We start from the raw sequence: 57,538 nt of genomic DNA, 5'->3' as shown, positions 1-57,538 counted from the left end.
TCCGGCGGTCACCGTCCGGTCCCGGAGCGGCTGGTCACCGTCGTACGCCGCCCGAGTTCCCCGTCGGCGCCGAACGGACCCCGCGAGGTGCCATCTCGTGGCGGTCAGTGCCCACACCGCCGGATCCGCCCGCGCACGACTGATCCGCGCCCCGCGTGGAACCCGCGTTCCACCTGCAAGACGGCGCCGTCCTCCCGACAAGGAGGGCACGAGGAACGGCACGAAGAACGGCACGAGGAAAGGCACGAGCCATGAGCAGGAACACCCGGGCCATCACCGTCGGTATCGACGGTTCCCGCGCCAGCCTGGACGCCGCCGACTGGGCGGCCCGCGAGGCTCACCGCCGCCGCCTCGCGCTGCGCCTGCTGCAGGCCGGCGCCGGCTCCGCATCGCCTTCGGACGGGGGGCCGTCCCGCGTGACCCTCGACCGGGCCGCCGTCCAACTCGCGTACGCCCACCCGGCCCTGGACATCATGGCCCGCCGCACCGAAACCCCCGCGATCCCGGCGCTGCTCGCCGCCGCCGCGGAGTCGGAGGCGCTGGCTCTCGGCTCCCGCGGCTTCAGCGACTTCGCCGGTTTCCTGGTCGGCTCGGTCGCGCTCGCCGTCGCCTCCCGCGCCGAGCGCCCGGTGGTGCTGGTGCGCGCGGGCGAACTCCCCGAGGACGAACGCGTGCCCGTCGACGAGAGGACACCGCCCGCACAGGCCCCGTACCTGCCGGTGGTCCTCGGCCTGGACCTGGCGCGCCCGGCCGACGGCCTCATCGGCTACGCCTTCGACACGGCCGCCGTCCGCGCGGCATCCCTGCACGTCGTGCACGCCTGGACACTGCCCTCGCCGCCCGGCCACGCCGTCGGCGCGCGCACGCGGGACGACACGGCCGCGCAGGAGGATGCCAACCGCCGCTCCCTGGCGGTGATTCTGCAGCCGTGGCGGCACAAGTTCCCGGAGACGACCGTCCTGGAGGAGGTGGTGTACGGCCTCGCGGGACCCCATCTGCTGAAGGCGTCGGTCGGAGCCGGACTACTGGTCATCGGCCGCCGCGACACGGCCGGACCGGGCCTGGGCCGCGTGGCCCACTTCGTGATCCACCACTGCGCCTGCCCGGTCGCGGTGGTCCCGCACAGCTGAGGCCCCGCGGAGCACAGTCAGGAGCAGCGTCAGCCGAAGCGCTCGATCCGGATACGGTCCACCGGCTGCCCCGCGTCGACGAGGAGCCGCGAGGCATGCTCGGCGAACCCGTTGGACCCGCACACATAGGCCTCCCACCCGCCGTCCGGCCGGTCGGCCAGGAGTTCCGCCACATGCGCGGCCGACAGCCGGCCCACGGGCACGCCGGGCGGCGCGCTGCGCGTGAACACGGGCGTCGTCTCGGCGCCGTACTCCGACGCGTAGATCAACTCCTCGGGCCCGCGCGCCGAGACGAGCAGGCGCAGCGGTACGGACAGTCCGCGCGCCCGGTGGTGGCGGACCATCGACATCAGCGGTACGACACCGGAGCCCGCGCCGAGGAGCAGGGCGGGCCGGTCGCCGGTCCAGGCGAAGAAACCGCTGTTCGGGCCGCGGACTTCGACCTGGTCGCCCGGCTCGGCGACCGTGTGGAACCAGCCCGACACCTCGCCGCCCTCGACATGGTCCAGCGTGAGTTCGATGTGCCCCAAGTCGTCGGGCGGCGACGCGATCGAATAGTGCCGCTGGGCGGTGTAGCCGTCCTCCGCCGTGAGCCGCAGCACCAGGTGCTGGCCGGGCACATGGCCGCGCCAGCCGGGCACGGCGAACCGGAAGGTGGCCGCGCGCGGGGTCTCGCGGCGGATCCCGGTGAGTGTGGCGCGCTGCCAGGTGGTCGCCGTGTCGTTGTTCACGGCGATCCGGCCGGGCACGGCGAACAGGGTCGGGGGCGTGAACGTCCCGGTCACGTGAAGGTCTTCGGTCAGCGGAGTCTCAGTCACCGGAGTAGCGCTGCTCTTCCCAGGGGTTGCCGCGGTGGTGGTAGCCGTTCCGCTCCCAGAAGCCCGGCTCGTCGTGGTCGAGGAGCCTGAGGCCCGCGATCCACTTGGCGCTCTTCCAGAAGTACAGATGCGGCACGAGCAGCCGCGCCGGACCACCGTGTTCCGCGGGCAGCGGCTCGTCGCCGTACTCCCAGATGATCCAGGCGCGCCCGCCGGTCAGATCGGCCAGCGGGAGGTTCGTCGTGTACCCGGTGTGCGCGTACGCGACCGCGTGCGTCGCCTCAGGGGCCGGGCGTACGAGTTCCAGGAACGCGTCCACCGACACGCCTCCGAAGCGCACCCCGAACTTCGACCAGCTCGTCACGCAGTGGATGTCGCCCTCGTACGCCGACGCCGGCAGCGCGTGCGCCTCGTCCCAGGACCAGGTGCGCGGCTCGGCCACCAGCCCGTCGACGGTGAACGTCCAGTCCGCGGGCGCCAGTTCGGGCGTGACCTCGGCGGACAGGACCGGCCAGTCGTCGCCCGCGTCGTACTGACCGGGCGGCAGCCCGGAGTTGGGGACGCGCGGACGTCCGGTGAAGCCTCGGGTGACATGCATCGGGTAGGTGCCTCCAGGCCGTCGATACGCTGTCGGTTCGTCGTCGATACGCCCTCGGCACGTCGTCGGTACGGCGGCCCTTGATCGTCGCGTACGCGTTCCACGGTACCTGGCGCCTGCACGGGGAATGGTTCGGGGAATAGCCGCCCGGCGATCTTCCCTGCATGCTGAGCTGAGCAGCGAAGCCCGGTGGAGAAAGAGGAAGCAGATGCCCAAGGCGTACGTCTTCACGCGGTTCGGCGGTCCGGAGACCGAGGCCCTCGTCGACCAGGACCGGCCGAGCCCCGGTCCCGGCCAACTCCTCGTCGCCGTACGGGCGGCGGGCGTGAACCCCGTCGACTACAAGCAGCGCAACGGCTACGCCCGCCCGGGCCAGACGGCGCGCGAGCTGCCCGCGGTGTTCGGCAACGAGGCCGCCGGAGTGGTCGAGGAGATCGGCGACGGAGTCACCGGCTTCGCGGTGGGCGACGCGGTCTTCGGCAACCCGGTCGCCGGCGGCTACGCCGAGTACACCCTGCTGCCCGTCGCCGTGACCGCGCACAAGCCCGACGCGATCTCCTTCACGGACGCGGCGGCCCTGCCGGTCGCGGGAGCGACGGCGTACGACGGCATCCGTCAGCTCGACCTGCCGGCCGGTTCGACCCTGCTGATCACGGGCGCCGGCGGTGGCGTGGGCGTGGCGGCCACCCAGATCGCGCGCACCTTCGGGGTGAAGGTCATCGGCACGGCCGGCGCGGGCAAGAAGGACTTCGTCGAGTCGCTCGGCGCCGTGCATGTCCCCTCGGGCCCGGACTTCGTGGCCGAAGTACGGGCCGCCGCCCCGGACGGCGTGGACGCGGTCTACGACCTGATCGGCGGCGAGGTCCTCGAAGCCGCGGCCGAACTCCTCACCGACCGCACGAAGTTGATCACCGCGGGCGGCAAGGACATCGTGGGCCGCCTCGGCGGCGCCCCCGTCGCCCGGGCCCGCAACGCCGCGATCCTCGACGAGGTCGCCCACCTCGTGGCCGACGGCAAGCTGGACCCCTTCGTGACGCAGACCTTCCCCCTGACCCGCGCCGCGGAGGCACTGCGGCTGGTGGAGGACGGCCACGCCCGCGGAAAGATCGTCATCGAGGTCAGCGGCTGAGCACTCCGTGGGGAACGGCCGGGGCCACGGGACGCTCCGGCCTCGTGGCGGCAGCCGGGGTCCGTGTAATGTTGCCGTCCGGCTGCGGACCGCCCCAGCCGTGCAGGGACCGAGGAGGTGAGCCCCATTACCGCTGTGTCAGCTCGGGTGCTCTCGCCTCAGGGGTTCACCGCCGCCAGGTGACAGGGAGAGCTCCCTTCGGGTTCCCGAAAGGCTCTCGGCTTCCATGCCCTTCTCCTCCGTCCCTTCCGTTTCGTACGCCGCTGTCGTCGCCGCGCTCCGCTCCGCGGGCTGTGTCTTCGCCGAGGACGAGGCGCGACTGATCCTCTCCACCGCCCGCACCCCGGCCGAACTCACCGTCATGGTGGACCGCCGCTCCGCGGGCCTGCCCCTCGAACACGTCCTGGGCTGGGCCGAGTTCTGCGGTCTGCGCATCGCCGTCGAGCCGGGTGTCTTCGTGCCACGCCGACGTACCGAGTTCCTGGTCCAGCAGGCCGTCGCGTCGGCACCCGAAACCCCCGTCGTCGTGGACCTCTGCTGCGGCTCGGGCGCGGTGGGCGCCGCCCTCGCCGCCGCCCTCCCCGGCGCCGAGCTGCACGCCGCCGACATCGACCCGGCAGCGGTGCGCTGCGCCCGCCGGAACGTCGGCGCACGCGGCCATGTCTACGAGGGCGACCTCTTCGAGCCGCTGCCGCGCACCCTCCGCGGCCGTGTCGACGTCCTGGCCGCCAATGTGCCGTACGTCCCCACCGAAGAGGTCGGTCTCCTGCCCCCGGAGGCCCGCGACCACGAACCCCTCGTGGCGCTCGACGGAGGAGGGGACGGGCTCGACATCCTGCGCCGGGTGACCGCCGAGGCCCCGCAATGGCTGGCCCCCGGCGGCTTCCTCCTGGTCGAGACGAGCGAACGCCAGGCGCCCACGGCAGTCGCGACCTTCGCGGACGGCGGGCTGTTCCCGCGCCTGGCCGTGTCCGAGAAGTTGTACAGCACGGTCGTCATCGGAACGAGGCCCTAGTCACATCGGCCCCTCCATCATTGTGCAACTAGTTGCATAAAGCTCGGGACCTCGTCTACAACAGACGTGACGACACCGCGCACGGAGGGGCCCATGAGCCGTTACCCGCACCTGCTGACCCCGCTCGACCTGGGCTTCACCACCCTGCCCAACCGCGTGCTCATGGGCTCCATGCACGTGGGCCTGGAGGAGGCGGAGCGCGGCTTCGAGCGCATGGCGGAGTTCTACGCGGCCCGGGCCCGCGGGGGAGTGGGGCTCATCGTCACGGGCGGCATCGCGCCCAACGAGGCGGGACGGCCGTACGAGGGCGGCGCCAAGCTCACGACCGGGGCGGAGGCCGAGCAGCACACCGTCATCACCGAGGCCGTGCACCGCGAGGGCGGCAGGATCGCGATGCAGATCCTGCACTTCGGGAGGTACGCCTACCACCAGGACCTCGTCGCGCCCAGCGCCCTCCAGGCCCCGATCAGCCCCCATGTCCCGCACGCGCTCACCGACGACGAGGTCGAGCGGACGATCGACGACTACGCACGGGCCGCGCGCCTGGCCCGGCAGGCGGGCTACGACGGCGTCGAGATCATGGGCTCCGAGGGCTATCTCATCAACGAGTTCATCGCCACGCAGACCAATCACCGCGAGGACCGCTGGGGCGGCTCGTACGAGAACCGCATGCGCTTCCCCGTCGAGATCGTCCGCCGCGTACGCGAGGCGGTCGGCGAGGACTTCGTCATCATCTACCGGCTGTCGATGCTGGACCTGGTGCCCGGCGGATCGACGCTGGACGAGGTGATCACGCTCGCCAAGGCTGTCGAGGCCGCCGGAGCGACGATCATCAACACCGGTATCGGCTGGCACGAGGCGCGGATCCCCACCATCGCGACCTCGGTGCCGCGGGGCGCGTACGCCTGGGTGACCAAGAAGGTCATGGGCGCCGTCGCGATCCCGCTGGTGACGACCAACCGCATCAACACCCCTGAACTCGCCGAGCAGTTGCTCGCCGACGGCTACGCCGACATGGTGTCCCTGGCCCGCCCGATGCTCGCCGACCCCGACTTCGTCAACAAGGCCCGGGACGGGCGCCCCGACGCCATCAACACCTGCATCGGCTGCAACCAGGCCTGCCTCGACCACACCTTCAGCGGCAAGATCACCTCTTGTCTGGTCAACCCGCGTGCCTGCCACGAGACCGAGCTGGTCCTCGCACCGACCCGGCGGCGCAAGCGCGTCGCCGTCGTCGGGGCGGGCCCCGCCGGACTCGCCTGCGCCGTCTCCGCTGCCGAATGCGGCCATGACGTCACGCTCTACGACGCGGAGAGGGAGATCGGCGGCCAACTGAACGTGGCCCGCAGGGTCCCCGGCAAGCAGGAGTTCGACGAGACGCTGCGCTACTTCCGTACGCAGCTCCAACTGCGGGGAGTGGAGGTGCGGTTGGGCACATACGCAACGGCGGACGACCTCGCCGACTACGACGAGACAGTGATCGCCACCGGCGTCAGCCCGCGTACCCCCGACATCCCCGGCGTCGACCACCCGAGCGTCGTCGGCTACCTCGACGTGCTGCGCGACGGTGCCCTGGTCGGCGACCGTGTCGCGATCCTCGGTGCCGGCGGCATCGGCTTCGACGTCGCCGAGTATCTGACCGACAGCGGCGACAAGGCGAGTGAGGACCCGGCCACGTACTTCCGGCAGTGGGGCGTCGACATGGACCACCGGACGCCCGGCGGCCTCGCGGCGCCCGAGCGGCCCGCCCCGCCGCGCTCCGTGCACCTCCTGCAGCGCAAGCCGTCCAAGGTCGGTGCCGGGCTCGGCAAGACCACCGGCTGGATCCACCGCACGGAGCTCAGGCACCGCGGGGTCACCATGATCCCCGGAGTCCGGTACGACCGGATCGACGACGAAGGCCTGCATGTCACCGTCGGCGGGCAGAGCACCGTCCTGCCGGTCGACACGATCGTGCTCTGCACCGGGCAGGAGCCGCGCCGCGACCTGTACGACGAGCTGCGCACCGCCGGTCGCAGCGTCCACCTCATCGGCGGCGCGGACGTGGCCGCCGAACTGGACGCGAAGCGCGCGATCAAGCAGGGCACGGAGCTGGCGGCGGCGCTGTAGCCCAGGGAGCAGCATGGGTCGGCTTTCGGCGGCGTACTTAGGATGAGTTCATGTCACTCCCGCACGCCATCCTCACCGCCCTCCTCGAGAAGCCGTCGTCGGGCCTTGAGCTGACCAGGCGTTTCGACAGGTCGATCGGCTACTTCTGGTCGGCGTCGCATCAGCAGATCTATCGCGAGCTGGGAAAACTGGAGGCCGTCGGCTACATCCGGGCCCTCCCCGCCGAGCAGCCGGCCCGCGGGCAGAAGAAGAGCTACGAAGTCCTGCCCGCGGGCCGCGCCGAACTCACCCGCTGGACCGCCGCCTCCCAGGACCCCAAGCCCCTGCGCGACCCGCTGCTGCTGCGCCTGCGGGCCGCGGCCGTGGTCGGCACCGCGGGCATCGAGGCGGATCTGCGCCGCCATCTCGACCTGCACCGGCGGCAGTTGGCGGAGTACGAGGAGATCCAGCAGCGGGACTTCCCGCCCGGCAGACAGGCGCCCCAGGACCGGCTCCAGCACCTCATCCTGCGCGCAGGGATCGACCTGGAGACCTTCTGGACCCACTGGCTGACGCATGCGCTTCAGGAGTTCGGGCGACTGCCCGCGGAGGACTCGGCTTCCCGGGAGTCAACGGTGTGATCAGAGCCGGTTGGGCTTGGAGCGGCGGCGCAGGACCCAGGCCGTGGCCCCGACGCCCGTCGCCACCAGGACCCCGCCCACCGCGTAGGTGACGGTGCTGTAGTCCTCGGTGGAGCCGCCCGCACCGCCCATGACCCCGCGCGTCGGCGAGGGCGAGGGGGTGCGCGTGGGCGAGGGCGATCGTGGTGGGGAGGTCGTCACGGAGATCGTGGGGCTCGAGCCCGTGGACACGGTGACGGACTGGGTGCCCGCCGTCGTGCCGTTCGCGCAGACCACGATGACGGTGTACGTGCCCGAGCTGACGCCCGACCAGGAGGCGCTCTGGCTGCCCGCGCTCCTGGTCAGCGGCACTTGGCGGCCCTGGGCGAAGTTGGCCTGGCCGCTGGAGAGCAGCGAGGCGTCGCCGCCGGTGGGGCACGCGGTGGTGTTCACCTGGACCGTGGACCCACTGGAGGTCACCGTGATCTGCGTGTTCACAGCGGCAGCGGGCCCAGCGGTGAGGGCCAGCGGCAGCGCGGCGGTGGCCGCCACGGTCAGACCGGCGCGGACGAACATCTGAGTAGTACGCATTGACTGCCCTCCGGCGGCACGGTTGGCGGGACATCCCATGCGCCGCCGAGGGTTGGGAAACGCCCGTGCTGCCCTGGGACGAGCCAACGTGCCCTGCACCGCGCCCGCACGCGGGCCGAGCCCGATCAGGTGACGATTCCTCCGTACGGCGCGCCATGGCGTGTCGCCGGGCTGGCGGCCCGATCCATCCGCATGCCTCCGCCACCACCCGGCCGCCCCCCCGTGGTCACCATCGCCCGACCGTGGCCTGGGCCGTGGCCGTGTCACACCTTTCGGTACGTGTACGCCTCCGCAGCCGCCGCTTCCACCGCCGCGAGGTCCGCTCCGGACGAGGCGGTGACGACCGCGGCCACCGCGCCCTCGACGAAGGGGGCGTCCACGAGGCGGGTGTGGGCGGGGAGTTCGTCGCCTTCGGCGAGGAGGGTCTTCACGGTGAGGACCGCGCTGCCGAGGTCGGTCAGTACCGCGACACCGGCGCCGCGGTCCACGGAGGCGGCCGCGGCGGAGATCAGCTCGGCGCTGGTGCCGAGGCCGCCGCCCTCGACCCCGCCCGCCGGAGCCACCGGCGCGGTCGTGCCGCCGCCTGCGAGCCCTACCGCCAGCTCGGCGACCGAGGCGGCCACCGCGGCGCTGTGCGACACGAGCACGATCCCCACCAGCTTCTCGTCACTCACCGGCCGCCTCCTCGAGGGCCGCGATCAGCAGGGCGGAGGAGGTGGCGCCCGGATCCTGGTGCCCGATGCTCCGCTCGCCCAGATAACTCGCCCTGCCCTTGCGGGCCTGCAAGGGCGTGGTGGCGAGGGCGCCCTCCTCGGCGGCGGCCCGCGCCGCCGCGAAGGACTCGCGGAGCGCGTCGACCGCGGGCACCAGCGCGTCGATCATGGTCTTGTCGCCGGGCGCCGCCCCGCCGAGCTGCATCACCGCGTCCACGCCGGTGCGCAACGCCTCCGTGAGCTGCTCCTCGCTGACCTCGGCCGCGTCCCCGAGCGCCTTCCCGGTACGGCGCAGCAGCGTGCCGTACAACGGACCCGACGCACCGCCCACCGTCGAGATCAACTGGCGTCCGGCGAGCATCAGGACGGCGCCCGGCGTGTCAGGAGCCTCCTTCTCCAGCGTGGCCGTCACGGCCGTGAAACCGCGCTGCAGATTGCTGCCGTGGTCGGCGTCGCCGATCGGCGAGTCGAGGGCGGTGAGCCGCTCCGTCTCGCGGTCGACGGACACGGCGGTCGCCGTCATCCAACGGCGGAAGAAGTCGGCGTCGAGCACAGGATCTCCTCGCATGGTGCTTGTCTGGTAAAGGAGTTGGCCGGTCTCACATGCCCCAGCGCAGGCCCGCCGTTCGCACCGGAGCGTCCCACAGCCGCAGCAGTTCCTCGTCGACCTGGCACAGCGTCACCGAGGCTCCTGCCATGTCGAGCGAGGTGATGTAGTTCCCGACAAGCGTGCGTGCCACGGCGACGCCACGCTCGGTCAGCACGCGCTGCACCTCCGCATTGAAGCCGTACAACTCCAGAAGCGGCGTCGCACCCATGCCGTTGACCAGGACCAGCACCGGGTTCCTGGGGTCGAGGTCCTCCAGGATCGCGTTCACCGAGAAGTCGGCGATCTCCCGCGACGTCATCATCGCGCGCCGCTCCCGGCCGGGCTCGCCGTGGATGCCGACGCCCAACTCCAGCTCGCCGGGCGGGAGATCGAAGGTGGGGCTGCCCTTGGCCGGAGTCGTGCAGGCGCTCAGCGCGACGCCGAAGCTGCGGGAGCTCTCGTTGACCTGACGGGCCAGTGCCTCGACCCGCTCCAGCGGCTGGCCCTCATGGGCGGCGGCGCCCGCGATCTTCTCCACGAACAGCGTCGCGCCGGTGCCGCGCCGCCCCGCCGTGTAGAGGCTGTCGGTCACCGCCACGTCGTCGTTGACGAGCACCTTCGCCACCTGGATGCCCTCGTCCTCGGCGAGCTCCGCGGCCATGTCGAAGTTGAGTACGTCCCCGGTGTAGTTCTTCACGATGAACAGCACCCCGGCCCCGCTGTCCACGGCGGCAGCCGCCCGCACCATCTGGTCCGGCACCGGACTGGTGAACACCTCGCCCGGACAGGCCGCCGACAGCATCCCCGGACCCACGAAACCGCCGTGCAACGGCTCGTGCCCCGAACCACCACCGGAGACGAGCCCCACCTGCCCGGCCACCGGAGCGTCCCGCCGTACGATCACCCGGTTCTCGACATCCACGGTCAGCTCGGGATGCGCGGCAGCCATGCCCCGCAGCGCGTCCGCGACAACCGTCTCCGCGACGTTGATGAGCATCTTCATGGGTACCTCCGAGTGAGATCAGCAACTGAGCATCCGACCTGTGTCCTACCCGGTCGGAGTGGTTGAGCGAGGTCTTCGATCTTGGCGGTCCGTGGGATCGGCGGTCCCAGCAGCTCACTCTCGGAAGTATCGGCGCTGAGGGAGCGATGGTCACGTGTACCGACGTTCTTGGGTGTGTGGCGGTCGCCGACGTGAACGGGGTCGCCCATGTGAACGGCCAAGCCACGTACGGGCGTTGGTGAGCGTCGCGATGGCATAGTGAGGCCTTGGAGGCGGGAGTTGCCGCACGCTGCGGCTCGTCGGGTGCGCGATCGGAGAGGGACGGATGCCGGCTGGACTGATTGCGCTGGCAGTCGGCGGTTTCGGCATCGGTCTGACCGAGTTCCTGATCGCGGGACTGCTGCCGCAGGTGGCGTCGAGTTTCTCGGTGTCCGAGGCGGCTGCGGGTCGGCTGATCTCCGGGTACGCGTTGAGTGTCGCGGTCGGCGCGATCGCGCTGACGGCGGCGACGGCGCGGCTGCCCCGTAAGCAGGTCCTGGTCGGCCTGGTGGCGTTGTTCGTCATCGGCAACCTGCTGTCCGCGATCGCGCCGAACTATGCGGTGATGCTGCTCGGGCGGATCGTCGCGGCGTTGTGCCACGGTTCGTTCTTCGGGATCGGATCGCTGGTCGCGCAGTCTGGTCTCGCCGGAGAAGAAGTCCCGCGCGGTGGCCGTCATGTTCGCCGGACTGACGGTGGCGAATGTACTGGGCGTGCCGTTCGGAGCGCTGGTCGGTGAACGCTGGGGCTGGCGAGCGGCCTTCTGGGCGATCACCGGAATCGGCCTGCTCGCGCTGGCGGGCGTCGCCGCCTTCGTCCCCGCCCGGGTGGGAGAGACGCGGACGCCGACGGCGGTGGGCCACGCGGACCCGATGCCCTCCGAACCCTCCGACGGCTTGCGGGCCCAGGTCCGTGCGTTCCGCTCCTGGCAGGTGTGGCTGACCCTGGCGGCCACCGCGCTCAGCTACGGCGGGATGTTCGGCGCGTTCAGCTACATCGCCTACACGTTCACTGAGGTCGGGGGCTTTCGTTCCTCGGATGTCGCCTGGCTGCTGATGGTGTACGGAGTCGGCCTGGTCGTCGGGAACGTGATCGGCGGGCGGGCCGCCGACCGCGACCGTGACCGCGCCCTGGTCCTCGCCCTGCTCGGACTCACCATCACCCTGGCCATGTTCGGGCTGTTGGCGGGCAGCGCCACGGCGTCGGTGATCCTGGTGTTCCTGATGGGGGTGTTCGGGTTCGCCAGCGTGCCCGGCATGATCACCCGCGTCACCGACTTCGCCCACGGAGCGGCACTGGCCGCCAGCGCCAACGTCTCCGCGTCCAACATCGGCAACGCCCTCGGCGCCTGGCTCGGAGGCCTGGCCATCAGCGCGGGCCTCGGCTACACCGCACCGCTCTACGTCGGCGCCGGTATCGCCCTGACCTCCGTCATCGTCATGGCCGTCGCCGTGAACCTGGTCAGGCAACCGGCCACACGGGAGACCGCCGGCCGCTGAACCGCCCGCCCGCATGTGACGCCACCGGCCACCGTGTGACGTCACCGGGTTTGGCGTGACGGCGTCCGGCTACCCGTACAGCGTGTCAGCGACAGATCAGCAGGAACTCGTCCGTTTCCTCGAGGACCGGTTCGCCTGTGCGCAGGCGTGTACCGAGTGCGCGCGGGTGTGTGCGCTGCGCGCGAGTCTCGCCGATCTCGACGGTCCCGAAGATCAGCAGGAGTTGCGGCGCAAGAGCATCATGTGCGCGGAGGTCTGCGACGCGACCTGCCGCGTGCTGGCCGAACAGACCTGGCAGGACGAGGCGGCGACGCGTGCCCAGGTCGAGTGGTGCCGCGGCGTTTGCCTGGAGACCGCGCACGTCTTCGACCGGAACCCCGGCGCCGAGGAGGGCGCGCTGGCATGCCGGGACTGTGCGCGCGCCTGCACGGAGTTCCTCGCCCTGCTGAGGTGACGGGCCTGCTGGGGTGACGGTCCTGCCGGGATGTCGGCCGCCCTGAGGTGGCGAGCAGCCGCCCAAGCCTCAGCCCGTCAGTCCCCGAGCACCCGACCCACCCGTACGTTCCAGCGTCCGGCCCGCCCGCTGAGCTCCGTCGCGGTCAGCGGTGGTACGTCGATCCGCCAGAACGCCGGCTCGGGAGCACTGAGCGCCCGTACCACCACGGCCCGTACGATCTCCGGCTCCACGACGGCGAGGGTCCGGCCCGAGAACTGCCCTGCCGAATCGAGCCACTTGGCGACCCGGTCGCACAACTCGCGTACGGACTCGCCGCCGTGCGGGGCGCAGGACGGATCCGCCAGCCAGCGCGCGACCGCCTCCGGCTCCTCGGCGCTCACCTGGGCCAGGCTCGCGCCGCGCCAGCGGCCCACGTCCAGTCCCGCCAACTCGGGCTCGTCCGCGGCGTCGAGACCGAGCGCGCCGGCCGTCTCGCGGCAGCGCACGCCGGGGGAGACCAGGGCCTGGTCCGGAGCGGGCAGCGAACCCGCGGCCGCCTCCGCGAGCCGCAGCCCGGCGGCGTCGAGGGGGCATCCGTCGTCGAAACGCGCCTCCCGCAACGCGGCACTGATCGCTGGTGAGATCAACATCACTCGGCTGGTCATCGGCCCACTTTCACGCTCAACACCTGATCAACCCCCTTGCCCATACCGGGAATTGGCGCGTGACCAGGGCAACGGCGCACTCTCCGGCACCCCGTGCGCCCTTGGCCGCCTCCCCGCTTCGCGGTACGGTCACGTCGATATTGACGACGGTTCGACGGAAGCCGGTGAGAATCCGGCACGGTCGCGCCACTGTAAGCCCGTAGCGACCGCCTCCCACCAGGGGCGGTGCAGTCCGGGCAAGTCAGACCCGTGGCCGTCGTCCTGTGCACCACCGAGATGGGACGCGAGTTCCCCAGGAGGTTCTGCCATGGCCCAGTCCGTCGCTCAGCCGACCGTGACCAACCCCGCCGCACCGGCCGCCGTGCCGGCCAAGCTGCCGATCGGCGCGATCGTCCCCTGGGCGGTCTTCTTCGGCATCCTGATGCTGGTCCTGCTCTACTTCGTCGGCGCCGAGCAGGGCGCCACCTCCGTGGTCTCCGGTGAAGGCGTGCACGAGTGGGTGCACGACGCCCGCCACCTCCTCGGCTTCCCCTGCCACTGACGGCGACGAGGAAGCGTACGAGCACATGGACTCAGCAACCGTCAGAAACCTCCTGGTGCGCGGCATGCTCGCGGGACTCGCCGCGGGTCTGCTCGCCCTGGTCGTCGCCTACTTCCTCGGCGAACCACGCGTCGACGAGGCCATCGCCTTCGAGGAGGCCCACGCCCACGAGCACGGCGGCGAGGAACTCGTCAGCCGCACCATGCAGTCCACCGCCGGCCTGAGCACCGGCGTCCTCATCTACGGCGTCGCGTTCGGTGGCATCGCCGCCCTCGCGTACTGCTTCGCACTCGGCAGGATCGGTCGCTTCGGACCGCGCGCGAGCGCGCTGATGCTGTCGACCGCGGGCCTGCTCGCGGTCTACGTCGTCCCGTTCCTCAAGTACCCCGCCAACCCACCCGCCGTCGGCAACCCCGACACCCTCAACCAGCGGACCACGCTGTACTTCCTGATGGTCGTACTCAGCGTGCTGCTGACCGTCGGCACGGTGATCCTCGGCAAGCGCCTCGCACCACGCCTGGGCAACTGGAACGCCACCCTCTCCGCGGGAGCCTTCTTCATCCTCGTCGTCGGCCTGGCCTACGCGCTCCTGCCGTCCTTCAACGACGTCCCGGAAGGCTTCCCCGGCACCCTGCTGTGGCAGTACCGGCTGGCCGCCCTCGCCATCCAGGTGACCTTGTGGACCGCGTACGGCCTGGTCTTCGGGTACCTCGCGGAGCGCGTGCTGGCTCCGCGTACGGCTGCCGCCCAGCGGGGGAGCGCCACACAGGCAACTCCCGTACCACACTGAGCAGTTGAGCCAAGAGATGGGCCCCCGGACAACCGGGGGCCTTTCCTTGCGCCACCCACGTGTCACCCACTCCTGCGTGTTCCCAATTTCTGCAACACGTTCTACGGTGTGCGCCGTCAGGACCGGGCGGCCGGAGCAGCAGGCCAGTGGGAGCCCCGTGGGAGCCAGGAGGCGCCGTGCATCTCGAATACACGCCGGAGCAGCAGGAGTTGCGCACCGAACTGCGCGCCTACTTCACCGAGTTGGTGCCGGAGAACGTCCACGCCCGGTACGCAGACCCGGCGGCGCAGAAGCGGTTCTACCGCGAGACCATCCGCCGGCTCGGCTCCGACGGCTGGCTCGGGGTGGGCTGGCCGGAGGAGTACGGCGGGCGCGGGCTGAGCCCGATGGAGCAGTTCATCTTCTTCGACGAGGCCGCCCAGGCTGGCGTACCCCTGCCGCTGATGGCGCTGAACACGGTCGGGCCGACGATCATGCAGTTCGGCACCGAGGAGCAGAAGGCGTACTTCCTGCCGAAGATCCTCTCCGGCGAGATCGACTTCGCGATCGGCTACAGCGAGCCCGACGCGGGCACGGACCTGGCCGCGCTCAAGACCAGGGCCGTACGGGACGGTGACGAGTACATCGTCAACGGCCAGAAGATCTGGACGACCAACGGCGACACCGCCGACTGGGTGTGGCTGGCCGTCCGTACCGACCCCGACGCCCCACCGCACAAGGGCATCACCATGCTCCTCGTGCCGACCTCCGACCCCGGCTACTCCTGCACCCTCATCAACACCCTCGCCTCGCACGACACCACCGCGAGCTATTACGAGAACATCCGCGTCCCCGTCTCCCGCCGCGTCGGCGAGGAGAACAAGGGCTGGCGGCTGATCACCAACCAGCTCAACCACGAGCGCGTCACACTCGCCGCGCACGGCACCATGGCCATCCGCGCCCTGCACGACGTACAGCGCTGGGCGATGGAGACCAAGCTCGCCGACGGCCGCCGCGTCGTCGACCTCCCCTGGGTACGCCGCCGCCTCGCCCAGACCCACACCAAGCTCGACGCGATGAAGCTCCTCAACTGGCAGATGGTGAACGCCGTCCAGGAGGGCACCCTCACCCCGCAGGACGCCTCCGCCGTGAAGGTGTACGGCTCCGAGGCGCGCCGGGACGCGTACGCCTGGCTCATGGAGATCGTCGCGGCGGCGGGCGTCCTCAAGGAGGGCTCGGCGGGCGCGGTGCTCCACGGCGAGCTGGAGCGCGGCTACCGCTCGGCCGTGATCTTCACCTTCGGCGGCGGGAACAACGAGATCCAGCGCGAGATCATCTCGTGGATCGGTCTGGGGATGCCGCGGGTACGGCGTTAGCCCTGTCAGCTGCCCAGCATCTTGAGGGTCTGGCGGTGCCAGACAAGCGGATTGCGGTCGTCGTCGGACATCATGGCGAGCACGCGCAGCACGATGATGTCGTGATCGCCGGCCGGATAGCTGTGCTCGACGGTGCACTCCAGCCAGACCGGCGCGCCTTCGAGGAACATCGCGCCGGATGCCGCTTCCACCGTGCCGAGGCCGGCGAAACGGCCCGCCTTGCTGCGGGAGGCGAGTTGCCGGGCCTTGTCGCTGTGGCCCTCGCCCAGGACGGAGATCCCGATCGTCTGCGCGCGAGACAGCACCGGCCAGGTCGTCGAGCTGTGCTGGGCGGCGAAGGAGACCATGGGCGGGTTGTAGGAGACACCGACGGCGAACGACGAAACGATCATGACCGTCGGGTCGCCGTTGATGCGCGCCGAGAGCGCTGCGACTCCTGAGGGGAATCCGGAGAATGCCCTCTTCATCTCGTCGGGATCCGAGGTGAAGCCTTCCATTGCCGTCCCTTCCACGGCCGTCATCGTGCGGTCCTCGTCTTCGCGGCGTCGAGCACGATCCGACTCCACCGCTCGGCCCAGCGGGCGAGTGAGTCATCCGTCGTGTAGGTGGAGTCGAGCTGGTAGAGACCCTGCGCGGGGCAGGTCGCACCGAGTTCGACGAGCACTGGTTTGAGGGTGAGTTCGGGGGCGAGTGCGTGCGCGGGGCCCGCACCGAGCATGAGGGGCAGTGCCACCTGGCCCGCGAGGCCGGTCGCCGTGGGGAACTGGTCGAGGAAGACCTTGAGCAGGCCCGTGTACGTGCCCTTGTAGGTGGGCGATGCCGCGATCACGATGTCGGCGGACCGCACCCGCTCGACGGTCGCGGTGACGTCCGGGTCGCCCCAGCCGAGCAGGCCGACCCCGAGTTCGACGACTTCCACGACCTCGCAGTCGAGCCCGAGGGCCGCGGCGAGGCGTTCGGCGGCATCGCGGGTGCGCGAGCCGGCCTTGGGGTTTCCGACGACGGCGACAGCCTTCATCAGGTGACTCCTGTGGGTAGTTGGGGCGCGGCGGCGGACGCCGCGGGAGATCCGGCCCCGGGACGGTCGACTCGGAGGAACACGGACGCCAGGACGCAGAGCAGTCCGACGGCGGCGAGTCCGCCGAGGGTGGCCGCGTAGCCGAATCCGGCCAGTAGAACGGCACAGGCCGCGCTGCCGAGCACGGCACCGAGTTGCTTCATGGCGTTGAACGTGCCGGACGCCGCCCCGACCTCGTCCGGAGCGACCGCGGTCACCGCCGCGATCGAGAGGGGCGACCAGACGAACGAGTTGGCCACTCCGTACACCGCGAAGGCGGCGGTCAGCACGGAGATCGGCGCGTCCGTCGCGACGAGCACCGCCGATGCCCCGATGGACAGGACGAGCGCGAGGGAGCCGATGACGGCGACCGCACGGGGCCCGATGCCGTTGTTCAGCCGGGCTGAGACGGGCGCTCCGAGCAGGCACAGCACGCCCATCGGTACGAGGGTGAGGGCCGCCGCGCCGGGATCGAGCCCGCGCTCCTGCTGGAGATAGAGCATCAGGGGGATCATGGCCGAGCCGGCGCTGAAGGCCGCCGCGGCGGCAGCCCAGGACGCGGTGACGAACCCGCGGCTCTGCAGCAACGCGATCGGCACCAACGCCCGCTGTCCGTCCAGGCGTTGCAGCCATACGACGCCCACGACGACCAGCACGCCTACGGCGGCGAGCAGCCACCGGGGGACGTCCAGCACGTACGCGCTCGCGGCGTCCGTGCCCTGGATGCCGAGGACGAGGGCGCCGACGCCGGTCGCGTTCGCGCAGATCGCCCACACCGGGATGCCGGCCTTCTGGCGGGGGAGGGCGGGTACGAACGCGGCCACGGCGACCATCGCGGCGATGCCGACCGGGACGTTGACCCAGAACACTGCGGGCCAGCCGCCGGCGGCGACGAGCAGGCCGCCGGCCAGCGGCCCGACGGCCACCGCGGCTCCACCGACCGCGCCCCAGGTGCCGAGCGCGACGGCGAGGCGCGGCGGCTGGAACAGCGCCTTGATGATGGTGAGGCATTGCGGTGTCATCAGCGCGGCACCGATGCCCTGGACCACCCGCCATGCGATGAGTGCCGTGATGGTGGGAGCCAGCGCACACAGCAGCGACCCGAGGGTGAAGGCCGCGAGTCCGACGAGGTGGACGCGCCGGTGGCCGTAGCGGTCGCCCAGCCGTCCGGCGACGATCAGGGGCACGGCGTAGGCGATGAGGTAGCCGCTGTTGACCCAGATCGCGAGGGTCTCGGTGGTGTGCAGCCCGGCGATCAGCGCGGGCAGCGCGACCGAGGTGATCGTGCTGTCCAGCAGGAGCATGAAGAACCCCGCGCACAGGCTGCCGAGGGCGAGCCATTGGCGTCGCTCGCTCGTCCCTGCGGTCATCTCACACCGCCAGGTTCTCGCGCAGCGTGGCGCCGGGGTAGGCAGGGGCGAGCGCGCCGCGGCGGCGCAGCTCCGGCTGCAGCAGCTCGCTGATCTCGGCGAAGCCCGAGGGCATGGCCAGCGGGCTGGAGAACATGTAGCCGCCGCGCGATCCGGTCGCGGCGAAGTTCTCCTCCAGGGCGTCGGCGACGGTGGCGGGGTCGCCGACGATGCTGTGGTCGAGCCCCGTCGCCCTGCCGCGGCCGTGCGCGAAGAACTCGCTCCGGCTCATCGTGTGGTCCTCGCCGAACTCGGCGATGAGCGAGCCGAGGAGACCCGCCGGACTCGCGTTGGCCGCCACGATCTCGTCGCGCAGCTCGGCCAGGCGGAACGACTCCGGCAGCGTCGAGAGGTCGTAGCCGGCGTTGTGCGACAGGTAGGTGGCGACGGCCTCCTCGTTCCAGAACTCGTGCACCGCGTCGCGGCGTGCCCGCGCTTCGGCCGTCGTGCGGCCGACGATGACCTGCGTGGCCCAGAGGATGCCCACCTCGGCCGGGTCGCGCCCCTCGGCGAGGAGCGCCTCGTCGAGCAGTTTGCGGTGGCGGTGCTGGGCCATGAGGTTGCCGCCGAAACCGAAGACGAGATCGGCGAGCCGTGCCGACGCGGCAATGCCCCGGGGCGAGTTGCCCGCCTGGACGATGAGCGGGTGGTGCTGCGGACTGGGTACCGACGCGAGTGGGCCCTTGACGGTGAAGAAGCGCCCTTGGTGATCGATCGGGCGCACCTTCGAGGGGTCGGCGAACCGGCCCGTGTCCCGGTCGCGCACGATGGCGTCGGGCGCCACCGAGTCCCACAGCGCGCGACAGACCGCGACGAACTCCTCCATCCGCTCGTAGCGGAGGTCGTGGTCCATCAGCTCCGCGAACCCGTAGTTCGCCGCGTCCGCGCCGCGCGTCGAGGCGACCACGTTGAAGGCGATGCGCCCGCCCGTCACATGGTCGAGCGAGTTCAGCAGCCGGGCGACGTAGAAGGGATGCATGAACGTCGACGAGTACGTCAGACCGAAGCCGATCTTCTCGGTCACGGTGGACATGGCCGCGATGACCGGCGACATGTCGTGACGCGGCCATTGGATGCCCCATTCCACGGCCGGTTCGATGCTCCCGCGCCAGGTGCTGGGTATGCCGCTTCCGTCGCCGAAGAACAGCATGCCGACGCCGGCCCGCTCGGCCGTCCGCGCGAGTTCCATGTACATGCGTACGTCGGGGAAGTCCTGCCCGACCCACGAGCCCTGCCGGGCCCACGCCCCCTCGGTGTGGGTGAAGGAGAGGTCGAAGCCGATGTGCATGCCGTTCACCGCACGCCCTTCTTCCACAGTTCGACGACCTCGTCGGTGTCGCTGAGTACGGCCACGTTGAGTCCCAGCTGGACCAGGGCCGCGGCGTTGATGTCGAGGTCGTAGGCGGCCGTCGCGTCCCGGGGAACGACGACGGGCCAGTCCAGTTGCACGGCGTCCTGGGCGGTCGCGTCGACGCAGCACTCGCTCGTCAGGCCCACGACGGTGAGCCAGTCGCAGCCGGCCGTGTGGAGCCGCGCGTCGAGATCGGTACCGAGGAAGCCGCTGTACCCGCGCTTGACCACGCGCGGTTCGCCCTCTGCGGGCCGCACGCGGTACCACTCGGCCCCGGGCGTACCGAGGACACACGGCTCGGCCGGGCTCATGGGTGCGTCGTAGTCGCCTCCGCGCAGCCAGTTGCTCGACCGCCACGGCCGAGCGGGATCACTGCCCAACTCGACCCAGAGGACCGGTACTTCGGCCGCCCGCGCGGCGTCGACGAGACCGCCGATGCGGGTGACCGCCTGATCGAGCGCCGACAGCGCTGCATCCGTCAGGCCGTATTCGGCAAGGCAGTCGGGGTCGGCGAAGTCCCGTTGTACGTCGACCACGACGAGCGCGGGCCTGCTGCCGGGCCGGGTGAGGTGGGTGAGTTGTCTCTTCCGCAGGTCGGACATCAGGCCGCCACCTCGTCGCGCTCGCGCAGGGCGGGCAGTACGGTCTCGCCGAACAGCAGCATGTCCTCGTCGTACTCCGGGAAGATCAGCATGAGCCCGTCGAGGTCGGCCTCGCGCACGATGTACTCGATGTGATCGGTGACCGTCCGCGCCGATCCCGCGACGTACGGGGTCTGGAACGCGGCCTCACCGCCCGCGCCCTCGGCCCACGCGCGAGCCTGGTCCTCGGGCACGCCCCAGGTCCGGCGCATATGGGTGAGAGCCTCGCGGTCGAGGCCCGCGCCCCACTCCTTCACCTTCTTGGCTGCCAGCTCGTCGGTCTCGTCCTGGACGACGGTGAGCATCGAGTAGGTCTTGCATACCCGGCCGCCCGCCTTCGCCCGCTGGTGGACGTCCGCCGAGAGCTTCCGCATCTCGTCGAGGCTTTCGGCGGCGAGGAAGGCGCCGTCGGCGTACGTGGCCTGGAAGCGGCGAGCCTCCTCCGACCGGCCTGCGTTGATGATGGTCGGGCGGGTGGCCGGATGCGGGCGGGACTCGCAGTCGACGAGGTCGAAGTACGGCGTGTGCATGGTGACGGAGTCCTCGGTCCACAGCCGGGTGACCGCCTCCGTCCACAGCTCCGTCATCTCGTAGCGGTCCGCGTGGCTGAGCTGGGGGTCCCACTCCCCGAACTGCTCGAACTCTCCCACGTAGGAGCCGTTGACGATGTTCATGCCGGCGCGGCCGCCGGAGATGTCCTGGAGGGTGGTGAACATCTTCGCCGCGATGGCGGGGTTGTGGACGTTGGCGTGCAGGGTCGCCCAGATCTTGACCCGGCTGGTCGCCTCGGCGAGCGCCGCCATCATCGTCATCGATTCCAGCGAGCGGCCCCAGTGGTCGGTGCTGCCGCCGAAGCCGCGCCACTTGGCCATCGACATGATGAAGTCGAGGCCGATGGTCTCCGCGTGCAGGGCCGCGCGCTTGTTCCACGCGTAGGTCGCCTCGGGGTGTGGAGCGGTCGTGGACAGCATCCATCCGCCGTTCCCGATGGGGAGGAAGATTCCGTACTCTTTCGCGGACACGTTGGTGGGCCTTTCCGTGAGATTTCTGCTGCCGCGTGGGGAGGCCGGGAGCCGTGCGGGCTGTCCCGGCACGATGCGGCTACGGGGCGGGCCAGACAAGCTTGTCGGCGGTGTGGATGTTCGTCACGGGGGAGGTGTCGAACCATCCCTCGGCCTGGGCGGCGGTCACGCTGTCGGGCACGATCTTGAACTGGTGCAGCATGTCGACGAGCCCCGCGACGTTCTTGGGGTCGATGGCGCCGAACGGCTGTCCGGACGTCGGGTTGTCCTTGGCGATCTGTGTCTCGGTCTTCCAGATGGTCGCGTTCAGTTTCTTGTCGTACGTCGGTCCGGACAGCTCGGCCGCGTATCCGACGCACTCGGCGATGTGTTTGTCGTCGGCCGAGCAGTAGTCGTAGGCGTGCAGCGCGGCGCGCAGGATGTCCTCGACGGTGTGCGGGTTCGCCTTGGCGAACTTCGGGTTCACCGCCATCGCGCCGAGCGAGCTCGGGACGCCGTAGTCGACCGGCTTCCACACGGTGACGTCGTCGCCGACCGCCTTGAGCTGGTTGGGCTCGTTCGAGACGAATCCTGTGAGCGCTTCGAGGCCGCCCTGCCTGCGCGGCAGTACGGAGGGGTCGTACCCCTGCTTGACCAGCTTGAGTGAGTCCCAGTCGACTCCGGCCTTGACCATCATCGCCCTGACGCCGGCGGGTACGAAGCCCTTGTGGCCGACGACCTTGCCGTCGAGCTGGGTCAGGTCGGTGATGTCCTTGTTCGTCATCAGGATCTCGAGGCCGGCGTCCGAGTACGAGGAGATGCCCGTGATGTCGATCCCGTTGGCCCGGGCCTGGATGACGTCCTGCTGGGAGACGGGACTCACGGTCGCCTGGCCGCTGGCGAGCAGCTTGGTGTTCTGAGCCGTGTCGCCGGTGCCGGGCTTGAGGTCGACGTCGAGGCAGAGGTCCTTGAAGTAGCCGAGCTTGTCGGCGGCGATGTACTCGAGGATCGACACCGACGACTGGTACTGGTAGCCCGACAGGTAGGTGATCTTGCCGGCGGCCTTGTTCTCGGCGCAGCGGTCGGCGGAGATCGCGGAACCTTCCGAGCCTGTCGAGGTGCTGTCTTCGGAGTCCGAGCCGCATCCCGCGAGGCCGGCCGTCAGCGTGACGGCGGCGAGGGAGGCGAGTCCGGATCTGATGAGGCGGTACTGCTTGGGCGACAGGGATGACATGGGTGACTCCAAACTGGCGATGGGTGCCGGGGAAGGGGGTGGATGAGGGCATGGGTCGCCGAGCGCCCCGCCCTCGCGGGCCACGGGTGGAGCGATGTGAGGGTAAGTCGGTGTGAGGGCGCGTCAGTTGTGCGCGCTGTCGTGCCAATGGAGCACGCGGCGCTCGACCAGCGTCACGACGAGCAGCAGCAGTACGCCCATGACCGCGAGGACGAGGATCGAGGCGTATACGACCGGCAGCTGGTTCATCGACGAGGCCACGCTGATCGCGGTGCCGAGGCCGCGGGTCGATCCTGACGCAGACATCTCGGCCACCACGGCGCCGACGATCGACAGCGGGAAGACGATGCGCAGCGCGGCGAACACGTACGGCAGCGCGTTGGGGATGCGCACGTGCCGCAGTAGCTCGAAGCGACTGGCGTCCATCGTCTGGTACACCTGCAGCACCTGCTGCGGCACGGACCGCAGACCGGCCGCGGTGTTGATGAGGATCGGGAAGAAGCAGATCAGACCGGCGATGACGAGCTTGGGCAGCGGGCCGAAGCCGAAGGCCACGACCAGCGCCGGTGCGATCGCCACGAGCGGGGTGACGTTGAGGACGACGGCGATCGGCATGACCGCCCGGCGCACCAGGGGGAGTTCACTGGTCAGCACCGCGAGGACGAACGCGGCGACGAACCCCATCGCGAGGCCGGCCACCGCCTCGCCCAGGGTGACCAGGGCGTTGTCGACGTAATAGCCGAACTGCGTGGCGAGCGAGCTGCCGATGTCCGGCAGCGGCGGCAGCAGGTACGGCAGTTCCTCGGCTCCCCACTGCCAGAGGGCGGCGAGGATCGCCAGCATCACGAGGAGGGGCGACCAGACGGACGGGCGGATCCACGCGATCCGGGACCTCGGGTGGCTGAGGCTGAAGCGCGACGGTTCGACGGGCGGCTCCGTCTCGGTCGCCGGGGCGGCGGTGCGTTCGTCGGCTACGGTCATGTCCTCACGCCCCACTCATGCGGCTTCGCCGTGCCAGGCACGGCGAAGGCGGTCTCGGATCAGGTCCTCGTACTCGTGGAAGCGGCGCTCCCCGAAGAGGCGTTCACCGCGCGGCCGGGGCAGGTCGACGTCGATGGTGTCCACGATGCGGCCGGGGTGCGGGGCCATGACGACCACGGTGTCGGAGAGCCGGACGGCCTCGGGGACGGAGTGGGTGACGAACAGGACCGTCGTCTTCAACTCGTCCCAGAGATCGAGCAGTTGGTCCTGCAGGCTCTCCCGAGTGAATTCGTCGAGCGCCGAGAAGGGCTCGTCCATGACGAGCACGTCGGGCCGCAGGCCGAAGGCGCGCACGATCGCGGCACGCTGCCGCATACCGCCGGACAGCTCCGCCGGGAGCTTGTGCATGGCCTCGCCGAGACCCGCCTTGACGAGGAGTTCCCGCATGTCGGGGGCGGAGGGCGCGGCGTCCCGCTCGGCGAAGCCGGCGATGCGCTCGCGGCGCCCGGCGGCACCCTTGTTGATCTTCTGCGGCAGTGTGACGTTCCGCAGCACGGACAGCCAGGGCAGCAACGCCGGGCTCTGCGGTACGAGGCCGATCAGCTTGGCGGCGCACGCCTTCGCCGGCGGGACACCGTGCACCCGCACCTCGCCGTGGTCGGGTTGCTCAAGGCCGGCGACGAGGCGCAGCAGTGTCGACTTGCCGCAGCCGCTGGGGCCGATGAGGCTGACGAAGCGGCCGGACGGCACCGTCAAATGGACGTCGTCGAGGGCATTGGTCGCGGAGGACCCGAATCCGTAGACCCGGTGCACCGACCGCAGTTCAAGTGCTGGCGTACCAGTCACCTTCACGCTCCCATCCATGTAGCGAGCACGAAGGCCCGGTCCTGGAAGTCGGAGAGCGTGCGTAGCGAGTGCGGGTGACTGCCACGCGGAAATCCGCTTAGGTGTCCCCGACCGTAGGAGCCTTGTGTTTCGCTCCGCCGCTCCGGTTTGTTTCGCGGGCCTTACGTTCGGTCTTGCAGCGTTACGGCCGTGTTGCCGTCGAAGACGTAGATCTCGATCCCGAGGTCCGCCGCCGCGCGTGCCACCCAGCCGCCGAGCGCCTGCACGACCAGCTCGGTGATGAGGAGCGCTGAGCGCTCGGCGGTCGGTACAGAGTCCCGCAGCCAGAGCAGCTTGAACATGTCCGCCATGACCTTGTTGCGGTAGGCGGGCTTGTACGCGCCCTGATTGCTGACGAGCTGAACGAGTACGCGGCCCGCGTCGTCGATCCCTTCGACCTCGACGCGGCTGCCGTCGGGCAGCATGAGCGGCTTCGGGCGCAGCCTGGTGCCGAGCCGGTCGCCGAGGGCGAGCAACATACGGCGTTCGATGGAGCCCTCGGCGAACCGGCTCCACTCGTTGGGGGCGTCAAGGACTGTCAGGTGCACCTGCCGGAGTCTAGGAAACGCCGGTTTCCCAGGTGTTTCAGGAGCGACGACGCCGGTGATCTCGTGTCCCCGGCTGCGTGCCTCGGCGGCGATCCGGCTGCGATACCTAGTTCCTGTTGGAAACTATTCGCTTGAGGATCTGCTGACGCCCCGGGCGACCGACCACTGACTCCTGCTGCGACGTTGATTCGCGAGTGACAGCACACGCGTGGGGCCCGTCCGCGACGGACGGGCCCTTCACGCTGGTAGGCGCCCGGCCTCCCTCATCGCCGGTCGCTCATGCTGAACCCGCCCGCGATCGCGGGCAGCGGGCAGTGGGCCCGCTCCCGCCCGCGCACCTGACCGGCTCAGCCCCTCACTCGCGCACCGCCCCCTTGGTGGCGTCCGCGATGAAGCTGCGGGCGAACAGGGAGAAGACCAGCACCAGCGGCAGTACGGCGAGCAGTACGCCGGCCATCACCATGGCGTAGTCCTGCCGGCCGTGCGAGACATTGAGCTGGGAGAGGGCGACCTGCAGGGTCACCCTGTCGGGGTTGACCAGGGCGACGAGCGGCCAGACGTAGTCGTTCCACGCGGCGACGAAGGTGTAGATGCCGAGGAAGGCGAGCCCCGGCCGGACGGCCGGCAACCCGACGTGCCAGTACTGCCGGAAGAAGCCGCAGCCGTCCATGCGGGCGGCGTCGATGAGTTCGTCGTGAATGGCGCCGATCATGTACTGACGCATCCAGAAGATTCCGAAGGCGTTCGCTGTCGCCGGAAAAATGACGGCCTTGAGTGAGCCCAGCCAGCCCAGCTCCGCCATGATGAGGTACTGGGGAATGATCGCGAGCTGGAGAGGCAGCATGAAGATGCCCATCAGCATCGCGAACAGGACGCGTCTGCCGGGGAATTCGTATTTGGCGAAGGCGAACGCCGCCAGAGAGTCCAGGAGTAGAACGAGCGCTGTCGTGCTCACGGCCACAATGACCGTGTTGAACATCGCCCCGAAGAAATCGATGCTGTCCAGCAACCGCTGGATATTGTCGAACAGATGAGACCCGAAGGTGAGCTTCGGCGGGTATTTGGTGATGTCCTGCGTCGTGTTGGTCGCCATCACGATGGTCCAGTAGAACGGGAACATCGAGATCAGGACCCCGGCCATCAGGATCACATGGAGGAGCAGTCCTCTGACGGTCGTGGGCCGGCGGACACGGAGTGCCTTCACACCTTCCTCCTTCCTTGGACGACGCGCCAGTTGATGACCACGAACAGCAGGATGACCAGGAAGAAAGCCCACACGATCGCGGCGGCATAACCGAAGTTGTTGTTGTCGAAAGCCTGGTGGTAGAAGTACAGAAGTGTGGTCAGTCCGGCCTGTCCCGGGCCGCCAGAATTCGGATTGTTGGCCGCGTTGCTGCCGAACAGGACCTGGGGCTCGGTGAAGCTCTGCAGGCCGTTGACCGTCGAGATGATCACCGTGAACAGAATGATCGGGCGCATCATCGGAACGGTGATGGAGAAGAAGGTCCGTACCGGCCCCGCGCCGTCGAGCTTGGCCGCCTCGTAGACATCTGAGGGAATCGCCTGCAGGCCGGCGAGGTAAATGATCATGTTGTAGCCGGTCCACTGCCAGGTCATCAGCATCGCGATGACCGCTTTGATCGTCCACTCGTTGTTCAGCCAGGGGACCGACGGCACGTTCACCGCCTGCAATACCGCGTTGACGACGCCGTACCGGTCGCTGAAGGCCGAGAAGAAGAAGATGGAGACCGCGACCACAGAGGTGACGTTCGGTACGAAGTAGGCGACGCGGTAGAAGCTGGTGAGGCGGCGCGTGGAATTCAGCAGGGTGGCCAGAACCAGCGCCATGAACAGCATGGGGAACGTGGCGAACACCCAGATCACCAGGGTGTTCCGCAGCGCCAGCCAGAAAGTGGGGTCGTCGAGCAGGAAGCGGAACTGGTCGAACCCGACGAAGGTCTTCTCGCCGATGCCGTCCCAGCGCTGGAACGCCAGGTACAGCGAATAGATCATCGGGAAGAACAGGAAGGTCAGGAACAGCAGGAAGAACGGCGACACCGCCACGTACTGCGGCCAGAAGGACAGAAGCCGCCGCAGCCCCCGGCGCCGAGCGGGCCGTCCGGTACTCCGGTCGATCCGGCGGTGCTTCTGAGGAACCTCGGGCGCTGCGGCGGGTCCGGCCGTGGGGGGTGCTGCCACGTCAGCTCACGCCCTGCTGCTTGGCGATCTGCTTGGCCTGCTCGACGGCGTCCTTCCAGGCGTCGTCCGGCTTCTTGCCCTTCGACTCGATGCTGGTCAGCTCGTTGTAGTACGGCACGGCCACCGCCGCGTTGGCCGGAGCCTCGTAGAAGGCCGGAACCTTCTCGGCGGCCGGGCCGAACACCTCGATCGTCTTCTGACCGCCGAAGAACGGGTCGCCCTCGGTCAGGGCGGGCAGCTCATAGGCGGCCGGGGCCGAGGGGAACAGGGCCGCGTCCGTGAAGCCGCGGCCCTGGTTCTCCGGGCTGAGCAGCCACTTGATGATCTCGAAGGCGACTTCGGGGTTACGGCACTCCTTGGGCAGGGCCAGGAAGGAGCCGCCCATGTTGGAGGGCCCGCCGGGCAGGGGAGCGACCCGCCATTTGCCCGCGGTGTCCGGTGCCATGTCCTTGACGTCCAGCGCCATCCAGGCGGCACCCAGCTGGGTGGCCACGGACCCGTCGGCCACGGCGGCCTTCAGGCTCTCATCGTTGATCTTGGCGTCGGCGCCGGATTCGTAGAGGCGCACGGCGAGGTCCCAGCACTTGCGGACGTGCTCCTGGTCGCCGATGAACTTGTTGTCCTCGTCGATCATGCGCTTGCTGCCCTGACCGAGGGACATGTCGAAGACGGCCGTCATGTTGTTGAGCAGAAACGCCTTGGGATACGCCTTCTGGATCTCGGCGCCGATCGCGAAGTAGTCCTCCCAAGTGGATATCTCAGCGGCCACCTTGGCGGGATCCGTGGGCAGTCCGGCCTTCGCGAACATGTCCTCGCGGTAGTACATCGCGGTCGGACCGATGTCGATCGGGAAGCCGATCTGCTTGCCGTCCTGGGTCTGTCCCTGCTTCAGCTTCCAGCCCAGGTACTCCGAGGCGATCTTGTCGGCCCCCAGGGTGTTGAGGTCGATGAACCGGTTGGCGTTGGGCAGGAAGGAGGCGATGTCCTCGCCCTTGATCCCGGTGATGTCCGGTACGAAGCTGCGGCCGTTCATCGTGGTGAGCAGCTTCTGCTTGAAGGTGCCGCCGATGACCGAGGACTTCAGCGTCACGTCGGTGAACTGCTTCTTGGCGTCCGCCACGACCTTGTCGCTGAGGCCACCGCCCCAGTACCACAGGGTCAGGTCCTTGCCGTCCTTCGTACCGCTGCCGCTGTCCGAGCCGCCGCACGCGGCGGTGACTCCGGCGCCCGCCGCGACGAGCAGGGCCGTCTGGACGAACCGTCTACGGGACAGATCCACTTTCGTTCTCCTACTGTTCGACGTGATCGGTGACCGCGGGCGTTTCACCCGGGCACCGGCCGTGCTGTGTCCGGGACAGGGATCCGCCCGGGCCCGGGGGCGTCGGGCCGGCGGGCGCCCCGTGCGCCGGCCGGTTCGAGCCGCTCCTGGCGGGCGCGGTCCCGCCGTGGGACCGGGACCGGTTCTCAGGGCTGTGGTGTCGCAGGGCGTGAGGCATGAGCGCTTCCCCTCCCCGGAGCCGCCGACGGCGAGTGGCAGCCTGCTGCCTTTTGCTCAGGAAGTACCGGTGCAGTGATTACATCTGCTCGAAGTACGCAGAAGCTTGCACCTTGTGCGCAGGTCTGGCAAGACTCAATCTCCATCCTGCGTGAGTTTGATTGAACTTGGAGGATCGAGTGACCGCCATGGTTCCCGACCGCCGACATGAATGGATCTTGCGAGCGCTGCGCTCGGACGGCCCGACCGCCGTCGTCGCCCTCGCCGAGAGGCTGGGTGTGAGTCAGGCGACGATCCGCCGTGACCTGGCACAACTGGAGGACGAGGGCCTGCTGAGACGGGTCCACGGCGGCGCGATGCCGACCGAGGGCGGAGACGAACCCTTCACGGAGGTGGCAACCGTACGGGCGGCGGCGAAGGACACCCTCGCGGACAAGTGCGCCGACCTCGTCAGCGACGGTGAGATCCTCCTGCTCGACATCGGCACCACGACACACCGGTTGGCACGCCGCCTGCGCGGCCGCGACCTCACCGTGATCACCAGCAGTCTCGCCGTGTACGAGGAACTGGCCGACGATCCGTGCGTCCGGCTGGTGATGCTCGGCGGAGCCGTCCGGCGCAACTACCGCTCGCTGGCCGGCTTCCTCACCGAGGACAATCTCCGGCAGATCCACGCCGACCGGCTGTTCCTGGGCACCAGCGGCATTCGCCCGGACGGCCAGGTCCTGGACACCACCTCCGTGCAGGTACCGGTGAAGCGGGCCATGATCGCCGCCAGTGAACAGGTGGTACTGGTGGCGGACGCCGGAAAGTTCCCCGGCACCGGTATGGCCCGGGTGTGCGGGCCCGACAGCCTCGACCTGGTGGTGACCAACGCGCCCACGGACCCGGCGACTCGCAGCGCACTGCAGGCGGCCGGAGTCGAGGTGGCCGAGGTGTGAGAACGATGCCCTGAGCCCCGTCAGAAGCGCCCGCTTCCGCTGTTCAGCCCGAGCGCAGAACTCGCAGAATCAGTTGGTGTCGTCGCTCAGCCAGCACGCGCTAGACACTACTCGTCAAACACAATCATCTTCATGCGCGTTATTGCAGAAGTTTTTTCCATTTTCTACGTAGGTGATCCAGTGCTCCTCCGCTTTTCGTGCAGACTTTTGAAGCGCCCATCCTCAGTCGGTCCATCGCCTTCCTTGTCGCAGACGCTGTACCAAAGCGCCATGGCCTGGTCACACTGGCAGCGTGAACGTGGATCACATGGGCGACCCCGGACTCTTCGGCCCCGACTCGGTCACCTGGCAACTGCACAGCGACCCGATGATGTGGGTCGCCGGAGTCCGCGCGCTCTACCTCCAGGCCCTGCACCCGCGCGCGGTGCGCGGCGTCATGCAGAATTCCGACTTTCGCAAGGACGCCTGGGGCCGGCTGATGCGTACGGCCAACTTCGTCGGGACGACGACGTACGGCACGACTCAGGCGGCCGAGAAGGCAGGCGCCCGGGTCCGCAAGATCCACGCCATGCTCACCGCGACCGACCCCGACACGGGCGAGCGCTACCGGATCGACGAACCCGAGCTGCTGCTCTGGGTGCACTGCGCCGAGATCGACTCCTACCTCGATGTCGCGCGCCGCTCCGGGATCCGCCTCACGGACGCGCAGGCCGACCGCTATATCGGCGAACACCGCGAGAGTGCCCGGCTGGTGGGCCTCGACCCCGAGGACGTACCCGCCGACCAGGACCGACTCGCCGCGTACTTCGAGAAGATACGGCCCGAGCTGGCCGCCGGAGACGAGGCACGGGACGTCGACGACTTCCTGCGCCGGCCGCCGACGCCCGCGCTGCTCGTCCCGGCACGCGAACTGCTGTGGCGGGGCGTGGCAGAGGTGGCGTACGCCTCACTGCCACCGTTCGCCCATGAGTTGTACGGACGATCCGCACCGTCGCGCGAGGCGGTGAACCTTCAACTGCGCTTCACCGGCATCATGTTGCGCAGGATTCCCGCACGCGTGCGCTGGCAACTCCCGCCCAAGCACATTATCCGCGCCATGTCACGGCTCGGCCCCGGCTCCCGACCGGCCCCGTACAAACTCGGACGATAGCTCGCCATACTGGACGGGCCAGGGGAGGGCGGGGACACACGACGGGGGCGGTCGCAGGAAATGGGGGAGACCAGGCTGATCCAGGGCCGGTACCGGCTGCTCGACCTGATCGGTCGCGGCGGCATGGGCGAGGTGTGGCGTGCGCGCGACGAGTCGCTGGGCAGACAGGTCGCCGTCAAGTGCCTCAAACCACTGGGCCATCATCATGACCAGTCCTTCACCCGTGTCCTGAGAGAGCGGTTCAGGCGCGAGGCCCGCGTGGCCGCCGCCCTTCAGCACCGCGGGGTGACCGTCGTCCATGACTTCGGCGAGTCCGACGGCGTGCTCTATCTCGTCATGGAGCTGTTGGACGGGCGGAACCTCAGCCAGCTCCTGGAGGACAACAAGCATCATCCGCTGCCGGTCGCGGACGTCGTGGAGATCGCCGACCAGGTGTCCGCCGCTCTCGCCTACACGCACCAACAGGGCATCGTGCACCGAGACTTGAAGCCCGCGAACATCATGCGGCTCACCGACGGCACGGTGAAGATCTGCGACTTCGGCATAGCCCGCCTCGGCCACGACATCGGTTTCACGGCCCGCCTCACCGGCACGGGCATCGCGATGGGCACCCCGCACTACATGTCGCCGGAGCAGATCAGCGGCGTGACCGTCGACGAGCGCAGCGACCTCTACTCGTTCGGCTGCGTACTGTACGAGATCGCCACCGGGGCGCCGCCGTTCGACCTCGACGACGCCTGGGCCGTACTCGTAGGCCACCGGGACACGCCTCCCGAGCCGCCGCGCCGCCACCGCGCCGAACTCCCCGAGTACGTCGAGGAGATCATCCTGCACCTGCTGGCCAAGGAGCCCGAGCAACGCCCGCACAATGCCCGCGAGTTGAGCCACCGCATCAGCGCGGCCCGCACCACACCGGCGTACGTGCCGACCGTGGCCTCTCCTCCCGTGCGCCGTCAGGCGCCGGAGCCGGCTGCCGCCGGCGAACCGCGACTGCCTTCCTGGACCCGCGGCATGACCACCGGCCACAAGGCGACAGGGGCGGGCCTGCGGACCACGCCGCCGGACGCCGCGGCGGGCCTGACCGGTGACTGGATCGCCCGCAGTGACACCCGCTTCGCCCGGGAGCCCGTTCAGGTCGAACGGCCCACTCCCTCACCGGAGTTGATCAGCACCCTCACCGGCCGGCACAACGCGGGCCTGAGCCTGGGGCGCCTCGGCCGCTGGGCGGAGGCGGGCGAGGTGCACCGCGCGGTCGCGGCCGAACGCGAGCACGCGCTGGGACCCGACCACCCCGACACCCTCGCCAGCCGGTACGAGGTCGCCTTCACCCTCAGCCGCACCGGCCGCCCCGCCGATGCGCTGCGCGAGTACACGCGCGTGGCCGATTCCAGGGAGCGCGTCCTCGGGCCCGACCACCCGGACACGCTGGCCGCGCGGCAGGAAATGGCGTACGTACTGGGGCAGTTGGGCCGCCACTTCGAGGCGCACCAGGCGTACACGACGGTGCTCGCCGCCCGGGAGCGCGCCATGGGATCCGACCACCCCGACACCCTGCGCTGCCGCCACAACCTCGCCTTCAACCTCAGCAGGCTCGGGCGCCTGGAGGACTCGTACCGCATGGCCCTGGACGTGGCCGCGGCCCGCGCGCGGGTGCTCGGCCCGAACCATCCCGACACCCTCGTCACCCGGTACGAAGTGGCCTACGCGCTCGGCCAGTTGGGCCGCTGGCCGGAAGCGCTCCAGACCTACCAGGAGGTCGCCGAGGCCCGTGCGGGGGCCCTCGGACCCGACCACCCCGACACGCTCGCCGCGCGCTACGAGGTCGGCATCAGCCTCGGTCGGCTCGGCCGCAGCGCCCAGGCCCTGACGCTGTACCGCGACCTGATCGACGACCGCACCCGCGTCCACGGCCCCGCCCACCCCGAGACGCTGCGCGCCCGGCACGGCCTCTGCGTCAACCTCGGCCGGCTCGGCCGCTGGGAGGAGGCACTCGCGGAGTCCCGCGACGTGTGCGCCATCCGCGAGCGCGTCCTCGGCGCCGATCACCCGGACACCCTGGTCAGCCGCCGCGAGGTCGCCGTCGGCCTCGGCTGGCTCGGCCGCTGGGCCGACGCCCTCACCGAGTACCGCCGCGTCGCCACCGCCCGCGAACAGGTCCTGGGCGCCGACCACCCCGACGCCCTCGCCAGCCGCAACGACGAGGCCCACTGCCTGGAACAACTCGGCCGCGGCGCGGAGGCGGTGGAGCTCTACCGGAGGGTGGCGGCCTTGCGGCAGCGGGCGTCCGGCCACTGAAGCCGTGAGGCCGCTGAGCCGTGCGGCCAGTGCCCCGCTCGGGTGCCCGCCGCCTGCCGCGTATCTCTGGCCGAGCCAGATCACCGCGTGTTACGAAGGGGCATGCCTGCACTCAAGGGACACGAGGAATTCGACGCTGTGATCGTCGGCGGTGGCCACAACGGTCTGGTCGCCGCCGCCTACCTGGCCCGCGCGGGGAAGTCCGTACTGCTACTGGAACGGCTGGGGAACACCGGGGGCGCCGCCGTGTCCAGCCGGCCGTTCGCCGGGCTCGACGCACGCCTGTCCCGGTACTCGTACCTGGTCAGCCTGCTGCCCCGGAAGATCGTGCGGGATCTCGGCCTCGACTTCCGGGTGCGCGGGCGCACCGTGTCCTCGTACACGCCCGCCGAACGCGAAGGACGGCCGACCGGACTGCTCGTCGGTGGCGGCGAACGGCGCACCCGCGAAGCCTTCGCGCGGCTCACCGGTTCGGACCGCGAGTACCGGGCCTGGCGGCGCTTCTACGCCATGACCGGCCGCGTCGCCAAGCAGGTCTTCCCCACCCTCACCGAGCCCCTGCCCACGCGCGACGAACTCAGCAGCCGCATCGACGACGCGGAGGCCTGGCGGGTTCTCTTCGAGGAACCGATCGGTGTGGCCGTCGAGGAGACCTTCGCCGACGATCTCGTACGCGGCGTCGTGCTCACCGACGCGCTCATCGGCACCTTCGCGGACGCCCACGATCCCTCCCTGCGGCAGAACCGCTGCTTCCTCTACCACGTGATCGGCGGCGGCACGGGCGACTGGGACGTACCGGTCGGCGGCATGGGCGCCCTCAGCGACGTGCTGGCCGGAGCCGCCCGCGCCGCGGGCACCGTCATCGCGACCGGGCACGACGTGGTCCGGGTGCAGAGCGACGGACACGCCGCCGAGGTCACGTACCGGACCGAGGACGGAGAAGGCGTCGTCGCGGCCCGGCACGTCCTCGTGAACGCCTCGCCCCAGGAACTCGCGAACCTCACCGGCGAGGAGCCGCCCGCCCCCGCCGAGGGCGCCCAGCTCAAGGTGAACATGCTGCTCAAGCGACTGCCGAGACTCCGCGACCCCTCCGTCGATCCCCGCGAGGCGTTCTCCGGGACCTTCCACATCGCCGAGGGATACGAGCAGTTGGCGACCGCCCACGCACAGGCAGCGTCCGGCGAGCTGCCTGCCGCACCGCCCTCCGAGATCTACTGCCACTCCCTCACGGACCCCACGATCCTGGGCCCCGATCTGGTCCAGCAGGGTTATCAGACCCTCACCCTCTTCGGCCTGCACACACCGGCCCGGCTCTTCGCCCACGACAACGACGCCGTACGCGAAGAACTGCTCAAGTCGACCCTCGCCCAACTGGACGCCCACCTGGCCGAACCGCTCGCCGACTGCCTGGCCACGGACGCGGCCGGCCTGCCCTGTATCGAGGCGAAGACCCCCCTCGACCTGGAACGCGACCTGAGGCTGCCCGGCGGCAACATCTTCCACCGCGACCTCGCCTTCCCCTATGCCCAGGAAGGCACCGGCCGCTGGGGCGTGGAGACCCGGCACGCGAACATCCTGCTGTGCGGCGCGGGCGCCGTGCGGGGCGGCGGAGTGAGCGGGGTGCCGGGGCACAACGCGGCGATGGCGGTGCTGGAGGATCAGTAGCGGGGGTGAGGGCTTCTGATCAGTTGTCGGACGGCGTCCAGCCCGCCGCCGCTATGCGTGCTGCGTCCGCCGGTCTGGACTCGTCGAAGACGACGCGGTCGCCGTCCTCGACACGCAGAGCGTCCACGTACACGCCGCGGCCGACGTAGAGCTGGTCCGTCGTATACCGCCACCGCAGCAGGACCTGGGGGGCCGCAGCGAGGTCCGCGGTGAGCCGGTGCCAGGCCCGGCCCGACCAGCCGGTCACCGAACCCGCCGGATGTTCCTGTGCCCCCTCTCCGTGGCGCCGCGTCGTGAACGGGACCGGCTGCCACGTCGTGCCGCCGTCCGCCGAGGACTCCAGGAACAGGGCGTCCGACCGGGGTTCGGTGTCCCACCACAGGGCGCAGCGCAGCCGGCCGCCGGTGGGGACGGCGAGCGCGGGGAGCGTGAGCGTCGCGGACGTCGCGGTCGCCATGCCGGAGAACCAGGCCGTACGCCCTCGCGCGGGCCGCACCGGGACGGCCCGTGCCAGATTGTTCGCGGCGGCGACCCGGGGAGCGGAGCCGGATCGCCAACTGCGTACGGGATGAACGGAGTTGCCGAGCACGATCAGGAAGGAGTCGGTCGTCGGGTCGAGGACCATCGACGTGCCGGTGAAACCGGTGTGCCCTGCGGTGCGCGGGGTGGCCATCGCGCCCATGTACCAGTGCTGGTAGAGCTCGAAGCCGAGGCCGTGCTCGTCGCCGGGAAAGGCCGTGTTGAAGTCGGTGAACATCAGCTCCACCGACTCGGGCTCCAGGATCCGGGCCCTGCCGTACGAGCCGCCGTTGAGGAGCGTACGGCCCAGGACCGCGAGGTCCCACGCCGTGGAGAAGACGCCCGCGTGGCCCGCGACCCCGCCCAGGCTGTACGCGTTCTCGTCGTGCACCTCGCCCCACACCAGGCCGCGGTCGATCCCGGACCAGGGCTTGCGGGCGTCCTCCGTGGCGGCGATCTTCGGCTTCCAGGAGGCGGGCGGGTTGTAGCGAGTGCGGTGCATCCCGAGTGGAGCGGTGATCTCGCTTCGGAGCAGTGCATCCAGAGGGTGACCGGTGATCTCCTCCAGGACCAGCTGGAGCGAGATCAGATTGAGGTCCGAGTAGAGGTACTTGGTGCCCGGCGGGTCGACCGGCGCCTCGTTCCAGATGAGTTGGAGCTTCTCCTCGTACGTCGGCGCGTTGTAGAGCGGGATCCAGGCGCGGAACCCGGAGGTGTGCGTGAGGAGCTGACGGATCGTGATGTTCTGCTTGCCCGCACCTCCGAACTCCGGCAGATACGAGGCGACCTTCCCCTCCAGCTCCAGAGCGCCCCGCTCGATCTGCTGCACGGCCAGGATCGAGGTGAACAGCTTCGAGACCGAGGCGAGGTCGAAGACCGTGTCCTCGGCCATCGGGATCCGCTGCTCGGCGGGGAACTCCACGCCGGTGTCCGTCTTCTCATCGTACGCGGAGTAGCGGACGGCCTTGCCGATCGGCTGGTGCAGGGCGACGGTGCCGCCGCGTCCGGCGAGTAAGACGGCACCCGCGTACCAGGGGTACTTGGGGGAGGGGCCGAGGAACCTCTCGGCGTCCGCGACGAGTTGACGCAGATGCCCGGCGAGCAGGCCCGCCCGCTCGGGGGTTCCGGGCCGCAGGGTGGGCCGGCCGTGCTCGGGCGCGGCCGACGCGGGACCCGCCGGGAAAGGCACGAGGGCCAGTGCGCCGCCCAACGCCAGGGTCTTTCCGACGAGTTGGCGACGGGTCAGTCCGCCGCTGCTGGCTCTGCCCGTTCTGCCCGCTGCGTCTTCGGTCATCGAGAAGCCTCCCGTAGCGAGTCGTCGCCGCTTGAAAGTATCTTGCCCCGCTTGAGGGAGAACTGACGTACCTCGCAGAAATCTGACGGCGCATCAGAAAAAGTCTTCCCTCGTCCGGAGGACTGCGGCATCCTGCGGCCATGCAGACGGAGCTGAGCAAGAAACTGGGAGTCGAGCACGCCATTTTCGGCTTCACGCCGTTCCCCGCCGTCGCCGCGGCCATCAGCCGGGCCGGCGGATTCGGTGTGCTCGGCGCGGTCCGCTACACCGCCCCCGACGACCTCAAACGCGACCTCGACTGGGTCGAGAAACATGTCGACGGCATGCCGTACGGCCTGGATGTCGTCATGCCCGCCAAGAAGGTCGAAGCCCCGAACAATCAGACACTGACCGAGGCCGATGTCGAGGCGATGATCCCCGAGGCGCACCGGCAGTACGTCAAGGACACCCTGGCCAAGTACGGCGTACCGGAACTCGCCGAGGGCGAGGCCTCCGGCTGGCGTATCACCGGCTGGATGGAGCAGGTGGCCCGCAACCAGCTCGACGTCGCCTTCGACTATCCGATCAAGTTGCTGGCCAACGCGCTCGGTTCACCGCCCGCCGATGTCATCACGCGGGCGCATGACCAGAGCGTCCTTGTCGCCGCGCTCGCGGGCAGCGCCCGGCACGCCCGCAAGCACGCGGAGGCGGGCATCGACATCGTCGTCGCCCAGGGCTACGAGGCGGGCGGACACACCGGTGAGATCGCGTCGATGGTGCTCACGCCCGAAGTCGTGGACGCCGTCGATCCGTTGCCCGTACTGGCGGCGGGCGGCATCGGCAGCGGACAGCAGGTGGCCGCCGCGCTCGCTCTCGGCGCCCAAGGAGTGTGGCTCGGCTCCCTGTGGCTGACCACCACCGAGGCCGATATGCACTCGCGTGCCGTGACCCGGAAACTTCTCGCCGCCGGATCCGGTGACACGGTCCGCTCGCGTGCGCTGACCGGGAAACCCGCACGGCAGCTGCGTACTGAATGGACCGACGCCTGGGACGACCCGAACGGGCCCGGCACGCTCCCCATGCCGCTCCAGGGCCTGTTGGTCGCCGAAGCCCTCTCCCGGATCCAGAAGTACGAGGTGGAGCCGCTGCTCGGCACGCCCGTCGGGCAGATCGTCGGCCGGATGAACAGCGAGCGCAGTGTCCAGGCCGTCTTCGACGACCTCACCCGCGGCTTCGAGCGGGCCGTCGACCGAATCAACCGGATCGCTGGAAGGAGCGAGGAGTGACCCAGGCCCCCAATGCTTCCGCCAACGGCTTCTGGGCCCAGGCAGCCGCAGACCCCGAGCGTACGGTCCTGATCGCCCCCGACGGGGAGAAGTGGACCGCCGGACGGCTGCACGCCGAGACCAACCGCCTCGTCCACGGGCTGCGTGCCGCCGGGCTCGAACGCGGCGACGCCTTCGCGGTCGTGCTGCCCAACGGAGTCGAGTTCTTCACCGCGTACCTCGCCGCCCAGCAGGCGGGCTTCTACCTCGTCCCCATCAACCACCACCTCGTCGGCCCCGAGATCGCCTGGATCGTCTCCGACTCGGGCGCCAAGGTGCTCATCGCGCACGAGCGGTTCGCCGACGCCGCACGGAACGCGGCCGATGAGGCAAAGCTGCCCCAGGGGCGGCGGTACGCGGTCGGTGCGGTCGAGGGCTTCCGGCCATACGCCCAACTCCTCAACGGACAGCCCGAGTCGGCGCCCGGCGACCGCACCCTCGGCTGGGTCATGAACTACACCTCGGGCACCACGGGCCGCCCGCGCGGCATCCGGCGCCCCCTGTCCGGCAAGCTCCCCGAGGAGGCGTATCTCGGCGGCTTCCTCGGCATCTTCGGGATCAAGCCGTTCGACGACAATGTGCACCTCGTCTGCTCGCCGCTCTACCACACGGCCGTGCTCCAGTTCGCGGGCGCGTCCCTGCACATCGGCCACCGCCTCGTCCTGATGGACAAGTGGACGCCCGAGGAGATGCTCCGCCTCATCGACACCCACCGGTGCACGCATACGCACATGGTCCCGACCCAGTTCCACCGCCTGCTGGCGCTGCCCGACGAGGTGCGGGCCCGCTACGACGTCTCCTCCATGCGGCACGCCATCCATGGCGCCGCCCCCTGCCCCGACCATGTGAAACGGGCCATGATCGACTGGTGGGGCAACTGCGTCGAGGAGTACTACGCGGCCAGCGAGGGCGGCGGAGCCTTCGCGACCGCCGAGGACTGGCTGAAGAAGCCGGGCACGGTCGGCAAGGCCTGGCCCATCAGCGAACTCGCCGTCTTCGACGACGACGGGAACAGGCTGCCGCCCGGTGAACTCGGCACCGTCTACATGAAGATGAGCACGGGCGGATTCTCGTACCACAAGGACGAGACCAAGACGAAGAAGAACCGCATCGGCGACTTCTTCACCGTCGGCGACCTCGGCTATCTCGACGAGGACGGCTATCTCTTCCTCCGCGACCGCAAGATCGACCTGATCATCTCCGGTGGCGTCAACATCTACCCGGCCGAGATCGAGTCCGCCCTGCTCACCCACCCCGCCGTCGCCGACGCCGCCGCGTTCGGCATCCCGCACGACGACTGGGGCGAGCAGGTCAAGGCCGTCGTCGAACCCGCCCCCGGCTTCACACCGGGCGAGGCGCTGGCCGCCGAGATCCTCGGCCACTGCGAACGGCAACTGGCCGGCTACAAACGGCCCAAGAGCGTCGACTTCATCGAGACGATGCCACGCGACCCCAACGGAAAGCTGTACAAGCGACGGCTGCGGGAACCGTATTGGGAGGGGCATACGCGGCCCGTATAGCTGACGTCGTGGTCACCTACCCGCGCCTGTACGCCCGCCACCGCCACGTCCCGAGTTGACCCGCTCGCGCCACCGAACGAGGATCGCGCCAGGACAGCGGCGCGAAGGAGCGGGTCATGACGGTGGCGGCGGGACGCAATGTGACGGTCGACGGGGTGCTGCGGCGCAGTGCCCGCCGGACCCCCGCCCGCGTCGCGATCAACTACGGCGAACGGACCTGGACCTACGAGGAGTTGGACGACGCCGTCTCCCGTGCCGCCCGGGTGCTGCGCGACACGGGACTCGCACCCGGCGACCGGGTCGGCGCCTACGGTCACAACTCGGACGCGTACCTGATCGGCTTCCTGGCCTGTGCGCGGGCCGGTCTGGTGCACGTACCGGTCAACCAGAACCTGACCGGTGACGACCTCGCGTACATCGTCGGCCAGTCCGGCAGCACTCTGGTCCTGGCCGATCCGGACCTCGCCGGTCAACTCCCGGACGGTGTACGAGTGTTGCCGCTGCGCGACGCCGACGACTCGCTGCTCGCGCGGCTGGCCTCCACGCCGCCGTACGACGGTGATGAGCCGCGTACCGAGGACCTGGTGCAGTTGCTCTACACCTCGGGCACCACTGCCGCGCCGAAGGGCGCGATGATGACGCATCGCGCGCTGGTGCACGAGTACCTGAGTGCGATCGCCGCCCTCGATCTGAGCGCCGGCGATCTGCCCGTGCACTCGCTGCCGCTCTACCACTCGGCGCAGATGCATGTGTTCCTGCTGCCGTATCTCGCGGTCGGCGCCCGGAACACCATCCTCGACGCGCCCGACGCCGAGCAGATCTTCGACCTGATCGAGACCGGGCGGGCGGACAGCCTGTTCGCCCCGCCCACCGTGTGGATCGGGCTGTCGAACCGCCCCGACTTCGCCACCCGCGACCTGAGCGGGCTACGCAAGGCGTATTACGGGGCGTCGATCATGCCCGTGCCCGTACTGGAACGCCTGAAGGAGCGGCTGCCCAAGCTGGCCTTCTTCAACTGCTTCGGGCAGAGCGAGATCGGCCCGCTGGCCATGGTTCTCGGGCCGCACGAGCACAAGGGACGGATGGATTCCTGCGGGCGTCCGGTGCTCTTCGTCGAGGCGCGGCTCGTGGACGAGTCCGGCAAGGATGTGCCGGACGGGGAGCGGGGCGAGATCGTCTATCGATCGCCGCAACTGTGCGAGGGCTACTGGGACAAGCCCGAGGAGACGGCCGGGGCCTTCCGTGACGGCTGGTTCCACTCCGGGGATCTCGCCGTGCGCGACGCCAACGGGTACTTCACCGTGGTCGACCGGGTGAAGGACGTGATCAACTCCGGTGGTGTACTGGTCGCTTCGCGGCAGGTCGAGGATGTGCTCTACACGCATGACGCGGTGGCCGAGGTCGCGGTGATCGGGCTGCCGGACGAGCGCTGGATCGAGGCCGTGACCGCGGTCGTCGTCCGTCGGAGTGAGGTGACGGAGGAAGAGCTTCTCGCGTACGCCCGTGAGAAGCTCGCCGGCTTCAAGGCGCCGAAGCGGGTCCTGTTCGTGGACGAGCTGCCGCGCAACGCGAGCGGCAAGATCCTCAAGCGGGAACTCAGGGACCAGTTCCGGGACGAGCCCGCCCGAACCATCGCCCCAGGTGATTGAACGGTCGAGGCCGACGAGCCGTACACATTTCGGCGGACCCGACCACCCGGGCCCGGTCCGCCGCGCCACCAGCGGGAAACGCACGGAAGGACCTCCGGGTTGTCGAGCACCACGAACTCACCTCAGCTGCCGGACACGGACCGGACAACCCCGGACAAGGACCAGACGCCGGAGGTTCCTTCTCCGGCGGACACGCCTGATGACGCCGTTGCCGAGGCCTCTGGGCAGGACGGCGAGGCCGACGAAAGCCCCGCCGCCACGCACACCACCACTGAAGCCCCCGCCGAACCCGCCGAAGAGAAAGCCATCGCTGAACGCGCCGAACCTGCTGAAGCCGCCACCGAGGAGAAGGCCCTCGCGAGCGACGCCGACGCCCCCACGGATGCCCCGACCGACGCCCTGTCCGACGCCCCGGAGAAACCCGCCACCGCCCGCCGCTGGCGGCACAGGCACCCGGTCGCGGCGCGCTACGTCGGCTGGGCGATCACGGCCTTGTCCCTCGGCCTCGTGTGTTTCGCGCTCCTCATGCCGACCTCGATCGAAGCCTTCCGGCCAGGAATCTTCGTACGCATCCCCGTGGAGGCGATCCTCGGCGCCGGCATCCTGATCTTCCTGCCGCGCAGGCCACGAGTAGTGGCGGCGGCCCTCGCCGGTCTGGGCCTCGGCGTGCTGACCGTGCTGAACCTCCTCGACATCGGCTTCAACATGTTCCTCGGCCGAGGATTCAACGTGGTCCTCGACTGGGTTCTGTTCGACGACACGAAGGCCTACCTCGAGGACTCGATGGGCACCGGCGGCACGATCGCCGCCATCATCGGCGTCGTGGCCCTCGTCCTGGTCGTACTCGCCACGATGACGCTGGCGGTGCTCCGGCTGAGCAACGTCCTGGCCCGCGACCGCGACAAGGCCACCCGTACCACCGTGCTGGTCGGAACCGCCTGGGTCACCTGCGCGGCGCTCGGCCTCCAGCTCGCCGGCACGCCGCTTGCCGCCAGAAGCACGGTCGCCCTCGTCGAGGACCGTATGAAGCGGGTGCGCGCCACCATCAAGGACGAGGCGGCGTTCGCCAAGGAGGCCAAGAAGGACAAGTTCGGCAACACTCCGGGCGACCAGCTGCTCACCGATCTGCGCGGCAAGGACGTCATCTTCACCTTCATCGAGAGCTACGGCCGCAGCGCGATCGAGGATGAGGACATCGCACCGGGCGTGAACGCGACCCTCACCGCCAAGAACGAGGAGCTGACCAAGGCAGGGTTCGCCGCCAAGAGCGGCTGGCTCACCTCGGCGACGTACGGCGGCAACAGCTGGCTCGGCCACTCCACGTTCCTGTCGGGCCTGTGGATCAACAACCAGAACCGCTACCGCGTCGTCACCGCGGGCGAGCACCTGACCCTCACCGGGGCCTTCCAGCGCACCGGCGCCTGGCGGACGGTGGGTGTCATGCCGGGCGTCCAGAAGAACTGGCCGGAGGGCAAGTTCTATGGCCTCGACCAGGTCTACGACTCCCGGGACCTCGGCTACAAGGGCCCCAAGTTCAGCTGGTCGACGATGCCCGACCAGTACGCCCTGAAGGCCTTCGAGGAGCTGGAGCACGGCAAGAAGCAGGACAAGCCGCTGATGTCGCAGATCATCCTGACCTCCAGCCACCAGCCCTGGGCGCCCCTGCCCAAGACGGTTCCCTGGGACCAGGTCGGCGACGGCTCCGTCTACAAGGACATCCAGAAGGCCGGCAAGAAGCCCGGGGACGTCTTCTACGACTCCGAGAAGGCTACGGAGGAGTACGGCAAGTCCATCCAGTACTCCGTGACCAGCCTGATCGACTACGTGACGAAGTACGGCAGCAAGGACACCGTGCTCGTCTTCCTCGGCGACCACCAGCCGATGGCCAAGGTCAGCGGCAACAAAGCCAGCCGGGACGTGCCGATCTCGATCGTCGCCCAGGACAAGTCCGTACTGGACAAGATCGACGACTGGAACTGGACGGACGGTCTCAAGCCCGACACGGACGCCCCGGTCTGGCGGATGGATTCCTTCCGCGACCGCTTCCTGACCGCGTACGGCTCACAGCCCAATCCCTCCAAGTAGCGGCCGGAGGCTCAGCGGTTGGCCTCCACGGCCATCGACCGAGCCCACCGGTAGTCCGCCTTGCCGCTCGGGGAGCGCTGGATGGAGGCTGTGATCACCAGCTGGCGTGGGATCTTGTAGCCGGCGAGACGGGCGCGGCAGTGGGTCTGGATGTCGTCCAGGGACAGTGGCTTCGCCTCGTCGCGCAGTTGCACCACCGCCGCCACATGGTTGCCCCACTTCTCGTCGGGCACCCCGGCCACCAGCGCGTCGTACACGTCCGGATGGGCCTTGAGGGCCTGCTCGACCTCCTCCGGGTAGACCTTCTCGCCTCCGGTGTTGATGCACTGGGAGCCGCGGCCGAGGACGGTGACGACGCCCTCCTCGTCGACGGTCGCCATGTCGCCGAGGAGGACCCAGCGCTCGCCGTCCTTCTGGAAGAAGGTCTCGGCGGTTTTCTTGGGGTCGTTGTAGTAGCCGAGCGGGACGTGTCCGCGCTGCGCGACGCGGCCCGGTTCGCCGACCGCGACCGGCTCGTACGTTGCCGGATCCACCACCTGCGTACGGGAGTTGACGCGCACCCGGAAGCCCTTGTCCGGGCCGGAGTCCTCGGTCGCCGTGCCGTTGAAGCCGGACTCCGAGGAACCGAAGTTGTTGAGCAGCAGCACGTTCGGCATGAGCGCCTGGAACTGTTCGCGCACCGTGTCCGACATGATCGCACCGGAGGACGAGACGCTGAACATGGACGAGCAATCTGTGCCCTTCATCGGGCCCTTGAGGGCGTCGATCAGTGGTCGCAGCATCGCGTCGCCGACCAGCGACATGCTGGTGACCTTCTCCTTCTCGATGGTGCGCAGGACTTCCTCGGGCACGAACTTCCGGTGGATCACCACACGTTGCCCGAAGTTGAAGCCGATGAAGGCGGTGAGGGTCGACGTGCCGTGCATCAGCGGGGGAGCGGGGAAGAAGGTGATCCCGTCACCGCCGGCCGCGACCCGCTCGGCCAGCTCCTCCGGCTTCTTGACCGGCTCCCCGGTCGGGGCGCCGCCGCCCAGGCCGGAGAAGAACAGGTCCTCCTGACGCCACATCACGCCCTTGGGCATACCGGTCGTGCCGCCGGTGTAGATGATGAACTGATCGTCGGCCGAGCGCGGCGCGAAGCCCCGCTCGGCGGACCCGGAGGCCTCGGCCGCCGTGAAGTCCATCGCGGACAGTGGCGGAGCGTCCGGCGCGGGGGCCCCCACCCGCACCAGATGCCGCAGCTTCTCCGCCTGCGGCAGCGCCGCCGCCACCCGCTCGGTGAACTCTGCGTCGAAGACCAGGGCCACCAGATCCGCGTCACGATAGAGGTAGACCAACTCATCTTCTACGTAACGGTAGTTGACGTTGACCGGCACGATCCGCGCCTTCAGGCATCCGAGCACGGTCTGCAGATACTCGACGCTGTTGTAGAGGTGCAGCCCGAGATGCTCACCGGGGCGTACACCGTTGTCGATCAGGTGGTGCGCGATGCGGTTGGCCGCCGCGTCCAGTTCGGCGTACGTGAGGCGGCGCTCCGCTCCCGTGCCGGGGTGGTCGATGTACACGAGCGCCTCGCGGTCGGGCACCACATCGACGATCGACTCGAACAGGTCGGCAAGGTTGTACTCCACCGCTCCTCCTGACCCCGGCAAACGATCGACAAGGCGACTAGACGACTAAGAGATGCGCGCGTCCTTTGGTTCGACGGTCATCAGAGCAAAGCCCGCCCCAACTGTGAAGGGTCCGCGCAGAAGAAATCTGACTGCCTGTCAGAAAACCCTTGAACTGCCTCGGCGCCTACTGCAACCTGTTCTCGTCCCGAGACAGGAGGACCGCCATGGGTGGGACGGAACACCTCACCGTGCAGCGCGAAGGCGCCACACTGGTGCTCACGCTCAACAGGCCCGAGGCCAAGAACGCACTCTCGCTGCCGATGCTGGTCGGCCTGTACGACGGCTGGGTCGAGGCCGACGAGGACGACGCGATCCGCTCGATCGTGTTCACCGGCGCGGGCGGAGTGTTCTGCGCGGGCATGGACCTCAAGGCGCTGGCAGGCAAGGGGATGGAGGGCCAGCAGTACCGCGACCGGCTCAAGGCCGACCCCGATCTGCACTGGAAGGCGATGCTCCGCCATCATCGACCGCGCAAGCCGGTGATCGCCGCGGTTGAGGGCCACTGTGTGGCCGGCGGTACGGAGATGCTTCAGGGGACCGACATCCGGGTCGCGGGGGAGTCCGCCACGTTCGGTCTCTTCGAGGTGAAGCGTGGGCTGTTTCCGATCGGTGGCTCGACGGTGCGGCTCCAGCGGCAGATTCCGCGGACGCATGCGCTGGAGATGCTGCTCACCGGCCGGCCGTACTCGGCTCAGGAGGCCGCCGACATCGGTCTGATCGGCCATGTCGTCCCCGACGGGACGGCCCTGGAGAAGGCCCTCGCCATCGCCGAGCAGATCAACGCGTGCGGGCCGCTGGCCGTCGAGGCGGTGAAGGCCTCCGTGTACGAGGCCGCCGAGATGACCGAGGTCGATGGGCTGGCCGCTGAGCTCAAGCGGGGGTGGCCGATTTTTGACACCGCCGATGCCAAGGAGGGGGCGCGTGCCTTTGCCGAGAAGCGGCCGCCGGTGTATCGGCGCGAGTAGCTCCGCTGGTTAGGCGGTTCGATACCTGCGGGTTCGTTGTGGCTGGTTGCGCAGTTCCCCGCGCCCCTAAAGGGCGCTGGTCGCTCCCCCACTCTCGGCTTCGCTCGAGCGGGGGGACCCCCATCGCGGCGGCGCCGCACATGTCACAGCCCCGCACCCCTAAAAGGGGCGCTGCCCCCGTTCCCCCGAGGAGACCCCGTGCCCGAAGTCCTCAAAGCCCCCCTGGTCGTCGAGTTCCCCTTCACCCGCTCTCTCGGTCCCGTCCAGAGCGCCTTCCTCACCGGCCTGCGCGAGCGGGTCGTCCTCGGTGTGAAGACCGGCGACGGCAGGACCCTCGTCCCGCCCGTCGAGTACGACCCCGTCACTTCCGAAGAGATCCGGGACCTCATCGAGGTGGCCCCCACCGGCACCGTCACCACCTGGGCCTGGAACCACGCCCCCCGCCGCGGCCAGCCCCTGGACACCCCCTTCGCCTGGGTCCTGGTGAAACTCGACGGCGCCGACACCTCCCTCCTGCACGCCCTGGACGCCTCCGGCCCCGACGCCGTGCGCACGGGGATGCGGGTCCGTATCCGCTGGGCCGAGGAACGATCTGGCGCCATCACGGACATCGCCTGCTTCGAGCCGTACGACAACCTCGAGACGCCTGAACTCGCCGGTCACGACGGGCAGTTCGAGGATATGGTGACCGGCATCGTCGCCCCCGCCCGCCTCGACTACACCTACTCGCCGGGCCGCGCCCAGTCCGGCTACATCAACGCGCTCTCCGACCGGCGGATCGTCGGCGAACGCTGTCCGTCCTGCCGCAAGGTGTACGTCCCGCCGAGGGGCGCGTGCCCCACCTGTGGTGTGGCCACAGTGGAAGAGGTCGAGGTGGGGCCGGGCGGCACGGTCACCACGTACTGCATCGTCAACATCAAGGCGAAGAACCTGGACATCGAAGTCCCGTACGTCTATGGGCACATCGCGCTCGACGGTGCCGACCTCGCCCTGCACGGCCGTATCGGCGGCATCCCCTACGACCAGGTGCGCATGGGGCTGCGTGTCGAGCCGGTGTGGACGGACGGCGGCCGTTATCCCGACCACTACCGGCCGACCGGCGAGCCCGACGCGGACTACGAGACGTACAAGGAGCTGGTGTGATGCGTGAGATAGCCGTGGTCGCCTTCGGGCAGACCGATCACCGGCGCACCAGCGACGAGCTCTCCGAGGTGGAGATGCTCATGCCGGTCCTGCATGACGTTCTCGACCGGACCGGCATGAAGACCAGCGACATCGGCTTCACCTGCTCCGGCTCCACGGACTATCTCGCGGGCCGCGCCTTCTCCTTCACCATGGCACTCGACGGGGTCGGCGCCTGGCCGCCGATCTCCGAGTCGCATGTGGAGATGGACGGGGCGTGGGCCCTGTACGAGGCCTGGACGAAGCTGCTCACCGGGGACGCCGACACCGCGCTGGTGTACTCGTACGGCAAGTCCTCACCCGGCTCCGTACGCGATGTGCTGACCCGGCAGCTCGACCCGTACTACGTGGCACCCCTCTGGCCGGACTCCGTGGCCCTGGCCGCCCTTCAGGCGCAGGCACTCATCGATGCGGGCCACGCGGACGAGCCCGCGCTCGCCGGGGTCGCCGCCCGCAGCCGCGAGGACGCGCGGGTCAACTCCCATGCGCAGCTGCGGGGTTCGGTGCCGCAGGGGGAGTACGTCGTACGTCCGCTCCGTACCGGGGACTGCCCGCCCATCGGCGACGGGGCGGCGGCCGTGATCCTCGCGGCGGGGGAGCGGGCCCGTGAGCTGTGCGAGCGGCCCGCCTGGATCCGGGGGATCGATCACCGTATCGAGGCGCACGGTCTCGGCGTGCGCGATCTGACCGACTCGCCGTCCACGCGGCTGGCGGCCGAGAAGGCCGGCGCCTTCGAACGGCCCGTCGACACCGCCGAGTTGCACGCGCCCTTCACCTCTCAGGAGGTGGTCCTGCGCAAGGCGCTCCGGCTGAGCGAGGACGTCGCGGTCAATCCCTCCGGGGGAGCGCTCGCCGCCAACCCGATCATGGCGGCCGGGCTCATCCGCATCGGCGAGGCCGCCGCGCGTATCCACCGAGGTGAGTCCGACCGCGCGCTCGCACACGCCACCTCAGGACCCTGTCTGCAGCAGAACCTGGTCGCCGTACTCGAAGGGGAGGCCCGATGAGCAAGGAGCCCGTGGCCGTCGTCGGGATCGGCCAGACCAAGCACGTAGCCGCCCGCCGGGACGTGTCCATCGCGGGACTCGTTCGCGAGGCCGCCCAACGTGCCCTGGCGGACGCCGAGTTGACGTGGGCCGACATCGACGCCGTCGTCATCGGCAAGGCGCCCGACTTCTTCGAGGGCGTCATGATGCCCGAGCTGTACCTCGCCGACGCCCTCGGCGCCGTCGGCAAACCCATGCTGCGCGTACACACCGCGGGCTCCGTCGGCGGCTCCACCGCGCTCGTCGCCACGAACCTGATCGCGGGCCGCGTCCACGGCACCGTCCTGACCCTGGCCTACGAGAAGCAGTCCGAGTCGAACGCCATGTGGGGCCTGTCCCTGCCGATCCCCTTCCAGCAGCCGCTGCTGGCCGGCGCGGGCGGCTTCTTCGCCCCGCACGTACGCGCGTACATGCGGCGCACCGGTGCACCCGACACGGTCGGCTCCCTCGTCGCGTACAAGGACCGCCGCAACGCCCTCAAGAACCCGTACGCGCATCTGCACGAGCACGACATCACGCTGGAGAAGGTCCAGTCCTCACCCATGCTGTGGGACCCGATCCGCTACTCCGAGACCTGCCCGTCCTCGGACGGCGCCTGCGCGATGGTGCTCACCGACCGTGCGGGAGCGGCCCGTTCGCCCCGGCCGCCCGCCTGGATGCACGGCGGCGCGATGCGCTCCGAGCCGACCATGTTCGCGGGCAAGGACTCCGTGTCGCCGCAGGCGGGCAAGGACTGCGCGGCCGACGTGTACCAGCAGGCCGGGATCACGGACCCGCGCCGGGAGATCGACGCCGTCGAGATGTACGTGCCGTTCTCCTGGTACGAGCCCATGTGGCTGGAAAACCTCGGCTTCGCCGCCGAGGGCGAGGGCTGGAAACTCACCGAGTCCGGAGTGACGGAACTCGACGGAGACCTGCCCGTCAACATGTCCGGCGGCGTCCTGTCCACCAATCCGATCGGTGCGTCCGGCATGATCCGCTTCGCGGAAGCCGCCCTTCAGGTTCGCGGCCAGGCGGGAGAACACCAGGTCGACGGGGCGCGCAGGGCGCTGGGGCACGCCTACGGCGGCGGCTCTCAGTTCTTCTCGATGTGGCTGGTGGGGGCCGAACCGCCCGCCTCCTGAACTGTGCCCCTCACGTGGCCTGTGCCTGGCGGTGACCGATCGCTAGGCTGGCCGCGGACGACGAACCGGGAGGAGCACGGACGTGGCCGAGAGCACCATCCAGCAGCATCCGCTTGCAGGCTGGGACAAGCCGGAGCTTGACCTCAGCAATGCCGACTGGCGCTCCAGCAGTCGCGGGCTGGGGGATGTCCAGATCGCCTTTGTCGAGGGCTTCATCGCTATGCGCAACAGTGGCCGCCCGGAAAGCCCCTCCCTGATCTTCACACCCGCGGAGTGGGGCGCGTTCGTGTCGGGGGCACGGGAGGGGGAGTTCGACCTCACCTGACACCTGGGGAAGGGGTGGTTTCCTCCTCTTTCTGGGACACGCGACCTTCGGCCCTGCCCCGGGGCCACGCCTGAGCGAGGCTGGCCCCGGGACGACCAGGAGACCATCGAGACCGGGACCAGAGTGCTGGCTGCCATCGCCGACGGCTGCTGGCGCCCATCCCCATGATGGGCTCGGTCACGCAGGCGGTACTGCTGCACGCGGCGAGCCCGGTGGCGGTGGTGCCGCCGGCCGGCGAGGAGGGCTGACCCGTGAGGAGAGCTGACGTTCCTCACCGCAGCACCACACACCCGCGCGTTTCGAGGTCCCGCCACACTCCGGCCGGGACCTCGACATCGTTCCACCGCAGATCCAGCTTCTCCAGCGACGGCAACTGAGCGACCCAGGACGGCAGTTCGCCGAGCCGGTTGGCCCGTAGGTCGAGCCGCCGCAGCAAGGGCAGCCCGCGCAGTACCTCGGGCACTTCCGCGAACTCGTTCTCCCGAAGCTCCAGTTCACGCAGCTCCTGCAGATTTCGTACGGAGTCGGGGAGCACCGTGAGCTGATTGCCGCGCAGCCAGAGCTCGCGCAGCGAGGCCAACTCACCGAGTGAAGCGGGCAGTTCGGTGAGCAGGTTGTGCTGGGCGCGCAGCTCCACCAGGCGCGTCATCGATCCCAATGACTTCGGCAGCGCTGTGAGGCGGTTCTCGCCGGCGTTGAGGTAAGCGAGCCGGGTCAGACGGCCCAACGACTCGGGGAGCGAGGTGAGTTGGTTGTCGTGCAGGTAGAGGAAGCGTGTGAGGCCCGTCAGATCACCCAGCTCGTCGGGGACCTCGGTGAGGCGGTTGTGTCCGAGGTCCAGCGTGTGCAGCGTGGTGAGGGTGCCGATGCGGGCGGGCACTTCGGTGAGCGCGTTGTCCGGCAGCAGCAGGGCTTCCGGTGCGGGATGCTCCCACACCTCTTCGGGTACGCCGCTGAGCCCGCGGCGCCAGTAGTCGAGTACGCCTCGCCTGTTCACGGCCACAGCAACTGCCTGATCCAGCTCTCGCCCTCGTCGGACCGCAGATAGACGAGCCGTGTGTGCCGTCGCTCCTTGTCGCCCTGCCAGAACTCGACGGAGTCCGGGCGTACCGAGTGCAGGGTCCAGCCCGGGGCCACCAGGTCCGGCTCGGCCTCCAGACGGGTCAGCGACTCCTTTGCGGCCGCGTCGCGCTCGGCGAGGTCCGTGAGGGGCTGGGACTGGCGGCCGAGGAGGGCCTCCGCCCGGGCCCCGGCACCGCGTGCCAGGAAGTCCGCCGCGCTGTCCTCGGGGCTCTCCGGGACCACGGACCCGCGCACCCGCACCTGGCGGGCGAGCTGCGGCCAGTAGAAGGTGAGCGCCGCATAGGGCCGCTCGGCGAGATTGCGCGCTTTCACGCTGCCGCCGTCCGACGCGAACTGCCAGCCGTCGGGGCCGATCCCCTTGAGGATCAGCGTGCGTGCCGTCGGGTTGCCGTCGGCGCCTGCCGTCGAGAGCGTCATCGCGTGCGGCTCGCGCACGCCCGCGTCCACGGCCGCGAGCAGCCACTCGGTGAACAGCTCGGAGGGCGTGGCGGGTGCTTCGGAGGGGTCGAAGACGGGCAGTTCGCCAGCGAACACCTCCAGGCTGCGCAGCAGTTGACGCAGATCGGCCACGTGATCCCTCCGGTGTCAATGGATGATGGCGACCTTACCTCTGGCACGACGGCAAGGGCGGGGTCGCCGACGACCTTGCCACCACGGCGGGGCTCACCGCCTGGGTGCGCGACCGCCGGGGCCCGGGCCCTGGTCGATGCCGGCCGGACGGGTTCGGGGCGGTCGCCGCAAGCTTCCCGGTGTGGCACCGGCGGTCGTCTCCCGTACCTCGTCGCGCCCCGACTTGCACGTACCATGGCGACATGTCCTTCCTCCGCCGCCGCAGCGCCACACCCGCAGGGCCCGACTTCGATGTTCTGGCCATGGACCCGGGCGACTGGCCGGGCAATCTCGGCGCGGGCCTGCTGCCCGCCCCCGACGGCAGCTGCCAGGGCGTGTTCCTGCGCTACGACCTGTTCGGTGGCCGCGGTCCCGCGATGATCATCGGCAATCTGCCGGAGGGCTCCCCGGCCCGCGAGGTCGATGAGGGTGAGATCCCCTTCGAGGTGGCCCAGCTGCTGCTGGCGTTGGAGAACGACGAGGAGGTCACCGTCGTCGGCGCTGAGGACACCCCGGTGATGCAGGGCGACAACCTCCTGATCGTGCGCCGCCTCAAGCTCTCCGAGGCGCGTATCTCCTGTGTGCAGTTCGACCGCAGCGACAACGTCCTGGTGACCATCGCCGCCTGGGACCGCCCCATCACCGACGACCTGTACACGCTCCTGAAGCCGCTTCCGGCGGAGCTGTTCCAGCAGGGCTGAATCGAGGGCTCTCTTGTTCGGGATTCCGCACGCTTCGTCATGACTCTTGTCACCTGAGTGATCGGACCTCTAGCGTCCTGAGTCATGTCGCATGAGCCGCATGAGTCACATGAGATATCCCGAAGAGCCACATTGAAGACGACAGTTGGCGGGGCAGCCGGTCTCGCCCTGGGTGGCGGGAGCCTGGCCACGGGCGGGGTGGCTGCCGCAGATTCCTCCGATGTATCTGACGTATCGCGGGAGCCCTTGGTGTTGTGGTACGCCACTCCGGCCGCCGACTGGGAGCGAGAGGCCCTGCCCATCGGCAACGGCGCGCTCGGCGCCATGGTGTTCGGCACGCTCGCCTCCGAGCGGCTGCAGTTCAACGAGAAGACCCTGTGGACCGGCGGCCCCGGCTCGGCCCAGGGCTACGACCACGGCAACTGGCGCGAGGCACGGCCGGGCGCGATCGCCGCCGTGCAGGACGAGCTCGACGCGCAGACCCGGCTCGACCCCGAGAGCGTCGCCGCCGAGCTGGGCCAGCCGCGTGTCGGATACGGCGCCCATCAGACCTTCGGCGACCTGTACCTCGACGTCCCGGACGCACCGACGGCCACGCCGGGCTCGTACCGCCGTGAACTCGACATCTCCAACGCCGTCGCGACGGTCGGTTACACCCACCAACAGGTGCGCCACCAAAGGGAGTTCTTCGCCTCCTACCCCGACGGGGTGATCGTGGGACGGCTGAGCGCGGACCGCCCCGGCAAGGTCACCTTCACCCTCCGCTACACCTCACCCCGCAGCGACTTCACGGCCACCGCGGCGGGCGGTCGGCTCACGGTGCGCGGCGCACTCGAGGACAACGGGCTGCGCTTCGAGGCCCAGATCCTTCTGCGCAGCAAGGGCGGCACCGCCACCTCGAACGCCGACGGCACGATCACCGTGGCCGGCGCCGACAGCGCCTGGTTCGTGCTGGCCGCGGGCACGGACTACGCCGACACGTACCCCGACTACCGCGGCGAGGACCCGCACGCCGCCGTCACCCGGACCATCGACAGGGCCGACGAGCGCTACCAGTCACTGTTTGCCCGCCATCTCCGCGACCACCGCGCCCTGTTCGACCGGGTCACCCTGGACATCGGCCAGAGTGTCCCCGCCGATGTGCCCACGGACCGACTCCTCGCGAACTACACCGGCGCCGCGAGCGCCGCGGACCGCGCCCTGGAAGCCCTCTACTTCCAGTACGGCCGCTACCTCCTCATCGCCTCCTCGCGCCCCGGCTCGCTGCCCGCCAACCTCCAGGGCGTCTGGAACCACAGCACCTCGCCCCCGTGGTCGGCGGACTACCACACCAACATCAACATCCAGATGAACTACTGGCCCGCCGAGGCCACGAACCTCGCCGAGACGACAGCCCCGTACGACCGCTTCGTCGAAGCCCTGCGCGCACCCGGGCGCCGTAGCGCCAAGGAGATGTTCGGCTCGCGCGGCTGGGTCGTGCACAACGAGACCAACCCCTATGGCTTCACCGGCGTGCACGACTGGGCGACCGCCTTCTGGTTCCCCGAGGCGGCGGCGTGGCTCACCGGGCAGCTGTACGAGCACTACCGGTTCGGCGGCTCCACGGACTACCTCCGGAACGCCGCGTACCCGGTGATGAAGGAGGCCGCCGAGTTCTGGCTCGACAATCTGCGCACCGATCCACGCGACGGCACGCTGGTCGTCACGCCCAGTTACTCACCCGAGCACGGCGACTTCACGGCCGGTGCCGCCATGTCGCAGCAGATCGTGCACGACCTGCTGACCAACACCCTTGAGGCGGCCGGCATCCTGGGCGACTCGCCCGCCTTCCGCCGGTCTCTCGAGAAGACGCTGGCCGACTTGGACCCCGGCCTGCGCATCGGCTCCTGGGGTCAACTCCAGGAGTGGAAGGCCGACTTGGACGATCCGGCCGACGACCACCGGCATGTCTCGCACCTTTACGCCCTGCATCCCGGGCGGCAGATCGAGCCCGGCACCCAGTGGGCCGAGGCCGCGAAGGTCTCGCTCACGGCGCGCGGCGACGGCGGCACCGGCTGGTCCAAGGCCTGGAAGATCAACTTCTGGGCACGGCTGCGCGACGGCGACCACGCCCACAAGATGCTCGGCGAACAGCTCAAGTCCTCGACCCTGCCGAACCTCTGGGACACCCATCCGCCGTTCCAGATCGACGGCAACTTCGGCGCCACCTCCGGGATGGTCGAGATGCTGCTGCAGAGCCAGTACGACGCGATCGAGGTACTCCCCGCCCTCCCCGCCACCTGGCCGGACGGCTCGGTCCGCGGCCTGCGCGCTCGCGGGGGCGCGACGCTCTCGATCGACTGGGCCGATGGGCACGCGACTCGCATCGCGTTGACCGCGTCGCGAACGCGCCGGCTCACCGTCCGCAGTGACCTGCTGCCGGGCGGCGAGACGACGTTCAAGGCGATTGCTGGGCGGCGGTACGTGTGGGGCGAGGAGGACTGATCGCTCCACACGGGCATGATGACGGTCCGCGGTGGCCTGTTCCAGGCTCACCGCGGACCGTCATCCCCCGTTCAGCGAGTGCCGACCGCCGCTCGAACGGCCCGGCGGGCCAGCTGGCAGTCGTCGTGCAGCCGCCTGAGCAGCAGCCGCTGTTCCTCGCCGGACGGCGCGGCACCCGGGTGGGCAGGTCCCGGTGCCACCGGGGTCGCCTCGTGCATCGAACGCTGCACGGCCGTCTCGTACGTACGGATCTCACGGGTCAGAACGAGCATCAGGTTCACCAGGAACGCGTCCCGTGCCGCAGGCCCCGCCGACTGCGCCAGCTGGCTGATCTGCCGCCGGGCCACCGGAGCGTCACCGAGGACCGACCACAGCGTCGCCAGGTCGTAGCCCGGCAGATACCAGCCCGCGTGCTCCCAGTCCACCAGCACTGGACCGGCCGGTGAGAGCAGGATGTTCGACAGCAACGCGTCGCCGTGGCAGAACTGGCCCATCCCCTGGCGCCCCGCCGAGTGCGCGATGCCGTGCACGAGCTTCTGCAGATCGCCCATGTCCCGGTCGGTGAGCAGCCCCAGCTCGTGATACCGGGAGATCCGTGCCGCGTAGTCCAGCGGGGCGTCGAACGTCCCCGCCGGCGGGCGCCACGAGTTGAGCCGGCAGATCGAGCCCAACGCCGCCCTGATGTCCGCGCGCGGCGGCGTCTCCGCCGGGTGCCGTTGCAGTGCCGCGACACGGCCCGGCATCCGCTCGATGACCAGCGTGCAGTTGTCCGGATCCGCCGCGATCAGCCGTGGCACCCGCACCGGGGGCCGGTGCCGCACGAACGAGCGGTATGCCGCTATCTCATGGCGGATCCGCTCGGCCCACACTGGAGAATGGTCCAGTAAACACTTGGCGACGGCGGTGCTGCGCCCTGTCGTTCCGACGAGGAGCACTGAGCGGCTGCTGCGGCGCAGCACCTGCACCGGAGCGAACTCCGGACAGATCCGGTGCACCGACGCGATCGCCGAGCGCAGCTGCGCGCCCTGAGGGCCGGACAAGTCGAGTCTCCCGCTGAGCGGTTGGTTGCCGCCCCCCGGTACGCGCCGCGTCCTACCGGCACCGAGTACGGGTGACCCCGGGCGCGCGGGGTCCAGGTAGGGGCCACTGCCCGCCCTCGGCTCCCCGGCTCGAGGAGGCTGTGGACGCGGGCGCAGCGACCGGGGCGGAGCGGACACGGAGGACGATGCTGCGTACATGGGTGATACAGATCCCTTCGTGTGCCTGCGAATTACGGCGCTACCCGCCCCGGCCGCCTCGGTGCACCCTGGGGAATGTCCCTACGGCGACCGGGTCGGGGTGGCGCGTTCCTACCTGACACCCGATGTGCACTGGCACACCATCTGGCGCACCCTGGCGAACCCTGGCGAATAGTCCCGCAGCAACTGACACGGGGTTACTGTCAACTCAGCCGAGAACCTGGGGGCTTGACGTGAGCGGACAACCCAACACCCGTCTGGCGGATCTGTTCGGCCTGGCCGGCTGGTCCAAGGGCGAGCTCGCGCGGATGGTCAACCGGCAGGCGGCGGCCATGGGCCACCCCCAGCTGGCGACCGACACCTCGCGGGTGCGGCGCTGGATCGACATGGGAGAGATCCCGCGCGATCCCGTTCCGCGGGTGCTGGCAGCGCTGTTCACCGAGCGTCTCGGCCGTGTCGTGACCATCGAGGACCTCGGTCTGGTCCGGCACGGGCGTACGGGGAAACGGCCGGGCGGCGGGAGTGCGGAACATCCCGACGGAGTGCCGTGGACGCCCGAGCAGACTGCCGCGGTCCTCACCGAATTCACGGGAATGGACCTCATGCTCAACCGACGCGGCTTGGTGGGCGCGGGCGCCGCGCTCGCCGCAGGATCCGCACTCAGCAGCGCCATGCACGACTGGCTGCACTCCGATCCGGCCCTTTCGGCCGACGCTCCCGAACTCGACGACCCCCTGCACGCCGACCCCGCCGGGTACGACCGCTATGAGGCCGCCCCCATCGGGTCGCAGGAGATCGAGGAACTGGAGCGCTCGGTCGAGGTGTTCCGGGCCTGGGACGCGGCCCGCGGCGGCGGGCTGCAACGCAAGGCTGTCGTGGGACAGCTCAACGAAGTGGGCGGCATGCTCGCCTACCGACACCCCGATCATCTGCAGCGGCGCCTGTGGGGCGTCGCCGCCAACCTCGCCGTCCTCGCGGGCTGGATGTCGCATGACGTCGGCCTGGAGCCCACGGCTCAGAAGTACTTCGTCATCGCCGCCCACGCCGCCCGTGAGGGCGGTGACCGGCCTCGCGCCGGGGAGGCGCTCTCCCGCGCCGCACGCCAGATGGTGCACCTGGGGCGGCCCGACGACGCACTCGACCTCATGAAGCTCGCCAAGTCCGGCTCCGGAGACGAGGTGCTGCCGCGCACCAAGGCCATGCTCTTCACCATCGAGGCCTGGGCCCAGGCCTCGATGGGCAGGGGCCAGGCCATGCGGCGCACTCTCGGAGAGGCGGAGGAACTGTTCGTCTCGGACAAGAACGACGTACCGGCGCCCAGCTGGATGCAGCTCTTCGACGAGGCGGACCTGCACGGTATGCAGGCCCTGGCCTACCGGACACTCGCGGAGCACGAACCAGCGGCTGCCGCCGTCGCGCAGCGCCACGCGAAGGAGGCGCTCCAGTTGCGCGAGAAGGGACGGGACCGGTCGAAGATCTTCGACCACATCTCACTCGCGTCGGCCTGCTTCATCGCCGACGACCCCGAACAGGCCGACCGGTACGCGCGCCTGGCCCTGACCTCGATGGGCTCGAACTCCTCCCATCGCACCTGGGACCGGCTGCGGGAGATGTACCGGCTGACGGGGCAGTACTCCAGCTATCCGAAGATCCAGGACCTGCGTGAGGAGATCAAACTGTCGCTGCCCAAGGGCTGGAACATCCGGGGTGGCAACAGCGCACGGGCATAGGGGGACCGTGCGCTGTGAACTGAACGAATGTGAACAGTAGTCAGGTGGCGACTCTGGCGATGAGTACGCAGGCGTCGTCCTCGCGTTCCGTCTCGCCGAACTCCTCCACGACCGTCCGTACGCAGTCCTGTGCGGCACGGGCCTCGCCGAAGCGGGGGGCCAGGTCGAGGAGGCGGTCCACTGCCGCGTCACGACTGCGCCCGGGGACCAGTCCATCGGTGTGCAGGAGCAGCAGGTCGCCCGGTTCGAGCGTCTCTTCGGCCTGCCCGTAGGCGGCGCCCGAGGTCGCGCCGAGCAGGACACCGTCCGGCGGCGCAAGCGCGCGCCCCGTCCCGTTGCGGATCAGCAGGGGGGCGGGGTGTCCTGCCTGCGCCCATACGAGCGTGTGGGTATCGGGCCGGTAGTGGCAGCACACGGCGCTGCCGAGAGCCGGCTGGACCGACGCGTCCAGTAACTGGTTGAGCCAGGCCATGAGTTGGCCGGGTTCGCCGCCCGCCATGGCCATCCCGCGCACCGCGCCGAGCAGCATCGCCATG

The 57,538-nt window shown here is 69.7% G+C and carries 51 protein-coding genes, 2 pseudogenes and 1 riboswitch (1 of these 54 cut by a window edge); of the genes and pseudogenes, 27 read left to right on the top strand and 26 right to left on the bottom strand.

Annotation, left to right across the window (positions count from 1 at the left end; genetic code table 11):
• The first annotated feature begins 251 nt into the window (after positions 1-251).
• Positions 252-1,130, top strand: coding sequence for a universal stress protein (locus ACYVO6_RS18745; RefSeq protein WP_461062531.1), 879 nt, complete (start codon positions 252-254; stop codon positions 1,128-1,130).
• Positions 1,131-1,159: 29 nt separating this feature from the next.
• Here the strand turns inward: ACYVO6_RS18745 and ACYVO6_RS18740 are convergent, their stop codons facing one another.
• On the bottom strand, positions 1,160-1,915 hold the full coding sequence (locus tag ACYVO6_RS18740; RefSeq protein ID WP_461062983.1) for a ferredoxin reductase: 756 nt from the start codon (positions 1,913-1,915) through the stop codon (positions 1,160-1,162).
• A gap of 25 nt (positions 1,916-1,940) precedes the next feature.
• Entirely contained in the window at positions 1,941-2,546 is a 606-nt protein-coding gene (locus ACYVO6_RS18735; protein ID WP_461062530.1) for a sulfite oxidase-like oxidoreductase, read from the bottom strand.
• 208 nt (positions 2,547-2,754) lie between these two features.
• On the opposite strand from ACYVO6_RS18735, the gene ACYVO6_RS18730 reads away from it, so the two are divergent.
• The 4 genes from ACYVO6_RS18730 to ACYVO6_RS18715 all read left to right on the top strand — a co-directional run bounded on the left by ACYVO6_RS18730 (position 2,755) and on the right by ACYVO6_RS18715 (position 7,419).
• The gene (locus ACYVO6_RS18730; protein ID WP_461062529.1) at positions 2,755-3,675 is read left to right on the top strand and encodes a quinone oxidoreductase family protein; all 921 of its coding nucleotides are present in this window, start codon (positions 2,755-2,757) and stop codon (positions 3,673-3,675) included.
• Positions 3,676-3,901: 226 nt separating this feature from the next.
• Positions 3,902-4,690 carry a putative protein N(5)-glutamine methyltransferase gene (locus ACYVO6_RS18725; RefSeq protein ID WP_461062528.1) on the top strand — a complete coding sequence of 263 codons (789 nt, stop codon included), beginning with the start codon at positions 3,902-3,904 and terminating at the stop codon, positions 4,688-4,690.
• Between the two features lie 93 nt (positions 4,691-4,783).
• Positions 4,784-6,799, top strand: coding sequence for an oxidoreductase (locus tag ACYVO6_RS18720; protein WP_461062527.1), 2,016 nt, complete (start codon positions 4,784-4,786; stop codon positions 6,797-6,799).
• Between the two features lie 50 nt (positions 6,800-6,849).
• Positions 6,850-7,419: a PadR family transcriptional regulator gene (locus ACYVO6_RS18715; RefSeq protein ID WP_461062526.1), complete on the top strand. Its 570-nt coding sequence runs from the start codon at positions 6,850-6,852 to the stop codon at positions 7,417-7,419.
• On the opposite strand, the gene ACYVO6_RS18710 is transcribed toward ACYVO6_RS18715, so the two are convergent.
• The 4 genes from ACYVO6_RS18710 to dhaK form a co-directional block, all read right to left on the bottom strand.
• On the bottom strand, positions 7,420-7,989 hold the full coding sequence (locus ACYVO6_RS18710) for a hypothetical protein (RefSeq protein ID WP_461062525.1): 570 nt from the start codon (positions 7,987-7,989) through the stop codon (positions 7,420-7,422).
• 263 nt (positions 7,990-8,252) lie between these two features.
• Positions 8,253-8,663 (bottom strand): PTS-dependent dihydroxyacetone kinase phosphotransferase subunit DhaM, encoded by a 411-nt coding sequence (locus ACYVO6_RS18705; RefSeq protein ID WP_461062524.1) that lies wholly within the window; start codon positions 8,661-8,663, stop codon positions 8,253-8,255.
• Positions 8,656-9,255, bottom strand: a complete 600-nt coding sequence (gene dhaL / locus ACYVO6_RS18700; RefSeq protein WP_461062981.1) for a dihydroxyacetone kinase subunit DhaL — start codon at positions 9,253-9,255, stop codon at positions 8,656-8,658. Before dhaL ends, ACYVO6_RS18705 begins: the two co-directional genes overlap by 8 nt.
• A gap of 46 nt (positions 9,256-9,301) precedes the next feature.
• The gene (gene dhaK, locus ACYVO6_RS18695; RefSeq protein ID WP_461062523.1) at positions 9,302-10,294 is read right to left on the bottom strand and encodes a dihydroxyacetone kinase subunit DhaK; all 993 of its coding nucleotides are present in this window, start codon (positions 10,292-10,294) and stop codon (positions 9,302-9,304) included.
• 325 nt (positions 10,295-10,619) lie between these two features.
• Between dhaK and ACYVO6_RS18690 the strand changes: the two are divergent.
• Both ACYVO6_RS18690 and ACYVO6_RS18685 read left to right on the top strand, forming a co-directional pair.
• Positions 10,620-11,832, top strand: a pseudogene (locus ACYVO6_RS18690) (MFS transporter).
• Positions 11,833-11,914: 82 nt separating this feature from the next.
• Positions 11,915-12,286 (top strand): ferredoxin, encoded by a 372-nt coding sequence (locus ACYVO6_RS18685; protein ID WP_211270730.1) that lies wholly within the window; start codon positions 11,915-11,917, stop codon positions 12,284-12,286.
• Positions 12,287-12,363: 77 nt separating this feature from the next.
• On the opposite strand, the gene ACYVO6_RS18680 is transcribed toward ACYVO6_RS18685, so the two are convergent.
• Positions 12,364-12,933 carry a histidine phosphatase family protein gene (locus ACYVO6_RS18680; protein ID WP_461062522.1) on the bottom strand — a complete coding sequence of 190 codons (570 nt, stop codon included), beginning with the start codon at positions 12,931-12,933 and terminating at the stop codon, positions 12,364-12,366.
• Positions 12,934-13,043: 110 nt separating this feature from the next.
• Positions 13,044-13,204, top strand: a riboswitch (cobalamin riboswitch).
• 36 nt (positions 13,205-13,240) lie between these two features.
• Between ACYVO6_RS18680 and ACYVO6_RS18675 the strand changes: the two genes are divergently transcribed.
• From ACYVO6_RS18675 to ACYVO6_RS18665, 3 genes are all read left to right on the top strand, one after another.
• Positions 13,241-13,474, top strand: a complete 234-nt coding sequence (locus ACYVO6_RS18675; protein ID WP_461062521.1) for a CbtB domain-containing protein — start codon at positions 13,241-13,243, stop codon at positions 13,472-13,474.
• 25 nt (positions 13,475-13,499) lie between these two features.
• A complete protein-coding gene (locus ACYVO6_RS18670) occupies positions 13,500-14,264 on the top strand; it encodes a CbtA family protein (RefSeq protein WP_461062520.1) in 765 nt (254 codons plus the stop codon).
• Positions 14,265-14,440: 176 nt separating this feature from the next.
• Entirely contained in the window at positions 14,441-15,619 is a 1,179-nt protein-coding gene (locus tag ACYVO6_RS18665) for an acyl-CoA dehydrogenase family protein (RefSeq protein ID WP_461062519.1), read from the top strand.
• A 5-nt stretch (positions 15,620-15,624) separates the two neighbouring features.
• Here ACYVO6_RS18665 and ACYVO6_RS18660 read toward each other — a convergent pair whose 3' ends face one another.
• From ACYVO6_RS18660 to ACYVO6_RS18600, 13 genes are all read right to left on the bottom strand, one after another.
• On the bottom strand, positions 15,625-16,140 hold the full coding sequence (locus tag ACYVO6_RS18660) for a flavin reductase family protein (RefSeq protein ID WP_461062518.1): 516 nt from the start codon (positions 16,138-16,140) through the stop codon (positions 15,625-15,627).
• Positions 16,137-16,637 (bottom strand): NAD(P)H-dependent oxidoreductase, encoded by a 501-nt coding sequence (locus tag ACYVO6_RS18655; RefSeq protein ID WP_461062517.1) that lies wholly within the window; start codon positions 16,635-16,637, stop codon positions 16,137-16,139. The genes ACYVO6_RS18660 and ACYVO6_RS18655 overlap by 4 nt, the downstream gene beginning before the upstream one ends.
• The gene (locus tag ACYVO6_RS18650; RefSeq protein WP_461062516.1) at positions 16,637-18,046 is read right to left on the bottom strand and encodes an MFS transporter; all 1,410 of its coding nucleotides are present in this window, start codon (positions 18,044-18,046) and stop codon (positions 16,637-16,639) included. Before ACYVO6_RS18650 ends, ACYVO6_RS18655 begins: the two co-directional genes overlap by 1 nt.
• 1 nt (position 18,047) lies before the next feature.
• Positions 18,048-19,373, bottom strand: coding sequence for an NtaA/DmoA family FMN-dependent monooxygenase (locus ACYVO6_RS18645; RefSeq protein ID WP_461062979.1), 1,326 nt, complete (start codon positions 19,371-19,373; stop codon positions 18,048-18,050).
• Between the two features lie 5 nt (positions 19,374-19,378).
• Entirely contained in the window at positions 19,379-20,038 is a 660-nt protein-coding gene (locus tag ACYVO6_RS18640) for a cysteine hydrolase family protein (protein ID WP_461062515.1), read from the bottom strand.
• A complete protein-coding gene (locus tag ACYVO6_RS18635; RefSeq protein ID WP_461062514.1) occupies positions 20,038-21,099 on the bottom strand; it encodes an LLM class flavin-dependent oxidoreductase in 1,062 nt (353 codons plus the stop codon). Before ACYVO6_RS18635 ends, ACYVO6_RS18640 begins: the two co-directional genes overlap by 1 nt.
• Before the next feature lie 79 nt (positions 21,100-21,178).
• The gene (locus tag ACYVO6_RS18630) at positions 21,179-22,312 is read right to left on the bottom strand and encodes an ABC transporter substrate-binding protein (protein ID WP_461062513.1); all 1,134 of its coding nucleotides are present in this window, start codon (positions 22,310-22,312) and stop codon (positions 21,179-21,181) included.
• 123 nt (positions 22,313-22,435) lie between these two features.
• Complete coding sequence (locus tag ACYVO6_RS18625; protein ID WP_461062512.1) at positions 22,436-23,293, bottom strand: ABC transporter permease; 858 nt, start codon at positions 23,291-23,293, stop codon at positions 22,436-22,438.
• 15 nt (positions 23,294-23,308) lie between these two features.
• Positions 23,309-24,139 carry an ABC transporter ATP-binding protein gene (locus ACYVO6_RS18620; protein WP_461062511.1) on the bottom strand — a complete coding sequence of 277 codons (831 nt, stop codon included), beginning with the start codon at positions 24,137-24,139 and terminating at the stop codon, positions 23,309-23,311.
• A gap of 161 nt (positions 24,140-24,300) precedes the next feature.
• Positions 24,301-24,726: a hypothetical protein gene (locus ACYVO6_RS18615; RefSeq protein WP_461062510.1), complete on the bottom strand. Its 426-nt coding sequence runs from the start codon at positions 24,724-24,726 to the stop codon at positions 24,301-24,303.
• Positions 24,727-25,081: 355 nt separating this feature from the next.
• On the bottom strand, positions 25,082-25,867 hold the full coding sequence (locus ACYVO6_RS18610) for a carbohydrate ABC transporter permease (protein WP_461062977.1): 786 nt from the start codon (positions 25,865-25,867) through the stop codon (positions 25,082-25,084).
• Between the two features lie 59 nt (positions 25,868-25,926).
• On the bottom strand, positions 25,927-26,862 hold the full coding sequence (locus tag ACYVO6_RS18605) for a carbohydrate ABC transporter permease (RefSeq protein ID WP_461062975.1): 936 nt from the start codon (positions 26,860-26,862) through the stop codon (positions 25,927-25,929).
• 64 nt (positions 26,863-26,926) lie between these two features.
• Positions 26,927-28,204 (bottom strand): ABC transporter substrate-binding protein, encoded by a 1,278-nt coding sequence (locus ACYVO6_RS18600; protein ID WP_461062509.1) that lies wholly within the window; start codon positions 28,202-28,204, stop codon positions 26,927-26,929.
• Positions 28,205-28,608: 404 nt separating this feature from the next.
• On the opposite strand from ACYVO6_RS18600, the gene ACYVO6_RS18595 reads away from it, so the two are divergent.
• The 4 genes from ACYVO6_RS18595 to ACYVO6_RS18580 all read left to right on the top strand — a co-directional run bounded on the left by ACYVO6_RS18595 (position 28,609) and on the right by ACYVO6_RS18580 (position 34,471).
• Complete coding sequence (locus tag ACYVO6_RS18595; protein ID WP_461062973.1) at positions 28,609-29,361, top strand: DeoR/GlpR family DNA-binding transcription regulator; 753 nt, start codon at positions 28,609-28,611, stop codon at positions 29,359-29,361.
• Positions 29,362-29,668: 307 nt separating this feature from the next.
• Positions 29,669-30,511: an oxygenase MpaB family protein gene (locus ACYVO6_RS18590; RefSeq protein ID WP_461062971.1), complete on the top strand. Its 843-nt coding sequence runs from the start codon at positions 29,669-29,671 to the stop codon at positions 30,509-30,511.
• Between the two features lie 60 nt (positions 30,512-30,571).
• Positions 30,572-32,806, top strand: coding sequence for a serine/threonine-protein kinase (locus ACYVO6_RS18585; protein WP_461062508.1), 2,235 nt, complete (start codon positions 30,572-30,574; stop codon positions 32,804-32,806).
• Positions 32,807-32,908: 102 nt separating this feature from the next.
• A complete protein-coding gene (locus ACYVO6_RS18580) occupies positions 32,909-34,471 on the top strand; it encodes a phytoene desaturase family protein (RefSeq protein WP_461062507.1) in 1,563 nt (520 codons plus the stop codon).
• A gap of 19 nt (positions 34,472-34,490) precedes the next feature.
• On the opposite strand, the gene ACYVO6_RS18575 is transcribed toward ACYVO6_RS18580, so the two are convergent.
• Entirely contained in the window at positions 34,491-36,284 is a 1,794-nt protein-coding gene (locus ACYVO6_RS18575) for a serine hydrolase domain-containing protein (RefSeq protein ID WP_461062506.1), read from the bottom strand.
• Positions 36,285-36,424: 140 nt separating this feature from the next.
• Between ACYVO6_RS18575 and ACYVO6_RS18570 the strand changes: the two genes are divergently transcribed.
• The 4 genes from ACYVO6_RS18570 (at position 36,425) to ACYVO6_RS18555 (ending at position 42,842) form a co-directional block, all read left to right on the top strand.
• Positions 36,425-37,549 (top strand): nitronate monooxygenase, encoded by a 1,125-nt coding sequence (locus ACYVO6_RS18570; RefSeq protein ID WP_461062505.1) that lies wholly within the window; start codon positions 36,425-36,427, stop codon positions 37,547-37,549.
• Positions 37,546-39,108 (top strand): acyl-CoA synthetase, encoded by a 1,563-nt coding sequence (locus ACYVO6_RS18565; protein WP_461062504.1) that lies wholly within the window; start codon positions 37,546-37,548, stop codon positions 39,106-39,108. Before ACYVO6_RS18570 ends, ACYVO6_RS18565 begins: the two co-directional genes overlap by 4 nt.
• Positions 39,109-39,224: 116 nt before the next feature.
• Positions 39,225-40,757 carry an acyl-CoA synthetase gene (locus ACYVO6_RS18560; RefSeq protein ID WP_461062503.1) on the top strand — a complete coding sequence of 511 codons (1,533 nt, stop codon included), beginning with the start codon at positions 39,225-39,227 and terminating at the stop codon, positions 40,755-40,757.
• 99 nt (positions 40,758-40,856) lie between these two features.
• Positions 40,857-42,842 carry a sulfatase-like hydrolase/transferase gene (locus ACYVO6_RS18555; protein WP_461062502.1) on the top strand — a complete coding sequence of 662 codons (1,986 nt, stop codon included), beginning with the start codon at positions 40,857-40,859 and terminating at the stop codon, positions 42,840-42,842.
• 11 nt (positions 42,843-42,853) lie between these two features.
• Here the strand turns inward: ACYVO6_RS18555 and ACYVO6_RS18550 are convergent, their stop codons facing one another.
• Positions 42,854-44,473, bottom strand: a complete 1,620-nt coding sequence (locus ACYVO6_RS18550) for an acyl-CoA synthetase (RefSeq protein WP_461062501.1) — start codon at positions 44,471-44,473, stop codon at positions 42,854-42,856.
• A 206-nt stretch (positions 44,474-44,679) separates the two neighbouring features.
• On the opposite strand from ACYVO6_RS18550, the gene ACYVO6_RS18545 reads away from it, so the two are divergent.
• The 6 genes and pseudogenes from ACYVO6_RS18545 to ACYVO6_RS18520 form a co-directional block, all read left to right on the top strand.
• Positions 44,680-45,480: a crotonase/enoyl-CoA hydratase family protein gene (locus ACYVO6_RS18545; RefSeq protein ID WP_461062500.1), complete on the top strand. Its 801-nt coding sequence runs from the start codon at positions 44,680-44,682 to the stop codon at positions 45,478-45,480.
• A 198-nt stretch (positions 45,481-45,678) separates the two neighbouring features.
• Positions 45,679-46,623, top strand: a complete 945-nt coding sequence (locus tag ACYVO6_RS18540; protein ID WP_461062499.1) for a Zn-ribbon domain-containing OB-fold protein — start codon at positions 45,679-45,681, stop codon at positions 46,621-46,623.
• Positions 46,623-47,669, top strand: coding sequence for a thiolase domain-containing protein (locus ACYVO6_RS18535; RefSeq protein ID WP_461062498.1), 1,047 nt, complete (start codon positions 46,623-46,625; stop codon positions 47,667-47,669). The genes ACYVO6_RS18540 and ACYVO6_RS18535 overlap by 1 nt, the downstream gene beginning before the upstream one ends.
• Positions 47,666-48,832: a thiolase domain-containing protein gene (locus ACYVO6_RS18530; protein WP_461062497.1), complete on the top strand. Its 1,167-nt coding sequence runs from the start codon at positions 47,666-47,668 to the stop codon at positions 48,830-48,832. Before ACYVO6_RS18535 ends, ACYVO6_RS18530 begins: the two co-directional genes overlap by 4 nt.
• Before the next feature lie 82 nt (positions 48,833-48,914).
• Positions 48,915-49,157 carry a DUF397 domain-containing protein gene (locus ACYVO6_RS18525; protein WP_328773670.1) on the top strand — a complete coding sequence of 81 codons (243 nt, stop codon included), beginning with the start codon at positions 48,915-48,917 and terminating at the stop codon, positions 49,155-49,157.
• Between the two features lie 128 nt (positions 49,158-49,285).
• A pseudogene (locus ACYVO6_RS18520) lies at positions 49,286-49,405 on the top strand (universal stress protein); the annotation flags it as partial.
• A gap of 23 nt (positions 49,406-49,428) precedes the next feature.
• On the opposite strand, the gene ACYVO6_RS18515 reads toward ACYVO6_RS18520, so the two are convergent.
• Both ACYVO6_RS18515 and ACYVO6_RS18510 read right to left on the bottom strand, forming a co-directional pair.
• Positions 49,429-50,154, bottom strand: a complete 726-nt coding sequence (locus ACYVO6_RS18515; RefSeq protein ID WP_461062496.1) for a leucine-rich repeat domain-containing protein — start codon at positions 50,152-50,154, stop codon at positions 49,429-49,431.
• A complete protein-coding gene (locus ACYVO6_RS18510) occupies positions 50,151-50,810 on the bottom strand; it encodes a pyridoxine/pyridoxamine 5'-phosphate oxidase (protein WP_461062495.1) in 660 nt (219 codons plus the stop codon). Before ACYVO6_RS18510 ends, ACYVO6_RS18515 begins: the two co-directional genes overlap by 4 nt.
• 242 nt (positions 50,811-51,052) lie before the next feature.
• Here ACYVO6_RS18510 and ACYVO6_RS18505 point away from each other — a divergent pair, with 242 nt between their 5' ends.
• Both ACYVO6_RS18505 and ACYVO6_RS18500 read left to right on the top strand, forming a co-directional pair.
• Complete coding sequence (locus ACYVO6_RS18505; protein ID WP_461062494.1) at positions 51,053-51,550, top strand: hypothetical protein; 498 nt, start codon at positions 51,053-51,055, stop codon at positions 51,548-51,550.
• Between the two features lie 249 nt (positions 51,551-51,799).
• Positions 51,800-54,034 (top strand): glycoside hydrolase family 95 protein, encoded by a 2,235-nt coding sequence (locus ACYVO6_RS18500; protein ID WP_461062493.1) that lies wholly within the window; start codon positions 51,800-51,802, stop codon positions 54,032-54,034.
• A 71-nt stretch (positions 54,035-54,105) separates the two neighbouring features.
• On the opposite strand, the gene ACYVO6_RS18495 is transcribed toward ACYVO6_RS18500, so the two are convergent.
• Positions 54,106-55,272, bottom strand: a complete 1,167-nt coding sequence (locus ACYVO6_RS18495; RefSeq protein ID WP_461062492.1) for an aminoglycoside phosphotransferase family protein — start codon at positions 55,270-55,272, stop codon at positions 54,106-54,108.
• 233 nt (positions 55,273-55,505) lie between these two features.
• On the opposite strand from ACYVO6_RS18495, the gene ACYVO6_RS18490 reads away from it, so the two are divergent.
• Positions 55,506-57,002 carry a DNA-binding protein NsdB gene (locus ACYVO6_RS18490; protein ID WP_461062491.1) on the top strand — a complete coding sequence of 499 codons (1,497 nt, stop codon included), beginning with the start codon at positions 55,506-55,508 and terminating at the stop codon, positions 57,000-57,002.
• A gap of 40 nt (positions 57,003-57,042) precedes the next feature.
• On the opposite strand, the gene ACYVO6_RS18485 is transcribed toward ACYVO6_RS18490, so the two are convergent.
• Positions 57,043-57,538, bottom strand: partial view of a PP2C family protein-serine/threonine phosphatase gene (locus ACYVO6_RS18485; RefSeq protein ID WP_461062490.1) — the 3' portion only. Its footprint extends 935 nt past the window's final position; only the last 496 of its 1,431 coding nucleotides appear in the window; the start codon falls outside the window, past its right edge; the stop codon is at positions 57,043-57,045.

The sequence above is a fragment of the Streptomyces pseudoechinosporeus genome (assembly GCF_054783935.1).
The sequence above is the reverse complement of the archived record's forward strand: the minus strand, read 5'-3'. Positions and strand labels throughout refer to the sequence as shown.

Coding starts and splice junctions, on each gene's coding strand:
- ACYVO6_RS18745 (WP_461062531.1), top strand. CDS start 252: ATGAGCAGGAACACCCGGGCCATCACCGTCGGTATCGACGGTTCCCGC.
- ACYVO6_RS18735 (WP_461062530.1), bottom strand. CDS start 2,546: ATGCATGTCACCCGAGGCTTCACCGGACGTCCGCGCGTCCCCAACTCC.
- ACYVO6_RS18730 (WP_461062529.1), top strand. CDS start 2,755: ATGCCCAAGGCGTACGTCTTCACGCGGTTCGGCGGTCCGGAGACCGAG.
- ACYVO6_RS18725 (WP_461062528.1), top strand. CDS start 3,902: ATGCCCTTCTCCTCCGTCCCTTCCGTTTCGTACGCCGCTGTCGTCGCC.
- ACYVO6_RS18720 (WP_461062527.1), top strand. CDS start 4,784: ATGAGCCGTTACCCGCACCTGCTGACCCCGCTCGACCTGGGCTTCACC.
- ACYVO6_RS18715 (WP_461062526.1), top strand. CDS start 6,850: ATGTCACTCCCGCACGCCATCCTCACCGCCCTCCTCGAGAAGCCGTCG.
- ACYVO6_RS18710 (WP_461062525.1), bottom strand. CDS start 7,989: ATGCGTACTACTCAGATGTTCGTCCGCGCCGGTCTGACCGTGGCGGCC.
- dhaK (WP_461062523.1), bottom strand. CDS start 10,294: ATGAAGATGCTCATCAACGTCGCGGAGACGGTTGTCGCGGACGCGCTG.
- ACYVO6_RS18680 (WP_461062522.1), bottom strand. CDS start 12,933: ATGACCAGCCGAGTGATGTTGATCTCACCAGCGATCAGTGCCGCGTTG.
- ACYVO6_RS18675 (WP_461062521.1), top strand. CDS start 13,241: ATGGCCCAGTCCGTCGCTCAGCCGACCGTGACCAACCCCGCCGCACCG.
- ACYVO6_RS18670 (WP_461062520.1), top strand. CDS start 13,500: ATGGACTCAGCAACCGTCAGAAACCTCCTGGTGCGCGGCATGCTCGCG.
- ACYVO6_RS18660 (WP_461062518.1), bottom strand. CDS start 16,140: ATGACGGCCGTGGAAGGGACGGCAATGGAAGGCTTCACCTCGGATCCC.
- ACYVO6_RS18655 (WP_461062517.1), bottom strand. CDS start 16,637: ATGAAGGCTGTCGCCGTCGTCGGAAACCCCAAGGCCGGCTCGCGCACC.
- ACYVO6_RS18650 (WP_461062516.1), bottom strand. CDS start 18,046: ATGACCGCAGGGACGAGCGAGCGACGCCAATGGCTCGCCCTCGGCAGC.
- ACYVO6_RS18645 (WP_461062979.1), bottom strand. CDS start 19,373: ATGCACATCGGCTTCGACCTCTCCTTCACCCACACCGAGGGGGCGTGG.
- ACYVO6_RS18640 (WP_461062515.1), bottom strand. CDS start 20,038: ATGTCCGACCTGCGGAAGAGACAACTCACCCACCTCACCCGGCCCGGC.
- ACYVO6_RS18630 (WP_461062513.1), bottom strand. CDS start 22,312: ATGTCATCCCTGTCGCCCAAGCAGTACCGCCTCATCAGATCCGGACTC.
- ACYVO6_RS18625 (WP_461062512.1), bottom strand. CDS start 23,293: ATGACCGTAGCCGACGAACGCACCGCCGCCCCGGCGACCGAGACGGAG.
- ACYVO6_RS18610 (WP_461062977.1), bottom strand. CDS start 25,867: ATGGCCGGGGTCCTGATCTCGATGTTCCCGTTCTACTGGACCATCGTG.
- ACYVO6_RS18595 (WP_461062973.1), top strand. CDS start 28,609: ATGGTTCCCGACCGCCGACATGAATGGATCTTGCGAGCGCTGCGCTCG.
- ACYVO6_RS18590 (WP_461062971.1), top strand. CDS start 29,669: ATGGGCGACCCCGGACTCTTCGGCCCCGACTCGGTCACCTGGCAACTG.
- ACYVO6_RS18585 (WP_461062508.1), top strand. CDS start 30,572: ATGGGGGAGACCAGGCTGATCCAGGGCCGGTACCGGCTGCTCGACCTG.
- ACYVO6_RS18580 (WP_461062507.1), top strand. CDS start 32,909: ATGCCTGCACTCAAGGGACACGAGGAATTCGACGCTGTGATCGTCGGC.
- ACYVO6_RS18575 (WP_461062506.1), bottom strand. CDS start 36,284: ATGACCGAAGACGCAGCGGGCAGAACGGGCAGAGCCAGCAGCGGCGGA.
- ACYVO6_RS18570 (WP_461062505.1), top strand. CDS start 36,425: ATGCAGACGGAGCTGAGCAAGAAACTGGGAGTCGAGCACGCCATTTTC.
- ACYVO6_RS18560 (WP_461062503.1), top strand. CDS start 39,225: ATGACGGTGGCGGCGGGACGCAATGTGACGGTCGACGGGGTGCTGCGG.
- ACYVO6_RS18545 (WP_461062500.1), top strand. CDS start 44,680: ATGGGTGGGACGGAACACCTCACCGTGCAGCGCGAAGGCGCCACACTG.
- ACYVO6_RS18535 (WP_461062498.1), top strand. CDS start 46,623: ATGCGTGAGATAGCCGTGGTCGCCTTCGGGCAGACCGATCACCGGCGC.
- ACYVO6_RS18530 (WP_461062497.1), top strand. CDS start 47,666: ATGAGCAAGGAGCCCGTGGCCGTCGTCGGGATCGGCCAGACCAAGCAC.
- ACYVO6_RS18505 (WP_461062494.1), top strand. CDS start 51,053: ATGTCCTTCCTCCGCCGCCGCAGCGCCACACCCGCAGGGCCCGACTTC.
- ACYVO6_RS18495 (WP_461062492.1), bottom strand. CDS start 55,272: ATGTACGCAGCATCGTCCTCCGTGTCCGCTCCGCCCCGGTCGCTGCGC.